The organism is Streptomyces sp. NPDC055013 (assembly GCF_053608645.1).
In genome coordinates, this window is record NZ_JBSGVW010000051.1 from 1 (window position 1) to 54266 (window position 54266).

A 54266-nucleotide genomic window follows, 5' to 3' on the forward strand; every position below is an offset into this window, starting at 1 on the left:
GTTCCTGACATAGGAACCGGGGCCGTCGCCGTGCGTCAGCCCTTCCAGGCCCGCGCCACCTGGCCGTCCTTCACCTCGAAGTTCAGGCGACCGCTCATGTATTCCATGGTGATGATCGCCCCCGGCGGCAGCGAACGCACCCTCGACCACCCTCGGTCACGGGCCAGTCGCTCGGCCCGGTCGGCGTCGAGGCCGACATATGTGTCCGGGCTGTCCTGTGGTTCGGCAGGGGGTTTCGGAATGGGTGCCATGCCGCCACGCTAGGGCCTTCGCGCGGGATCAGGCCAGAGCGGACCGATGGCCTTTGTAGCTGCCATCCAGGTCACACGTACCTCTCGGGTCACGCTTTTGTCACAGAACCACGACACGCGTTTCGGACACTCCGCGTCACACGGATGAGCGGTTCCGTAGTCCTTCCGCAGGCATTCGATCGTAATTCCTGCGTGTCGCGAAGCCATGGCCAATAGGCCGGAGGAAAAGTTCCCGGGGAACTGCCGCGGACTCCATTTCCCGCCGCGGCGGGATTAGCTGCTGCCGCGGCGGATGCGGTGGCCGCGAGAGCCGGTGCCGCACAGGAAGTACATGGTTCCGCCACAGAACCCCCTTACGCCCTCTGTCGGAGCGCAGCCGACGCGAGCATCATGGCGTGAGCTCGCGTCGGCGCGTCCGGCGCGGGCTTCGGCGGGCCCGGGGCGCGACGAGCGAAGGGGCGAGCGAGCGATGGGGACGCACACCGCAGAGGCGACGGCACGGCCCATGCGGAGCAAGCAGCCGGGCGGCCGGGTGGTCGTCGACTGGCTGACCACCACGGACCACAAGAAGATCGGGCACCTCTACCTGATCACGTCGTTCGGGTTCTTCCTGGCCGGTGGTGTCATGGCCCTGCTGATGCGGGCCGAACTGGCCCGGCCGGGGATGCAGATCCTGAGCAACGAGCAGTTCAACCAGCTGTTCACGATGCACGGCACGATCATGCTGCTGCTCTTCGCGACCCCGACCTTCGCGGGCTTCGCCAACGAGCTGATGCCGCTGCAGATCGGCGCCCCGGACGTGGCGTTCCCACGGCTGAACATGTTCTCGTACTGGCTGTTCCTGTTCGGCGGTCTGATCGTGATGGGCTCGCTGATCGTGCCGGACGGGCCCGCCTCCTTCGGCTGGTTCGCCTACGCGCCGCTCAACAGCCTGGAGCGCTCCCCCGGCATCGGGCCCGACCTGTGGATCATGGGCCTCGCGCTGGCGGGCTTCGGCACGATCCTCGGTGCGGTCAACTTCATCACCACGATCATCGGGATGCGCGCCCCTGGCATGACGATGTTCCGGATGCCGATCTTCGTGTGGAACACGCTGTTCACGTCGATCCTGATCCTGATGGCGTTCCCGGTGCTCGCGGCCGCGCTGCTGGTGCTGGAGGCGGACCGGCGGTTCGGCTCGGTGGTGTTCGAGGCGGCCAACGGCGGGGCGCTGCTGTGGCAGCACCTGTTCTGGTTCTTCGGGCATCCCGAGGTCTACATCATCGCGCTGCCGTTCTTCGGCATCATCAGCGAGATCATCCCGGTCTTCTCGCGCAAGCCGCTGTTCGGCTATCTGACGCTGGTCGGGGCGACGATGGCGATCACCGGTCTGTCGATCGTGGTGTGGGCGCACCACATGTTCGTCACCGGCGCGGTGCTGCTGCCGTTCTTCTCGTTCATGAGCTTCCTGATCGCGGTGCCGACGGGGGTGAAGTTCTTCAACTGGAGCGGGACCATGATCAAGGGCTCGCTGTCCTTCGAGACGCCGATGCTGTGGTCGGTGGGCTTCCTGGTGACGTTCCTGTTCGGCGGGCTGACCGGGGTGATCCTGGCGTCGCCGCCGATGGACTTCCACGTCTCCGACTCGTACTTCGTCGTGGCCCACTTCCACTACGTCGTCTTCGGCACCGTCGTCTTCGCGATCTTCGCCGGGTTCCACTTCTGGTGGCCCAAGTTCACCGGCAAGATGCTCGACGAACGGCTGGGCAAGATCCACTTCTGGACGCTGTTCGTCGGCTTCCACACCACGTTCCTGGTGCAGCACTGGCTGGGCGCCGAGGGCATGCCGCGCCGCTACGCCGACTATCTCGCCGCCGACGGCTTCACCGTGCTGAACACGGTCTCGACCATCGGCGCGTTCCTGCTCGGCATGTCGACGCTGCCGTTCCTCTACAACGTCTGGAAGACCACGAAGTACGGCAAGAAGGTCGAGGTCGACGACCCCTGGGGCTACGGCCGCTCCCTGGAGTGGGCCACCTCCTGCCCGCCCCCGCGCCACAACTTCAACGCGCTGCCGAAGATCCGCTCCGAGTCCCCGGCGTTCGACCTGCACCACCCGGCGCACGCGTTGGAGGCTCCGCAGCCCGAGCCAAAGAGCGAGCAAGCCGACCGTGAGCGGTCCTGATCGCCTCGACCAGCCCGTCCGGCTCCAGCACCTCGAACTCGAAGCCCAGCAGCATCACGTGGATCACCATCACGTCGAGGCTCCCGGCGCCGGTGCGCAGCAGGCAGCTGTCGGGACCGTCCGCCTCCAGCTGCCCCGTGGTGGGCGAGATGCTCGCGGCGGCCTCCTCCAGGGGCACCAGCAGCCGGACGACGGCGTGCGAGGCGTACGCACGCGTGGAGACGCCCTGGGAGACGTACGCGGCGAGGTCCTCGGCGGGCGGGGTGCGCGGGGTGAAGTGCGGGCCGTGCGGCGGCCTGGGGGTGACGCGGTCGACGCGGAACGTACGCCAGTCCTCGCGGTCGAGGTCCCAGGCGACCAGGTACCAGCGCCGTTCGCTGCACACCAGGCGGTGCGGCTCGACGGTACGGCGGGTGGGGGCGCCGTCGTGATCGCGGTACTCGAAGCGCAGGCGTTCGGCGTCCCGGCAGAGGTTGGCCAGCTCGGTCAGCACGGCCGGGTCGACGGCGGAGGGCTGAGGGCCCCGCAGCATGGGCACGGTGAAGGCGTTCAGGGCACCCACGCGGCGGCGCAGCCGGTTCGGCAGGACCTGCTCCAGCTTGGCGAGGGCCCGCACCGAGGTCTCGCCGATGCCCTCGATGCCCTGGCCCGCGGCCGTGCGCAGCCCTACGGCCACGGCGACCGCCTCGTCGTCGTCCAGCAGCAGGGGCGGCAGCTCGGCACCGGCGCCGAGCTGGTAGCCGCCGCCGGTGCCGGGGCTGGCGTTGACCGGGTAGCCCAGCTCACGCAGCCGGTCGACGTCCCGGCGGATCGTGCGCGCGGTCACGCCGAGACGGTCGGCCAGGTCGGCGCCGGACCACTCGCGATGGGCCTGGAGCAGCGAGAGCAGCCGCAGGAGTCTTGCCGAGGTCTCCAACATGATCCGATCTTGCCTCGTTCAGGGGCTCGGGAGTGCCCCTAACAGCGTTGCCGGCACCCGGGATTCGACGCTCAGGTTGCCTTGCCGGGTTTCGTACGGGACCCGGGAGGCGGAGGGGTGCACGTCCATGTCACCCGGCGCCAGTCGGTGGTCCGACTCCTCCTCCGTCACGCTGGCGTAGGCGTCCCAGTGGCCCTCCGGAAGGGCCACGCTGCTGGGGAGCGCCGCGCGCAGCCGGCCCGTCGTGGCCGGGGTCAGGGGCAGGGTGACCTCCTCGTCGCCCTCGCGGTGGCGCAGCACGAGGTGGGCCGCCTCGGTGGCCACGACCGCGGTGACGTCAAAGGTCAGCCCGCCCGCCGAATCCGCGATGCAGTCGGCGCGCAGGGGTACTGCCTGCGACACGGGCGTCATGCGCTGCGGTTCCTCCCTCGGCTCTCGGCTCTGTCGGTTGGACCGGCGACACCGCCTTTTGGTTGCCCGTCACGGCTGGTACGACAGCTGCGGGACGTCGAAGCACGTGTTGTTCATGTCTCCTTGGGAGACCCAGCCCCGGCCGTCCTCCCAGCGGGCCACGGACAGACACGTCCGGCGGGTCTTCGGCGGCTCGGGGGGCCGCTCGAAACGAACCGGGATAAGCAGGCCGTCGGCGGTGTATCCCTGGCTGCGGTTCATGAAGTCGTCGACGCACGCACGCGTGACACCCGGGCGGGCGCACGACTTCGCCGCGTCCGTGAACCACATGGCCGCCGCCCAGCCCTCCAGCTGCCACTGGGAGTGCGTCTTGAGCCCCTTGGTGGCGTCCCTGAACTCCCTTACGGCTTCCCGGCCGGTGTCCTCGTGGTTGCGGGACGATCCGGTGGCCCACAGGGCGTTGCGGCACCGCGGAGCGTCCTTGTAGTCATCGGCCACGGTGGACGTCCAGTTCTGGACGTTCGTGACCTTGGCGGTGACCTCGGCACCGACGTCGTCCATCGCCTTGCACAGCTGGGCGTTGCCGTGGCTGTCGATGGCGTCGAAGACGAGGTCGGCGCCCTGTTCCTTCAGATCGGCGGCCACCGCGCGGAAGTTGGGCAGCGCGAAGTCGACCTGCTCGGTGACGACCTTGTAGCCCTCGGCCTTCAGTCCCCGCTCGATGAGCCGGGCGTAGGCGGCGGACGCGGACTGGTTGTACGAGACGACGGCGGCCGTACGGGCGCCGTGCTCACGCTTGAAGTAGCGGTAGACCTCGGTACCGCCATACTGCTTGCCGTCCCAGCCGGTGGTGCCGTCGCGGGGCGCGAGGCTGCCGTAGATGCCGTACAGGTGCGGATAGGTGTCGTAGGCGGTTCCGATGGGCTGGCCGCCGATGTCGGGCACGCGTGCGCGTGACACGCGGGAGGCGCCCGCGTAGTCCAGGGCGGTGGTGGCGACCAGGGCGACGACCTTCTCCTCGTCGATGAGCTTGTGCATGCACTCGTTGTTGCCGACGCCGCTGCCGCCGTCGTCGCACTCGCGCACCTCGACGCGACGGCCGTCGACGCCGCCGCGCGCGTTGAGACGGTCGAAGTACGCCTTGGCGCCGTCGCGCGGGCCGGTGAAGGCGCTGCCGCCGACCGGGCTGGTGGCGCTCGTGACGATGCCGACCCGGATCGGCGCGCGGTCGCCCGCGGGTGTGGTGGGGCCGCCCCGGTCGCGGTGCTCGAAGTCGCTCTCCGGCAGCCGGCTGCCGCACGCCGTACTCAGAGCCAGCACCACCACGGCGATCGCCGCCTCAGCACCCCGGGATCGGCGACCCATTGCCGCTCAACTGGACCAGCGCGCACAGTGTCTTCGCGGACACCTTCCAGGTGCCGTCCTGTTCGACGGCGGTGCCGGAGGCGTTGGGCAGGGCGGTCGCGCCCTTCAGCGTCAGGTCGTACGTCACGTTCGCGCCGGTCGGCGAGGTGAACTCGACCTTGGAGACCTTCGCCTCGACCTGCCCGCCGCGCTCGTCACCGCTGAACGCCTGCAGGACCGGCCCCATCCGGTCGCCGTTTTCCAGGACCGCCTGCTTTTCCTCCATGGACGTCGCCGGGTCGAAGAACTTCTGCCAGTTCTGCTTGATCTCCGTCTCGGCCGCCCCCGCGTCGGCGGGCGCGGTCGCGGCCGGCGACTGCTGTTCGCCCGGCTCGGTCTGCTCGACGGTGGGTGTCGGCGGGGTCTCGTTGCCGCCGCCTCCCTCGTCGTCGCTGCAGGCGGCCAGGGCCGGGGCGAGGAAGAGGAGCAGGGCCGCGGCCGTCGCCGTCCCCCGCCCCGTCGCCCGTGGGCCGTGCCGCCTGTGCGCGTTGCTCCGCCTGAGGTCGCTCCCGAGAACCATCTGGCTCACCGCCGGGTGTCGATCCGGGCTGTGCGCGCCCGGTGCTTTCAGGGTCAGCTTGCAGGAGGCATAGTGCAAGCCATTGGCTGACATGGACAGGCACATGCGCCGAAACCCGATGTGCGTGTCCCCGAACCCGACGCGTGGGAGCCAGCGATGCGGACAGCCCGACTGCGGACCGTGCACCCCGTCCTGTGGGCCGGCTGGGCCGCGCTCGCGGCCGGCGCGGTGCTGTGCGTCATCGGCTGGTACGGCGTCTCCGGCGAGCGCTTCGCCGAGCGGCAGCTGCCGTATCTCGCGTCGTGCACGGTCCCCGGCGCCGCTCTGATCATCGCCGGGTCGCTGCTGCTGACCCACGGCCGGGGCGCGCTCGCCGCCGCGCGCGTGGAGGAGCTGTACGGCCTTCTGGTGACCGTGGAGCCGGCCGACGCCGATGAGTCCGGGCAGGCGGCCGCGGCGCCGGCAGCGGTCAGCGGGGACCTGCTGATGGTGCCGGGCGGCACCCTCTGGCACCGCGCGGACTGCCCTCTGGTCGCCGGGAAGGCGGAGGCCGTACCGGTCGACGCGAAGCTGGTGCGCAGCGGCGAGCTGGGGCCGTGCCCGATCTGTGAGCCCGCCGAAGCGGACGACTGAGGTCCGCCCCGGTGTCCTCCCTGACGTACGACCTCACGCTGGCCGGTCTGGCGGTCGGCAGCGCCGCCGCGCTCAGCGGGATCGGCCTGGTCGTGACGTACCGGGCGACCGGCGTGCTGAACTTCGCGCACGGGGCGATCGCGATGGTGTGCGCGTATGCGCTGCGGCAGTGCGTGGTGGAGTGGGGCTGGCCGCTGTGGGCGGGCGCGGCGGTGACCCTGCTGGTGCTCGCGCCCGGTATCGGGATGGCGCTGGAACGGTTCGTCTTCCGGCCGCTGGCGGTCCTGGGCAGCGACCCGGCGCAGACCCTGGTCGCGTCCATCGGCGTCTTCGTGCTGCTGGTGGGCGGCGCGGTGCTGCTGTGGGGCCAGGGGGCGCGGGACGACGCTCCGGAGCTGATGTCGGCGGAACCGTGGGGCCAGTTGGCGGTGGTGCTGCTGCTGGCGGCCGGGGTCGGTGCGGTGATCCGCTGGACGCGCTTCGGCCGGGAGCTGCGTGCCGTGGTCGACGACCGCCGGCTGGCGGTCCTCGGCGGTGTCGACGCGGACCGGGTGGCGTCGGCGGGCTGGGCGTTCGGCTCGTTCACGGCGGGTCTGACGGGCGTGCTGCTGGCCCCGTACGTGCGCCTGGACCCGTACGGCCTGCCGCTGCTGGTCATGGAGGTGGTCGCGGTCGCGGTGGCCGCGCGGATGCGCAGCCTGCCGGTCGCCGTGCTGACGGCGCTGGCCATCGGGGTGGCGCAGAGCCAGCTGACACGGCTGCACCCGACGGGCTGGGGCGCGCCGCTCCTGCAGGCCGTCAGCACGAACCTCTTCGTCGTCGCCCTGCTGATCGCGGCCCTGGCCCTCCCCCGCGTCGGCACCCGCGACGCTCTCCCCCGCTCGGCCACCGCGCGCGTGCCGACCCCTCCGGGCGCCTGGATCGTGGCGATGGTCCTCTTCCTGCTCCCCCTGGGCTTCGCGGGCTCGGACCTGCATACGTCGGTGCAGGTGCCGGCGCTCGGCGTGGTGCTGCTCTCCCTGGTCGTCGTCACGGGGCGCGGCGGCCAGATCTCCCTCGGCCAGGCGGCGTACGCGGGCCTCGGCGCCCTGTTCACGGCCCTGCTGGCGGCGGGCCGTTTCCCGGGCCTCCCCCGGCTGCCGGAGCTCGCGGCCCTCGCGCTGGCGGTCGTCCTGGTGGCCCCCCTCGGCCTCCTCACCGGCTGGCCGGCGATCAGCCGCCGGGGCCTGGCCCTCGCGCTGGCGACGTTCGCGGTCGGCGTCGGCGTGAGCCGCTTCGTCTTCGCCCAGCCGTACGCGATCTCGGGTCTGTCCCTCGGCCGCCCGGCGGGCTTCGAGGGCGACCGCGCCTACTACGTCCTGGAACTGACCCTCCTCGCGGCCGCGCTGCTGACGACCTGGCTGCTGCGCCGGGGCCGCACGGGCCGGGCCCTGGCGGCGATGCGGGACCACGAGTCCGGGGCGTCGGCGGCCGGCGTCCAGGTGCCCTCCCTCAAGCTCTTGGCCTTCGTCTCCGGCGCCGCCCTGGCAGCCCTGGGCGGCGGGATGCTCGGCATGGGTCTGCGCGCCTTCGACCCGGCCGCCTACGACCCCGTCCGCGGCCTCCTCTGGTTCGCCGCGGTGGTGGTCCTGGGCGCCGACAGCACCCTCGGCGCCCTGGCCGCCGCGGCCCTCCTGGTCGGCCTCGACGCGGGTGCCCGGGGCGGTGTGGCGGCGGCCCTGATCGGCGTCCTCGCGGTTCTGGTGGGCCGTTTCCCCGGCGGACCGTACGAAGCGCTGCGGACGGCGGCGGGGAGACTGCGCCTGCGGCGCGGGGCGAGGCTGACGGCGGTGGGGGTGGAGGTACGGCGACGACTGCGGCCGGCGGTGCCAGGAGCTGCGCCCCGGCCGACCCTGACGGGCTTGACCGCATCGGGCGTCGCAGGCCAGGAGGCCGCCGGCGCGCAGCCTCCGCAAGGGCCATCCGCACCCGACGGCGAAAGCCGCTCGGGCGGTTCGGGTGGGCAACCGAACGCGGCCGAAGGACGGGTGCCCACCCACGCACCGGCACTCGTCACGCACCACCTCCAGGCCCGCTACGACAACTTCACCGCCCTCGACGACATCACCCTCACCGTCCACCCGGGCCGGGTCACCGCCGTCGTCGGCCCCAACGGAGCGGGAAAAAGCACCCTGTTCCACTGCCTGGCCGGCACCCACCGCCCGACCCACGGCCAAGTACTGCTCGGCACCCGCGACATCACCCGCCTTTCCGCCCACGCCCGCACCCGCCTCGGCATCGCCCGCACCTTCCAGCAACTGGCGGTCTTCCCCTCCCTTACCGTGGCCGAGAACGTCCGCGTGGGCGCAGAGCAGGGACGGCTACGAGACCCCTCGGCCGTGGAGCGGGCCCTCCGGCTCCTGGGACTCGACGGCCCCGTAAGGGCCCTGCCGGCCGCGGACCTCCCCACCGGCACCCTGAGACGCGTGGAACTGGCCAGGGCCCTCGCGGGCGGCCCGCGCGTACTGCTCCTCGACGAACCCGCCGCCGGCCTCGACACCGCCGAGGTCACCGCACTGGCCCGCGTCCTGAAGGCACTCGCCGCCGACGGCACCGCCCTGCTCGTCGTCGAGCACGACCTCGACCTGGTCGCCGACCTCGCCGACACCGTGCACGTCATGGCGGCGGGCCGCATCGTCGCCTCCGGCCCTCCCGACCGCGTGCTCGACGCGGCGGGCTCCCAGGAGGCACCCGCATGACGACGATCTCCCTGCGCCACGCGCGGGTGCGCTACGGCCCTCTGGAGGCCCTCCACGGCATCACCCTCGCCGCCCCCGGCCCCGGTCTCACCGTCCTGCTGGGCCGGAACGGATCCGGCCGTACGACTGCGCTGCGCGCCCTGGCCGGAACCGTGCCGCTGTCCGGCGGCGCGGTCGTGTGGGACGGCGCCGACGTGACCCGGATGCCCGCGTACGAGCGGGCCCGCCGCGGACTGTGCCTGGTCCCCGAGCGGCGGGCGGTGTTCGGCTCCCTCACCGTGCGCGAGAACCTCGAACTCGCGGCCCGGGCGTACGACATCGCCCTCGACGCCTACCCCCGGCTCGAATCGCTCCTCGCCCGCCGCGCAGGCACCCTCTCGGGCGGCGAGCAGCGCATGCTGGCCCTGTCCCGCGCCCTGCTGGCACGCGCGCGTGTCGTGCTCGTTGACGAACCCGTGCAGGGCATGTCGCCCACGGTCGCCGCCCGTACGTACGAGCTCCTGAGCGAACTCGACGCCTGTGTGGTCGTCGCGGAGCAACGGGTGCCGCCCGGACTGCACGGCCGGGCGGCACTCGTCTACGAACTGCGTCGCGGTGCGGTCGTGTTCAGCGGCGAGTCGGGCGAATGGGAGCGCCGTGCAGCGCTCCGAACCGGGTCGACCCCTTCCGGATGAGCTGCGATGTCTTCGAGGTCAGCCGGTCCGTGACGCTGGGCCGCCGCAACTCCATACGGCCCTTGAGCCCGTACCGTCTCGAGCAGTGCGGCCAGGCTCCCCACCCCTGGGTCGCCACCACCTTCCGGGCGATGGCGATCTGCTCCTTGCGGCTGGCGAGATCCGCGCGCGGGGCGTACTTCGACCCGCCGAAGCCCTCCCAGGTGCTCTGCGAGAACTGAAGCCCCCCGTAGTGGCCGTTGCCGGTGTTGATGTGCCAATTCCCGCCGCTCTCGCACTTGGCGACACAGCCCCAGGGCCACTGGTCCTTGGCGCAGGCGAGCGCCGCGGGTTTGGGGGGCGGTCCGGGGGCCGGCCGGGGCGGCGCCGTATGGATGTGCCGCGTTGCGTGTGTTGCCTGTGCTGCGTGCGTCGGTCCCGGGGCGACGGCTGTGAACAGCGTGGCGGCCAGGACGATCGCGAGCGGTGTGCATTTCATATGAGCACGCTAGGCAGCCGATTGCGGCCATCCCGCGCGGCGCGTCCGACGAACGCCGGTGCCCCACCCGGTCGGCGGACCGGGCGGGGCACCGAAGCGTGGGCAGGGAGCGCCGCTCAGAGTTCGAGGCGCTGCCCGGGCACGATGAGGTTGGGATCGGCGCCGATCACGGACTTGTTGGCCTCGTGGAGCTGCCGCCACGTGGTCCCGTGCCGGGCGGCGATGCCGCTGAGCGTGTCGCCCTGACGGACGGTGTAGTCACCGCGGGACGAGTTGCGGTTCGTGTGTCCCGACGAACGCTCCGACGTCTGCGCCGGAGTCGACGGGGCCGCCTTGGCGGCGGGGGCGCCCGAGCCGGCGGCGGAAGCCGCGGGTGCGCTACCGGTCGCACCGGCGCGGGCCGAACAGGTGGGCCACGCGCCCCACCCCTGTGCGCGCTGGACCTTGGTGGCCACCGCGATCTGCTGGTCCTTGCTCGCCCGGTCCGCCGTGGCCGCGTAGGCCGTACCGCCGTACGCGCGCCAGGTGGAGGCGGCGAACTGCAGTCCGCCGTAGTAGCCGTTGCCGGTGTTGATGTGCCAGTTGCCGCCGCTCTCGCACTGGGCGATGCGGTCCCACACTCCACTGTCCGCCGCTGCGGCGTTGCCGGTCGCGGCCAGCAGTCCGAGCGGGGCGAGCAGTGCCGCCCCGGCGAGGACCGCCGTCGTACGAGTCCGGCTCCCGTGCGGAGCCTTCGGCGCCTTACGAGCGTTGTCGTGAGTGGTATCGGCACATTCGGACATGTAGTTCCCTCTCCAAGGACCCGGGGTCCCTCGAGGCGGTAGGCCACTCCCACGCCACCGGGCGTGTGAGTCGCGCTCGCCCCGTCCGCCCGAGGATGGTGCTGCAAGCAGGTTGGTGCGGTCGGCGGACGTACCCGAGCGGTGCTCGTTGCACACGGCCGAGGAATCTATGGACAGCGGGCAGTCGGCATCAACCAACTCCTCGTCGCTCCAGGCCAGTTCGCAGTTACCCCCGGTATCGGCGAATTTCAGCCACCCACTTCATTCGCTGATTTCCGGATTTGTCGACCAACCTCCCCGATGATCTGTGACGCACCCCACGCAACCAACTTCCTTGCGTTTCCCTCCAGTTGACCGTGAGTGCGCGATTCCGCACCCGGGGTGACGGTGCGCGATGGATGGTTCGATTCCGTTCGCCCCGGTGCGTGACTCCCGCCACAGATCGTCCGTTGTCTTCTTCATGAGCCCGGGACCCGCCCGGTTCACGGGCCGGGAGCCACCCGGCCGCACCACATCCCGAGGGAGCCACCCGTGCCGCGCATGCTCGACGTCAGCGACGAGGTACGTGCCGAGATCGGCGACGAAGAGGCCGACCGGCTGCTCGCCGGAGAGAACGCCCCGGGCAGTTACGACTGCACCTCCTGCCGCACCCCGGGCGACTCCGAACAGGAGCGCACCAGCACCGTCCTGTTCATCGGGGACGAGACCGCCGTCCTCGCCTTCGCCCACGCCACCTGCCTGCCCTCCCAGATCGTCCAGGTCACCGAGGAGCAGTTGCAGGGTGCCGTGAAGTCCATCACCGGCGACCGGGTCGACCTGGAGCCGGAGTCGATCGTGCCGGAGCAGGCCGTGCTCGGGGTCACCAGCGGACTGGTGCTGATCGCCGGGGAGTTGCACCCCGCCCTGGTGGTCGAGCCGACCGGCCCCATCGTGCGGCCCGGGTCGTTCGGTGCCGGGGACGACTTCCTGCCGCTGCTCATCGAGCAGGGGTTCATGCCGCTGACGGAGCTGGCCGACGTGCCGCCGGTGCTGCACGGGTGGTCCGTACTGCTGGCCATGGGGCAGCTGCACGCGGTTCTGCAGCCGGGGCCGACCGGAGGTCAGCCGGTCGCGTGGTGGCAGGCGCATCAGCCTCTTCAGGTGACCGACGGGTGGCGGGCCGCCGCGAACAAGCATCAGCAGGTGCTGATGTTCGCGGCGCCGGTGGGTTCCATCGGCCGCCAGCCTCGGGAGGACCTGCTCCGGGGGGCGCTGGACAAGGCGGCGGCCAACGGAAAGCTGGTCGGGGCCGCGCTGCCGCTGGCGGGGACCTGAGGGAGCCCGCCGCCAGGGGGCTGTGCGTGTAGTGCGTCGCCCGCGCCTCCGGTGAGCAGGCGACCCTTCACCACGGCCGCATCTCTTCGAGCGCGGGGTCGTTTGGACATACGTGCATGCATACGACGTTCCCCGCCTCCAGGGCGGCTCATCGCCCACGCCGATCTACGACGCGCTCTATGCCGAGTACGTCAAGTCCTTCCGCTCGCTGCCGGGTGATCGCAGCGGGGAGGAGGACATGGGGTTCGTCGCGTTCGGGAACATGCAGCGCGGCACGGGCTCGTACGGGGGCCACCGCCCGGGGTCGTTCAGCAGTTCGTACAGTGCCTACAGCGCGGGGGCCCACAGCGCCCGGCACGGCAGCAACGGCCAGCAGCCGCAGTGGCAGCGCGTCGGGCACATCGGCCCGCAGGGCGCGGGGATGCACCACGTGCCGGCCGCGCTGCCGCCGGCACGCAGGGGCTGAGCACACGTCGAAGGGGCGGTCCGATGAGGGCCGCCCCTTCGACGTGTGCGCAAATACCTCTTGCCGCTACTTCTTCTTGCCGCGCTTCTCGCGCACCCGCACCGAGATGTGGATCGGCGTGCCGTCGAAGCCGAACTCCTCACGCAGCCGGCGTTCGATGAAGCGGCGGTAGCCCGCCTCGATGAAGCCCGAGGCGAAGAGCACGAACCGCGGGGGCTTGACGCCGGCCTGGGTGCCGAACAGGATGCGGGGCTGCTTGCCGCCGCGGATCGGGTGGGGGTGGGCGGCGACCAGCTCGCCGAGGAAGGCGTTGAGCCGCCCGGTCGGGACCCGGGTCTCCCAGCCCGCGAGGGCCGTCTCGATCGCCGGGACCAGCTTCTCCATGTGGCGGCCGGTGGACGCCGAGACGTTCACCCGGGGCGCCCAGGCGACCTGGCCGAACTCGGTCTCGATCTCCCGCTCCAGGTAGTAGCGGCGCTCCTCGTCGAGGGTGTCCCACTTGTTGTAGGCGATGACCATCGCGCGGCCCGCCTCGACGGCCATCGTCACGATGCGCTGGTCCTGGACCGAGATGGACTCGGAGGCGTCGATCAGGATGACCGCCACCTCGGCTTTCTCGACGGCGGCCGCGGTGCGCAGCGAGGCGTAGTAGTCGGCGCCCTGCTGGAGGTGGACCCGCTTGCGGATGCCCGCCGTGTCGACGAACTTCCAGGTCACGCCGCCCAGTTCGATGAGCTCGTCGACCGGGTCACGGGTGGTGCCGGCCAGCTCGTTGACGACGACGCGCTCCTCGCCCGCCACCTTGTTCAGCAGGGAGGACTTGCCGACGTTCGGGCGGCCGATGAGCGCGATCCGGCGGGGGCCGCCGATCCCGGCGCCGCCGAAGGTCTGCTCGGGCGCGTCCGGCAGGGCCTCCAGAACGGAGTCCAGCATGTCGCCGGTTCCACGGCCGTGCAGCGCGGAGACCGGGTGCGGCTCGCCGAGGCCCAGGGACCACAGGTAGGTCGCGTCGGCCTCGCCGCTGGGGCCGTCCACCTTGTTGGCGCACAGCACCACGGGCTTGCCGGCCTTGCGCAGCAGTCGTACGACGGCCTCGTCGGTGTCGGTGGCGCCCACCTTGGCGTCGACGACGAAGACGACGGCGTCGGCGGCCTCGATCGCGTACTCGGCCTGGGCGGCCACGGAGGCGTCGATGCCGAGGACGTCCTGCTCCCAGCCGCCGGTGTCGACGACCTTGAAGCGGCGGCCGGCCCACTCGGCCTCGTAGGTCACCCGGTCGCGGGTGACGCCGGGCTTGTCCTCGACGACGGCCTCGCGGCGACCGATGATGCGGTTCACGAGAGTCGACTTGCCGACATTCGGCCGGCCGACGACGGCGAGGACGGGCAGCGGTCCGTGACCGGCCGCCTCGATGGCACCCTCGACGTCCTCGAGGTCGAAGCCCTCTTCCGCGGCGAGCTCCATGAACTCCGCGTACTCGGCGTCGCCAAGCTCTCCGTGGTCGTGCCCGTCGGGCGAGCCCTCGGAGTGGATGTGGTCGTTCATGAAGTCCGTACCTCGTCGTTCATCGTGGTGATCGGTGGACCGCGCGGCTGTCGCCCTGCTGATCCACTACTCAGTGTCGCCTAGCGACCGGTCAGTCGCCTTGCGTTTTCCAGGTGCGCGGTGAGCTGCTTCTGGATGCGTTCGGTCGCCTCGTCGAGCGCCTTGCGGGTACGCCGTCCGCTGCCGTCGCCCGCCTCGAAGGGGTCGCCGTACACGACGTCGACGCGGTGGCGCAGCGGCGGCAGCCCCTTCATCAACCGTCCCCGCTTCTCGGAACTTCCCAGCACCGCGACCGGGACGACGGGCGCCCCGGCGCGCACGGCGAAGTAGGCGAGCCCGGCACGCAGCGAGGCGAAGTCGCCCTCACCGCGGGTGCCCTCGGGGAAGATGCCGAGGACGCCGCCGTTGGACAGCACGTCGAGGGCCTGCGTTATCGCCGTGCGGTCGGCGGAGTGGCGGTCCACCTTCAGCTGGCCGATGCCGGTCAGGAAGGGGTCGAGCGGGCCGATGAAGGCTTCCTTCTTGATCAGGAAGTGCACGGGCCGGGGCGACACGCCCATCACCATCGGCCCGTCGATGTTGTGGCTGTGGTTGACCGCGAAGATCACCGGCCCGGTCGGGGGCACCTTCCAGGCACCCAGGACCCGGGGCCGCCACAGTCCGTACATCAGGCCGACGCCGATGCGCCGCCCGACGTCGGCACCTCTCTCGGAAGGTGGGATCACTTTCCGGCTCGCTTCTCCTCGACGAGCGTCACGACGCACTCGATGACCTGCTGCAGCGTGAGCTCGGTGGTGTCCACCTCGACCGCGTCGTCCGCCTTGGCGAGCGGCGAGGCCTTGCGGCTGGAGTCGGCCGCGTCCCGCTTCAGCAGCGCCTCACGGGTCGTGTGCACGTCGGCGCCCTTCAGCTCACCGCTGCGGCGGGCCGCGCGGGCCTCCGGGGAGGCGGTGAGGAAGATCTTCAGGTCGGCGTCGGGCAGCACGGTCGTACCGATGTCACGGCCCTCGACGACGATGCCGACCTCCGCGGAGGTCGCCAGGGAGCGCTGCAGCTCGGTGATCCGGGCCCGCACGTCGGGCACCGCGCTGACCGCGCTGACCTGGGAGGTGACCTCCTGGGTGCGGATCGGGCCGGACACGTCGGTGCCGTCGACGGTGATCGTCGGGTTGCCCGGCTCGGTGCCGGAGACGATCTCCGGCTTGCCGGCCACGGCGGCGATCGCAGTCGGGTCCTCGATGTCGATCCCGTTGGCCACCATCCACCAGGTGATCGCCCGGTACTGGGCGCCGGTGTCGAGGTAGCTCAGCCCGAGCTGCGCGGCAACGGCCTTCGACGTGCTCGACTTGCCCGTGCCGGAGGGGCCGTCGATGGCGACAATCACGGGCTTGGCGGCACCGTTTTCCACGGGAGGACACCTTCCAGATGCGGTGTGACGGGAGTGTGGGGACGCGAGGGCGCCCCGCACAAGGTTACTGGGTGCGCGTCACTCGTCCGGCCGCCCGTGAGCCGACGGGGCTGCCACGGGGCCAGGGCGGTGGGGGTCGGGCCCCTACTGACGGATCGCCCAGCCCCGCTCCCGCAGCGCCGCCGACAACACCGGCGCCGCCTTCGGCTCCACCATCAGCTGGACCAGACCCGCCTGCTGCCCGGTCGCGTGCTCGATCCGTACGTCCTCGATGTTGACCCCGGCCAGCCCCGCGTCGGCGAAGATCCGCGCCAGCTGTCCCGGCTGGTCGTCGATCAGCACGGCGACGACCTCGTAGATCCGAGGAGCCGCCCCGTGCTTGCCGGGGACGCGTACCTGCCCCGCGTTCCCCCGCCGCAGCACGCCCTGGATGCCGGACGTGCCCTCCAGCCGCTTGTCCTCGTCGGAGGACTGCAGCGCCCGCAGCGCCCGCACCGTCTCCTCCAGGTCGGTCGCGACATCGGTGAGCAGGTCGGCGACGGGCCCGGGGTTCGCGGAGAGGATGTCGATCCACATCCCGGGATCGGAGGCCGCGATCCGCGTCACATCACGGATGCCCTGACCGCACAGCCGGACGGCCGTCTCCTCGGCGTTCTCCAGACGTGCGGCGACCATGCTGGACATCAGGTGCGGCATGTGGGACACGAGGGCCACCGCACGGTCGTGGGCGTCGGCGTCCATCACCACGGGCACGGCCCGGCAGTGCGAGACCAGCTCCAGGGCGAGGTTCAGCACCTCGGTGTCGGTGTCGCGGGTCGGCGTCAGCACCCAGGGGCGGCCCTCGAAGAGGTCGGCGCTTGCCGCCAGGGGGCCGGACTTCTCACGCCCCGACATGGGATGCGTACCGATGTACGACGACAGGTCGAGCCCGAGCGCCTCCAGCTCACGGCGTGGCCCGCCCTTGACGCTGGCCACGTCGAGGTAGCCGCGGGCCACGTCCCGGCGCATGGCGTCGGCGAGCACGCCGGCCACGTGCGCGGGCGGGGCGGCGATGATCGCGAGGTCGACGGGGCCGTCGGGCACCTCGTCCGTGCCGGCGCCGAGCGCGGCCGCCGTGCGGGCCTGCTCGGGGTCGTGGTCGGCGAGGTGGACGACGACGCCCCGACCCGCCAGCGCGAGGGCGGCGGACGTGCCGATGAGGCCGGTGCCGATGACGAGTGCGGTTCTCACTGGGCGATGTCCTTGCGCAGGGCGGCCGCGGCACCGAGGTAGACGTGCGCGATGTCGGCGCGGGGCATGTCGGACTCGATGTGCGCGAGGACCCGTACGACCCGGGGCATGGCGCCCTCGATGTCCAGTTCCTGGGCGCAGATCAGCGGTACGTCGGCGAAGCCGTTGCCGAGCTTGCGGGCGGCGGCTGCCGGGAAGTCGCTGTGCAGGTCGGGCGTGGCCGTGAACCAGATGCTGATCAGATCGTCCGCGGTGAGGTCGTTCCGCTCCAGGATCGCGGTGAGCAGGGCCCCGACCTGCTCGTCCATGTGGCCGGCCTCGTCCCGCTCCAGTTGGACGGCCCCCCGGACCGCTCGTACCGCCACGACGCTGCTCCTTGCTGACGTACGGATCGACTCTTCGGCTGTCCAGCCTAGTCAGCCCGGGTGCGGCCCAGGCATGTCGCCCGCCCGCTGAGACACCGGCATCCGAGATGCACGTTTTACAGCACTCAGTACCGGCTTGCTTCTTCTTTGCTGCTTTAAGTGCAAAGATGCTGTTGATCCGCTTGGAGCGCTTCCGCCCCCTGGTTCTTCCGCACTTTCGGAGTGACGACATGACCTACCGTCCGACGCGGCGCACGATCCTCATCGCGACCGGCGTGACGGGTGCGACGGCGCTCGTCGCCGGCTGCGGTGATTCCGACGGCGACGGCGACACGTCGCCGACCTCGACCACCGTCTCCCCCGGCCAGGACGGCCAGGACGGCGAAGAGCTGGCCGACACGTCCGACATCCCGGTGGGCGGCGGCACGATCTTCAAGGAGGAGAAGGTCGTGGTAACCCAGCCCGAGCAGGGCGAGTTCAAGGCCTTCTCCGCCATCTGCACCCACCAGCAGTGCCTGGTCGGCAGCGTTTCGGACGGGACGATCAACTGCCCGTGCCACGGCAGCAAGTTCAACATCACGGACGGCGCGGTGGCCAACCCGCCGGCCACGAAGCCGCTGCCCGCGAAGAACATCGTCGTGGAGGGAAATTCGATCCGGCTGGTATGATCCGCCGCGTACGCTCCGGGCCATGCACCCCGAGACCCTGGTCCGCGACCACACGATCTACGCCTGTGTGATGGGCTCGCGCGCCTTCGGTCTGGCGACGGACGGCAGCGACACCGACCGCCGGGGTGTGTTCCTCGCCCCCACGCCGCTCTTCTGGCGCTTCGACAAGCCGCCGACGCACATCGACGGCCCGCGGGAGGAGCAGTTCAGCTGGGAACTCGAGCGCTTCTGCGAGCTCGCCCTGCGCGCCAACCCGAACATCCTGGAGTGCCTGCACTCCCCGCTCGTGGAGCATGTCGACGACACGGGCCGCGAGCTGCTCACCCTGCGCGAGGCGTTCCTGTCCCGCCAGGCCTTCGAGACGTTCACGCGCTACGCACTGGGCCAGCGCAAGAAGCTGGAGGCGGACGTCCGCTCCCACGGCGCCCCGCGCTGGAAGCACGCGATGCACCTCCTGCGCCTCCTGACGAGCGCCCGCGACCTGCTGCGCAGCGGCCACCTGACGATCGACGTGGGTGACGGGCGCGAGGCACTGCTGGAGGTCAAGCGCGGCGAGGTCCCCTGGCCGGAGGTCGAGTCCCGGATGACCCGCCTGGCGAGGGAGGCGGAGGAGGCCGTCCCCCACAGCCCGCTCCCGGCCGAGCCGGACCACCGCCGGGTCGAGGACTTCCTGATCCGCGTCCGCCGCGCCTCAGCTCTCCAGCCGGGTCCGTACGACGAGGGCGTGCAGGGCGTCGAAGGCGCTCGGGGCGTCGGGCAGCGCTGAGGCCGCCTGCGCCTCGTCCAGCACACCGTGCAGCCGCTCGACGTCGGCCGCCACACGCGCGTGCTCGACGTCGGCGGGCCCGTACTCCCGCTCCGCCTTGGCCGCGATCAGCTCCGGCAGATAGCCGGGCGCGTCGGCCTCCCCGTCCGAGGCAACCTCCCCGACCAGCGTGGGCAGATGCGGCTGCACTTCACCGCTGCGCATGAGATGGATGCCGGTGAGCAGCACCCGGAAGGTGTAGAGCAGCGGCTTGAGTTCGCCGGTCTTCTCGAAGAGCCGCCACTGCGTCCCGGCGAAACCCCGGTAGTGATGGGCGTGGTGGCTGGTGAGGACGCCGGGCGCCAGCTCGGCCAGCTCCCGGTGCGCGTCCGTGGTGTGCACGACGAGCGGCGAGAGCAACTGCTCCAGCACATAGCCGTTGCGGCGCAGCATCAGCCGTACGAACTTGCGCAGGTCGTGCGTGACCAGGTCCATCTCGACGCCGTCGCGGACCCACATCCGTGACCGCGTCTCGTCCGGCTCCCGCAGCCCGACGAGGTCGGCGGCCGGCAGCAGGTGCACGCCCCGCAGGTCCACGTCCGAGTCGCGCGACGGAAAGCCGTACAGATGCGCGCCGGAGACGGTCGCGAACAGCACCGGGTCGGGCTGCTCGGCGACGACGGGCGTGAGGTCGATGTCCAGGGCGTCGATCATCCGTCAAGCGTCCCAGAGCGCCCCGAGGGTCAGCAGATCACCCCGGTACTCGATCCGGTCCGCCCACGGGGTCGGCCAGGCGTCGGCGCCCAGATACGCGCCCGCGTAGGCCCCCGCCAGACACGCGATCGAGTCCGAGTCGCCCGACGTGCAGGCGGCCCGGCGCAGCGCCGTCAGCGGCTCGTCGACGAACCACAGGAAGCACAACAGGCCGGTGGCCATGGCCTCTTCGGCGATCCAGCCCTCGCCGGTGGCCAGGCACGGATCGGTCTCGGGCGAGACGGTCCGTACGGCGTCCTGGACCCGGTCCAGGACGCCCAGGCACTCGTCCCAGCCTCGCGTGATGAAGTGCTCGGCGGTGGGGTCCTGGCTGCGGGTCCACAGGTCGCCGAGCCAGCGCTCGTGGTAGCGGGTGCGGTTCTCGTAGGCGTACGACCGCAGCAGCCCGACCAGTCCGGTCGGCTCGGCGCCCTGGGCGAGCAGTCGTACGGCGTGCGCGGTCAGGTCGGAGGCGGCGAGGGCCGTCGGGTGCCCGTGGGTGAGGGCGGACTGCAACTGGGCGGCGCCCGCGCGCTGTTCGTCGCTGAGGCCGGGGACGAGCCCGAGCGGCGCGACGCGCATGTTGGCGCCGCAGCCCTTGGAGCCGATCTGGCTGGCGTCCTGCCACGGCATGTCGGTGCGCTCCAGCAGGTCACAGGCCCTGAGGCAGGTGTTGCCGGGAGCGCGGTTGTTCTCCGGTGAGCGATTCCACGCGACGAACTCCGCGCGAACCGGCTCCACCATGGCCGCGGGCCCGAGTACGCCCAGATCCATCGCCGTCCGCAGCCCCTTCCCCAGCGCCAGGGTCATCTGGGTGTCGTCGGTGACGACGGCCGGCGTCGGCAGGTCCATCTCGCGCCACGGCCCGCACTTGGCGAGGATCGACGGCACGTCGTTGAACTCGGTCGGGAAGCCGAGCGCGTCCCCGAGGGCGAGGCCGAGCAGGGCGCCGGTGGCGGCGCGCTTGCGGACGGTGGTCGTGGTCATGCGGGGCGTCCTTCCGGGGTGGGCCGCAGCAGGGGCGGGTGGAGGGTGGCGGCGCTGCCCGCGCGGTACAGCGCGGCCGGCTTGCCGCGACCGCCGGTGAGCCGGGCCGCGCCGGGCACGGGTTCGACGAAGCCCGGCGTGGCGAGCACCTTGCGGCGGAAGTTGGGCCGGTCGAGGGCGGTGCCCCACACCGTCTCGTAGACCTGTTGCAGCTCGCCGAGCGTGAACTCGGGTGGGCAGAAGGCGGTGGCGAGGCCGGCGTACTCGAGCTTGGCGCCGACGCGTTCATGGGCGTCGGCCAGGATCCGGTCGTGGTCGAAGGCGAGCGGACCCGCCGAGTCGTACGGCACCCAGCGCGCCTGCGCGGCGTCGCTGCCGCCGTGCGGTTCGGGCGGGTGGGGCAACAGGGCGGTGAAGGCCACCGTCACGACCCGCATCCGGGGGTCGCGGTCGGGTTCGCTGTAGGTCCGCAGTTGCTCCAGATGCAGTCCGGAGACGTCCGACAGGCCGGTCTCCTCGGCGAGTTCACGCCGGGCGGCGGTCTCTGCCGGCTCGTCCGGCTGCACGAACCCGCCGGGGAGCGCCCAGTGGCCCTGGTACGGCTCCTGCCCGCGCTCGACCAGCAGGACGTGCAGGGCGCCGTCGCGGATGGTGAGGACGGCCAGGTCGGCGGTGACGGCGAAAGGTTCGTGGGCGTACTTGTCGTAGTCCATGCGACCCCACCCCCTTAATGGTCAGTACGACTATAAAGGGGGTGGGGTGAGTGCCGCAATGCCTGACCCGGCAATGGCGGAGGACGATCAGCGGGACGACGCGGCAGCCGTACCCGACGGCAGACCGGGATCAGTCCGGAACGGAATCGCGGCGGCCCAGGAAGGCCAGCAGCCGGACGTCGGCACGCGCGCGGGGCGGCACCTCGACCGGCACGCCGAACCGCACACCCCGGTCCTCCTCCGCGACCACACACCGGGCGATGCCGAGCAGCTCGGCCGCGAGCGGGAGCGGGATGGGCCGGGGCCGGCCGCAGGCCTGGGCGACGTCCCACCCGTGCACGGCGATCTCGACGGCGCCCACCGCGGCCATCACCCGCACGTCCAGCGGCCGTTCACCGACGAGGACACGCTCCTCGGTGGGCCCGGCCGACCAGGCGCCGAGCACCGCGCACGCGCGCGTGCGGAAGCCGCAGGCCCGGTCGGCACGCGGGAGCAGCCCGATCCGGCCGCCGGTCAGGCCCTCGTACAGCGCGTCCAGCGAGTCGTCGAGATGCCCGAGCAGCTCCCCGAGGTCCCACTCGGCGCACGGCGTCCCCTGCGTCAGGCTCGCGGACTCGGCCCCGGCGACGCTGCCCAGTGCATAGGCGAGCGAGCGCTCCAGCAGTTCCCCGGAATTCATGACGGCTCCTCGGGCAGCCCGGAGCGGTCGAGCGCGTCGGGCAGCGACCGGCTCCGCGGAAAGTCCGTCACAGGGGCCCTCAGTGGCTCCTCAGACACCTCGGCGGGCCCGCCGAGCCCCGCAAGCAGCGGACGGCACGCACGGCCCTCCAGCGCCGTCACACACGTGTTGCCGGCGATCAGCTCCCGCCGGTACCGGTCGGTCAGCCGGACCAAGTCGTCACGGTCCGCAGTGGTCGTCCTCATCCCCGCTCCCTCCGTCACCCATACAGACCGGCGGAGCGGTGAAAACGAATCGGCCGGCCCCGGAGCACATCCGGAACCGGCCGATTCGCGCGCGTGGGACCGAGGTCCGGCCTACAGATCGACTTCCTTCATCAGCATGCCGACCTCGGTGTTCGACAGCCGCCGCAGCCAGCCCGACTTCTGGTCGCCGAGCGTGATCGGGCCGAAGGCGACGCGCACGAGCTTGTCGACCGGGAAGCCCGCCTCGGCGAGCATCCGGCGCACGATGTGCTTGCGGCCCTCGTGCAGGGTGACCTCGACCAGGTAGTTCTTGCCGGTCTGCTCGACGACCCGGAAGTGGTCCGCGCGTGCGTACCCGTCCTCCAGCTGGATGCCGTCCTTGAGCTGCTTGCCCAGGTCACGCGGGATCGGGCCCACGATGTGCGCGAGATAGACCTTCTTCACGCCGTACCTGGGGTGGGTCAGCCGGTGGGCCAGCTCGCCGTGGTTGGTGAGCAGGATGACGCCCTCGGTCTCGGTGTCGAGCCGCCCGACGTGGAAGAGCCGCGTCTCCCGGTTGGTGACGTAGTCACCGAGGCACTGCCGCCCCTCGTTGTCCTCCATCGTCGAGACGACACCGGCGGGCTTGTTCAGCGAGAAGAACTGGTACGACTGCGTCGCGACCGTCAGGCCGTCGACCTTGACCTCGTCCTTCTCCGTGTCGACGCGCTTGCCCTGCTCGAGGACGATCTCGCCGTTGACCTCGACCCGGGCCTGCTCGATCAGCTCCTCGCAGGCCCGCCGCGAGCCGTAGCCCGCGCGCGCGAGGACCTTCTGCAGCCGCTCGCCCTCCTGCTCGGCGCCCGGGAAGGTCTTGGGCAGCTTGACGTCCTTCTTGCCGGCGTAGCGCTCGCGGTTGCGCTCCTCGGCCCGCGCGTCGTACTCGCGGGAACTCGCAGGAGCCGTACGCCCGCGCCCGGTGCCCTGGCCCTGCCTGGGGCCGCCCTTGGCGCCGCCGCGCGCCGAGGCGCCCCGCCCTGACTTCGGGCCGTCCGGGGAGGCGCCGGGGCCCACGTCGTAGCGCCGCTCCTCCGGGCGCGGCTTCTTCGGCCGGCCGCCCTGCTTGTCGTCGCGGTTGTTACCGGCGCCGCGGTGGTTACCGCGGCCGCCGCTGCTTCCGCCGCGGCCGCCGCTGTTGCCACCACGGCTCCCGCCGTTGTTTCCGCTGCTGTTCCTGCCGCTGCTGCTTCGCATCAAAGTTCCGTCTGGTCGTCTACGTCGTCGGTGCCCCGGGGTGCCGGGACGCCCGGACCGTCATCGGGAGCGTCCGGGTCGAACGACGGAACGCCTTCCTGGGTCTCGGCCTCGATCGCCTCCGCCTCCGGGAGGAAGGGCGCGAGCTCCGGGAGCTCGTCCAGACCGCGCAGGCCCATCCGCTCCAGGAAGTAGTTCGTCGTCCTGTACAGGATCGCACCTGTTTCGGGTTCCGTGCCCGCCTCCTCGACCAGCCCGCGCTGCAGGAGGGTGCGCATCACACCGTCACAGTTCACTCCGCGCACGGCCGAGACCCGGCTACGGCTGACCGGCTGGCGGTACGCGACGACCGCGAGCGTCTCCAGGGCGGCCTGCGTGAGCCGGGCCGTCTGGCCGTCGAGCACGAGCCGTTCGACGGCGGCCGCGTACTCGGCGCGGGTGTAGAAACGCCAGCCGCCGGCCACGAACCGCAGCTCGAAGCCTCGCTTCTGGACGGCGTACTCGTCGGCCAGCTCCCGCAGGGCGTCGGCGATCTGCCGGCGGGGCCGCTCCAGGAGCTTCGCGAGGCGCTCCTCGGTCGCGGGCTCGTCCACGACCATGAGCATCGCCTCCAGGGCGGGCTTCAGGTCGAGGTCCGCGACGCCGCGCAGTCCGGCCGGAAGCTCGGTGGTCTCCTCACTCACGCCTTCTTCTCCTCCTTGGGCAGCTCGGGCGGGCGGTCGAACTCGTCGGTCACCAGGGGCGCCTCGTCCCCCTCCCCACCGGTCCACCGCACGATGAGCTCACCGAGAGCGATCTCCTGGTCGAGGGCGACGGCCTTCTCGCGATAGAGCTCCAGCAGAGCCAGGAATCGCGCTACGACGGTGAGGGTGTCGTCGGTGTCCTCGACCAGGGAACGGAAGCTGGCCTCGCCGCACTCCTTCAGCCGCGCGACGACGATCCCGGCCTGCTCCTGCACGCTGACGAGCGGCGCGTGGATGTGATCGACGTACACCTGCGGCTTGGGCTTGGGCTGCATCGCCTTGACCGCGAGTCTGGCGAATCCTTCCGCCCCGATGCTGATGACGACCTCGGGCAACAGCTCGGCGTGATGCGGCTCCAGCCCGACGGTCCGCGGATAGCGCCGGGCCTCGTCGTCCAGCCGCCGGCTGAAGATGTCGGCGATCTGCTTGTACGCCCGGTACTGCAGCAGCCGCGCGAACAGCAGGTCCCTGGCTTCCAGCAGCGCGAGATCTGCCTCGTCCTCCACCTCGGCGGCGGGCAGCAGCCGCGCCGCCTTGAGGTCGAGCAAAGTCGCCGCGACGACAAGGAACTCGGTCGTCTCGTCGAGATCCCAGTCGGGCCCCATCGCCTTGATGTGCCCCATGAACTCGTCGGTCACCTTGGACAACGCCACTTCGGTGACATCGAGCTTGTGCTTGGAGATCAGCTGGAGGAGGAGGTCGAAGGGGCCCTCGAAGTTGGAGAGGCGGACCTTGAAGACACCGTCGTCGGGTTCTCGGGGGTCGGAGGCCGCTTCCGCGGGCGCGGGTTCGGCAGTGGCCGGCACGTGGTCATCGCCGCCGCCGTCGTGCCCACCGGTGGGATCCGCAGTCTCAACCTCGGGCGGGGACTCGCTCTCCGCCCGAGGCGGAACAGGCACCGTCTCCCCGGGAGGCAGCGGTACCGGCTCAACGGGCGGAGCCACAGGTGCCGCGCCCGGTCCCCGCCCCAGCGCACGCCGCCGCCCGCCGGAGGCACCGGCGCCGGGGGCGGGAACGTCGTTCGAGGTCATAGCCCCCGCAGGCTACCGCTACCGCCCGCGAAGCCGTCGTACCAGGATGCTGGCGTCTCCCCGGCTCTCCAGATCCGCGAGCACCACGGCCACCGCCTCGCGGACGATCCGCCCGCGGTCGACGGCCAGCCCGTGCTCACCGCGGAGCACCAGACGCGCGTGCTCCAGATCCATGAGCTCCTCGGCGGAGACGTACACGGTGATCTTCTCGTCGTGCCGCTCACGGCCACTGGGCCGGCGCGATGCCTGCCGTCCCCGCTTGCGCGGCGCGGCGGAGGCGGAGGCGGCGGCAGAAGCAGCCGCACCGGACGAGGCAGAGCCGCCGACGGAGTTCGCGGACGCCCCGGCAGAACCTTCCTGCGCCCCCTGATGCCGAGCGGAGCGCTCCGCGGCGGCGGCCCGGCTGCGCGATTCACCGGCGTCCACGGACTCGGCGTCGGCCGCCACATGCTCCGCGCCGTCACCGTCGCCGCCCTGCGCGGGCACCGACTGCGGCGCGTCCTCAGCGGCGGCGTTGTCGCTCTCCCCCGCGGGAGCCGGCACCCGGGCCTCGCCGTTGGCCGGGCGCCGGGGAGTGGACGGCTGGAGCGCCATACCCCCTGTCGTACGGAACAGTTCGTCGGCCCCCGGCAGACTCACTCGGCGTGACACCGGGCGAGCACCTCCCTGGCGAGCTGACGATAGGCGGCGGCGCCGACGGAGTTGGAGGCGTACGTGGTGATCGGCTCACCGGCGACCGTGGTCTCCGGGAAGCGGACCGTGCGCCCGATGACCGTGTGGTACACGTGGTCGTCGAACGCCTCGACCACCCGGGCCAGGACCTCGCGGCTGTGGACCGTGCGCGAGTCGTACATCGTGGCCAGGATCCCGTCGAGCTCCAGCTCCGGGTTGAGCCGCTCCTGGACCTTCTCGATGGTCTCCGTCAGCAGTGCGACGCCGCGCAGGGCGAAGAACTCGCACTCCAGGGGCACGATCACCTTGTGGGCCGCTGTCAGCGCGTTCACCGTGAGCAGGCCCAGCGAGGGCTGGCAGTCGATCACGATGAAGTCGTAGTCCGGCAGCAGCGGCTTGAGGGCGCGCTGGAGTGTGGACTCGCGCGCGACCTCGCTCACCAGCTGGACCTCGGCGGCCGACAGGTCGATGTTGCTCGGGAGCAGGTCCATGTTCGGGACCGCTGTCTTCAGGAGCACCTCGTCGGCCGACATGCCCCGCTCCATGAGCAGGTTGTAGACCGTGAGGTCGAGCTCCATCGGATTGACGCCGAGGCCGACCGAGAGCGCGCCCTGAGGGTCGAAGTCGACGAGCAGGACCCGGCGTCCGTATTCCGCGAGCGCGGCACCCAGGTTGATGGTCGACGTCGTCTTGCCGACGCCGCCCTTCTGGTTGCACATCGCGATGATCTTCGCGGGGCCGTGGTCGGTCAGCGGACCCGGGATCGGGAAGTACGGCAGCGGACGCCCGGTCGGGCCGACGCGCTCGCGGCGCTGCCGGGCAGCGTCGGGCGCGAGCGTGGCCGCGTACTCGGGGTCTGGCTCGTACTCCGCGTCGGGGTCGTAGAAGTGCCCGTCGGGCAGTTCGTCGTAGGCGGCGAGTTGGTTGTGGGGCGCGCCACTTCCGTCGCCGGCCATGGCGTTCACGTGATGGCCATCCATGCTCTGGTGTGCTGTCTGAGTCACCCCTGTGCTCCGGTGACCCTGATGGGCTGCGAAGGTGCGCACCGCAACGGAGCCGACAGCCTCGAATCCCGCGGGACCCTGGTCCCGTACCGGCATTCCTGGTTGACCACCCCCGGGAGAAAATGTCGACTCATTCACAAGTCGTCTTACCTCCTTGGTGACCAGGAAACTTCTAGACAGGTCAGCGTTGCACCATGCTGACGGTTGGCGACTCTATGGCGTGTCGGTGGTCCGCAGCAACACAATCCGCCGGACCGAGCAGATGTGTCGACAATGAAACATCCCTCTGTCAAGGGCGTACGGCCGTCGCACAGCAGGTTTCACGGGTGTGCGAATCGGTCGAAGGGTTGCGTTCGAGGCGAGTTGACCGAGAGTCGCAAAGTGACCATACACACATCCGGCCGGACCTTTTCGGGCAAGGTCCGGCCGGGTGCGTGCGGTTGACGACCTGTGTTGACGTATCGCCTTTACCAGAAAGTGACTTAGCCGATCGGCTCAGCCGAGCAGCGAGGCGAGCTCCACGTGCTCCAGGCCGTGCGCCTCCGCGACCTGCCGGTAAACCACCTTGCCGTCATGCGTGTTGAGGCCCCTGGCCAGCGCGGGGTCACGGCGCAGCGCCTCGACCCAGCCGTGGTTGGCCAGTTCGATGATGTACGGCAGCGTGGCGTTGGTCAGCGCGTAGGTGGAGGTGTTGGGCACCGCACCGGGCATGTTGGCGACGCAGTAGAAGACCGAGTTGTGGACCGGGAAGGTCGGCTCGGCGTGCGTGGTGGGACGCGAGTCCTCGAAGCAGCCGCCCTGGTCGATCGCGATGTCGACAAGAACACTTCCGGGCTTCATCCGGGACACCAGCTCGTTGGTGACGAGCTTCGGGGCCTTGGCGCCCGGGATGAGGACGGCACCGATGACGAGGTCGGCCTCGAGGCAGGCCTTCTCCAGCTCGAAGGCGTTGGAGACGACGGTCTGGATCTTCGTGCCGAAGACCTTGTCCGCCTCCTTGAGCTTGTTGATGTCCTTGTCGAGCAGGGTCACGTGGAAGCCCATGCCGATGGCGATCTGCGCGGCGTTCCAGCCGGAGACACCGCCGCCGATGACGACGGCCCGGCCAGCCAGCACGCCGGGGACACCGCCGGGCAGGACACCGCGGCCGCCGTTCGCGGCCATCAGGTGGTAGGCGCCGACCTGCGGGGCGAGGCGGCCCGCGACCTCGGACATGGGGGCGAGCAGCGGCAGGGCCCGGGTGGGCAGCTCGACCGTCTCGTAGGCGATCGCGGTGGTGCCGGACTCGATGAGCGCGTCCGTGCACTCCTTGGAGGCGGCCAGGTGCAGGTAGGTGAAGAGCGTCTGGTCCTTGCGGAGGCGGTGGTACTCCTCGGCGATGGGCTCCTTGACCTTCAGCAGCAGGTCGGCGGCGGCCCACACCTCGTCGGCGGTCGGGAGGATCTGGGCGCCGGCGGAGACGTACTCGCTGTCCGGGATCGACGAGCCGACACCGGCGCCCTGCTCGATGACGACCTGGTGGCCGTGGCGCACCAGCTCGTGCACGCCTGCGGGGGTGATGGCCACCCGGAACTCGTTGTTCTTGACCTCGCGGGGGATGCCGACCTTCACGTCGATCACGGTCCTTGGCTCAGAGGGTGTGGGGCATTACAAGACATACCCAGGCATGCGGGGGCACACCGGGAGACACCGCGAAGAAGGTGCGGCAGAGCCAGTCTAATGAAGGTGTTCTCGCTGTCTAGCCTTTCATTGCATCAATCTTCTGCGGATGTACTACGGATTTCGCAGGCGTTAGGTCCCTGTTCCGGCTCGAAACCCTCTTGTACGGGCTCAGACGCGGCCGCATCGGAGTCCTCAGGCTCCTCTCCCAGCATCCGCTCGGCGGCGCCTCGGTGCAGCTGCGCCGCCGCGGGATCGCCGAGGTGCTCCAGCGTGTCGGCGAGCCGCAGATGCAGTGCGCCCTGCAGCCGTACGTCCTCGGCACGCCGCGCCCACTCCACCGCCTCCTGGCAGGTACGCAGCGATTCCTCGGGACGGCCGGCGTACTCCTGGACCCGCGCCAGCTCGCTCAACGCCCTGGCATGACCGGCGACATCGCCGTTCTTGCGGTGCCCGGTGACCGCCGACCGCCAGTTGCGCAGCGCGTCGCCGTACCGTCCCGCGTAGGTGTGCGCCTCGGCGATACGGCCGTACAGCCGGGCGGCGTCCGCCCGCTCGCCGCGGGCCAGCCGCTCGGCCAGCGCGCGGCCGAACCAGTCCGCGGCCCGGTCGTAGTCCCCGAGCTCCAGATGGGCGCCGCCTACGGATTCCATCGCGCGGCCGGTCGCATACGGGTCATTTGCTTCCCACCCGGCGTCCAGCGCGGCCCGGAACCGCACCAGCGCCTCCCGGGTACGTCCCGTCCGGGCGTCGAGATCGCCGAGGTTCAGCAGGGCCGCGGCCTTCTCGCGGGGCAGCTGCCGGCGCTCGGCCACGTCGAGGACCAGGCCGTGGATGTCGTACAGGTCACCGGCGGCCGCCTGGGCGCCGAAGTGGGCGGCCATCGCCCTGACCAGCTGGGACATCAGGCGCCTTGCGAGCGTGTCCAGCTCCCCGTCGGCGACCGCGGCCCGGGCCGCGGCCAGCAGGGCGGGTCTGCGGATACCGAGCCACTCGGCGGCTGCCCGGGGGTTGGGGAAGCGCAGGGCGCGCGGCATGCCGAGGAGCTTCTGCCGGGTCTCGGGGTTGTCGGTCTCGGTGATCGCGCGGCAGGACTGCAGCAGCCGTACGGTCCGCTCCAGCATCCGGGCGCGGGCGAGCTGCAGCTCGGCGGGGCGGTCCTGGGTCTCGGTGAGGGCCCGCAGAAGCCGGTGCAGACAGGCCGGGACCTCGTACTGCGGCAGCGGCGAGTCGACGGTCTGCAGCAGGCCGAGGGCGACGAGGTCGTCCAGGGTGGCGCGGGCCCCGTCCACCGAGGAGCCGGCGAGCGCGGAGGCGGTGTGCGGGTCGACGAGGCCGCCGGGGGCCAGCGAGAGCAGCCGCAGTATCCGGGCGGCCGGGGTCGGCAGCCCCGCGTAGGCGAGCCGGAAGACCCTGCCGAGCGGTGTGCCGTCCTCGCCCTCGGCGTGCAGCTGCTTGGCGAGGTCGGCGACGGCCGCCTTGGGCCGGGCCGCGAGCCAGCCGCCGGCCAGCATCAGGGCGGCCGGCTGGCCCTGGCACACCTCCACCAGGTCCTCGGCGGCCCGCGGGTCGACCGTGATGCGCACCGAGCCGGCGTGCCGGGACAGCAGTTCCACGGCCGACTTGGTGTCGAGGCCGCCGAGCGTGCAGGGCCGTACGTCCGAGATCCCGGTCAGCGGGCCGCCGGAAACCGCGACGGCCAGACACTCCGGGGTGTCCGGCAGCAGGGCGTCGACCTGCTCGGCACGGGCCGCGTCGTCGAGCAGCAGCAGGACCCGGCGGTCGGCCAGGGACTCGCGGAGCACCGCCGTGAGGTCGTCCTCGGCGGCGCCGGCCGGTGCCGGCCGGTCCAGGGCGGTGAGCAGCTCGCGGGCGGTGCGCTCGACGGGGACGGGAGTGCCGTCGGGCTCGCTCAGGCGGGCCCGCAGCACGCCGTCGCCGTAACGGTCCGCCACCTGCCGTACGAGCTCCTCGGCGAGCGCCGTACGTCCCGAGCCGGGGCGGCCCGCGATGAGCAGGACGCGCGCGCGTGGTGCCTTGCGGCCGGAGAGGGTGTCGAGGCCCGCCCGCTCGATGTCGGCGAGGAGTTCCTTCAACTCGCGTGTACGGCCCAGGAATTGGCGCCCGGCGGAAGCCTGCGGCAACGCCTGCACGCCGCCTGTGTCCACGACCTGATCCGTCACGGGCCACACTCCCGTCCCACGCACGCGCAAGCCCGCCGGGACTCCGGTTCGGGCGTAATCAGAGCCTAGTTCACGCTCTGCTACGTTCCGGGCGGAGCGTGGCGGGCACGGCGAGGACGTCCCTCGATCGGATCAGCAGATCTTCACACCGATGGCGGGGCGGTTTTCGTTCGGGACGCGCAGTCCTGTTGGTTCAGGACTCGAAGGGGCGCGCCGGCCAGGGCGCCTCCGCCGGGCGCAGCGCGTCGAGCCCGTCGCCGTTACGCGCGGCGACCAGCGACAGCACGCCCACGACGAGGCAGTTGTTGTGCACCTCGCCCGCGAGCACGCCCCGGACCAGCTCGTCGACCGGCACGCGCGCGTGCTCCATGTCGGCCTCCTCGTCCTCCACCTCGAAGCGCTCGCCCTCGGCCTCGGACAGATCACGGGCGAGGAAGATCCGTACGGCCTCGTCGCAGCCGCCGGGGGTGGTGTAGACGTCGGTCAGCACCCGCCAGTCCCCGGCCTTGACGTGGGCCTCCTCGTACAGCTCGCGCTGGGCGGCGTGCAGCGGGTTCTCGCCGGGGATGTCGAGCAGGCCGGCCGGGATCTCCCAGAGCTTCTGCCGCACCGGGTGGCGGTACTGCTTGATGAGCAGGACACGGTCCTCGGTGTCCAGGGCGAGGACGGCCACGGAGCCCGGGTGGACCTGGTAGTCGCGGCGGACGACCGAGCCGTCGGGCATGACCACGTCGTCCGTGCGGACGGAGGTCTTGTTGCCCACGAAGGGGGTGTCCGTCGCCCGGATCTCCCACTCCTGCGGGGTGTCCTTGATCGTCATGCCCTTGCCTTTCCACACGCTTTCAAAAAGAACCCGCCAAAGAAAACCGGGGTGCGCACCTTTGAAGGTTTGCACCCCGGCCACCGTACAACTGGTGTGTTACTTCGAATTCTTACGCTCGACAGCGGCCTTGACGAGCCCGGCGAACAGCGGGTGCGGGCGCGTCGGTCGCGAGCGCAGCTCCGGGTGGGCCTGCGTGGCCACCAGGTAAGGGTGGACCTCGCGCGGGTACTCCACGTACTCGACGAGCTTGCCGTCGGGCGACGTGCCGGAGAACAGGATGCCCGCCTTCTTCTCCAGCTCCGCCCGGTAGGCGTTGTTCACCTCGTACCGGTGACGGTGCCGCTCCTCGACGTACTCCTTGCCGTCGTACACCTCGCGCACGATCGAGCCCTCGGCCAGCTTGGCCGGGTACATGCCGAGGCGCATGGTGCCGCCCATGTCGCCCTCACCGGCGACGATGTCGAGCTGCTCGGCCATCGTCGAGATGACGGGGTGGGAGGTGGCCGGGTCGAACTCGGTGGAGTTGGCGTCGCCGATGTCGGCGAGGTTGCGGGCCGCCTCGACCACGATGCACTGCAGGCCCAGGCACAGGCCGAGCAGCGGGATCTTGTTCTCGCGGGCGTACTTGATGGCGCCGACCTTGCCGAGCACGCCGCGGTCGCCGAAGCCGCCGGGGATGCAGATGGCGTCCACGTCGGCGAGCTGCTGCTTGGCGCCGGCCGGGGTCTTGCAGTCGTCGGACGTGACCCACTTGATCTTCACGCGGGCCTTGTTGGCGAAGCCGCCGGCACGCAGCGCCTCGGTCACCGACAGGTAGGCGTCGGGCAGGTCGATGTACTTGCCGACCAGCGCGAGGGTGATCTCGTGGTCGGGGTTGTGGACGCGGTCGAGCAGGTCGTCCCAGGTCGTCCAGTCCACGTCACGGAACGGCAGGTCCAGCTTTCGGACTACATAGGCGTCCAGGCCCTCGCCGTGCACGGTCTTCGGAATGTCGTAGATGGAGCGGGCGTCGGGGCAGGCCACCACGGCCGCCTCGTCGACGTCGCACATCAGCGAGATCTTGCGCTTGATCGCGGTCGGTACCTCACGGTCGCAGCGCAGCACGATCGCGTCTGGCTGGATACCGATGTTCCGCAGAGCCGCAACCGAGTGCTGGGTCGGCTTCGTCTTCAGCTCCCCCGAGGGGCCGATGTACGGCAGGAGCGAGATGTGGACGACGAAGACGTTGTCACGACCGACCTCGTGACGGACCTGGCGGACGGTCTCCAGGAACGGCAGCGACTCGATGTCGCCGACCGTGCCGCCGACCTCCGTGATCACGACGTCGACCTCGTCCGTCGCCATGCGGCGGATGCGGTGCTTGATCTCGTTGGTGATGTGCGGGATGACCTGCACGGTGTCGCCGAGGTACTCGCCGCGCCGCTCCTTGGCGATCACGGTGGAGTACACCTGGCCGGTGGTGACGTTCGCGGATCCGTCCAGGTCACGGTCGAGGAACCGCTCGTAGTGGCCGATGTCCAGGTCGGTCTCGGCGCCGTCGTTGGTGACGAACACCTCGCCGTGCTGGAAGGGGTTCATCGTGCCAGGGTCGACATTGAGGTACGGGTCCAGCTTCTGCATGACCACCCGCAGGCCCCGTGCCTTCAGCAGCATGCCGAGGCTGGAGGCCGTCAGGCCCTTGCCGAGCGAGGAGGCGACACCCCCGGTGACGAAGATGTGCTTGGTCGTCGTGGCTGCGTTGTGTCGAAAAGCAGCGGGCGGCATGGCCAAGAGGGGGCTCCCGTGGTCGCGATCTTGAAGTGCGGTTCGGGGGTCTCTGACGCCCACCGGTCCACGGGCTACCAGGGTATCAGCGACCGAGACCGATGGCTTCCGGCCACGCTCCGCACACGAGTCACCACGAACCTGCACAGGTATCGCGGTTTCTCACCCGTTGCTCACCCGTTCGGCCGACCCGGGTTGTCCGGAGCGGCACGCAGATCATCTACGTGCGTCGTATCCTGCTCGGACATTCGCTGCCGAGCCCGGCCGGCAACACGGCACCACCCCTCGCCCGTAACCACCGGAACAACGAGAGCTCGTCAGTTCGTTGAGCAGAGATTGTCGAGAAGCGACTGTCGTTTTGCCTCACGGCGCAGACGGCTGCTTTGCTTCACCGCTCGACGACGCATTACAACCACCCCTTGACCGCACTAAGCGAGAGCCCCCTTGGCAGAGAAGGGGGTGACGTGGCCGTTCGACTGGAGTTGCACGTGGCCGGGCGCATCGAAGACTACGCACTCATCGGAGACATGCAGACCGCAGCACTGGTCTGCCGGGACGGCACAGTCGACTGGCTGTGCCTGCCCCGCTTCGACTCGCATGCCATCTTCGCCGGCCTGCTGGGCACCGAAGAACACGGTTTCTGGCGGCTCGGTCCGGCTCACGCGTCCGACGCCGAACCGCCCACCGCGGCCCGGCGCAGCTACCGCGGCGACTCGCTGATCCTGGAGTCCGAGTGGGACACGCCGCGCGGCACGGTCCGGGTGATCGATTTCATGCCCCCGCGTGACGGGGCGCCCCAGCTGATCCGGATCGTGGAGGGCGTCTCGGGCCGGGTGCCGATGCGCTCGGCGCTGCGGATGCGTTTCTCGTACGGCCGGGTCGTGCCGTGGGTGCACAAGCACGAGGGCCGTACGGTGGCCGTCGCCGGCCCGGACTCCGTGTGGTTCGACACGGAGGCCGAGACGTACGGCAAGTCGCTGACGACGTACTCGGACTTCACGGTCGCCCCGGGTGAGCGGATCGCGTTCACCATCTCCTGGGAGCCCTCGCACAAGCAGCCGCCGGCGCTGCCGGAGCCGGAGCAGTCGCTGGAGGCGACCGAGGACTTCTGGCGGGAGTGGGTCGAGCACTGTACGTACCACGGCCCGTACCGCGAGGCGGTGGTCCGCTCGCTGATCACGCTGAAGGCGCTGACGTACGCCCCCACGGGCGGCATCGTCGCCGCTCCGACGACCTCCCTGCCCGAGGACATCGGCGGCGTCCGCAACTGGGACTACCGCTACACCTGGCTGCGCGACGCGGCCATCACGCTGTCCTCGCTGCTGCGCACCGGCTACCGCGAGGAGGCCCGCGCGTGGCGGGAGTGGCTGCTGCGGGCGGTCGCGGGCGACCCGGAGAACCTGCAGATCATGTACGGCATCGCGGGCGAGCGCGAGCTGGGCGAGGCCGAGCTGGACTGGCTGCCCGGCTACGAGAACTCCGCGCCGGTCCGGGTCGGCAACGGCGCCGCGCACCAGCTCCAGCTGGACGTGTACGGCGAGGTCACCGAGGCCCTGCACCTGGCCCACATGACGGGCCTGGCCCGCAACGACTACGCCTCGCTGCTCCAGCTGAAGCTGATCCGCTACCTGGAGGACCACTGGGACGAGCCGGACGAGGGCATCTGGGAGGTGCGCGGCCCGCGCCGCCACTTCGTGCACTCGAAGGTGATGGCCTGGGTCGCCGTCGACCGCACCATCAAGCTCATCGAGTCCGGCGACGCGGACGGCCCGCTGGAGCGCTGGCGCGAGCTGCGCGACGACATCCACCGGGACGTGTGCGAGAAGGGCTACGACAAGGAGCGCAACACGTTCACGCAGTCGTACGGCTCGAAGGAGCTGGACGCCTCCCTGCTGCTGATCCCGCAGATGGGCTTCCTGCCGCCGGACGACAAGCGCGTCATCGGGACCATCGAGGCGATCCAGCGCGAGCTGTCGACCTCGGACGGCTTCATCCTGCGCTACCCGACGCAGGGCGAGGACGAGGGCGTCGACGGCCTCCCCGGTGACGAGGGCGCCTTCCTCGCCTGCTCGTTCTGGATGGCGGACGACCTGGCGATGATCGGCCGCGTCGACGAGGCCCGCAAGCTGTTCGAGAAGCTGCTGTCGCTGCGCAACGACCTCGGTCTGCTGGCCGAGGAGTGGGACCCGCACCTGCAGCGCCAGGTCGGCAACTTCCCGCAGGCCTTCAGCCACGTCCCGCTGATCGACACCGCGCTGCGGCTGACGGCGTCCGGGGCGTACGGCGGCTGAACAGGACTGCCGTTACGCGCCCGCCTAGGCTGGGAATTAGCGACTGCCCCGGCAACGGAAGGGGGCGGCCATGGCTTCCCTCTCGAAGGCGGGCGCGGCCCTCACCGCGTTGCGCGAGGATCTCGCCGGTGATGTGTTCGCGCCGGGGGACTTCGGCTACGACGACGCCCGGGCCGTCTTCAACGCCATGATCGACCGGCGGCCCGCGGTGATCGCGCAGTGCGTGGACGAGGACGACGTCGCGCGGGCCGTGCGGTTCGCACGGGACCTGGACCTCAACATCGCGGTGCGCGGCGGCGGGCACAGCGTCGCCGGCATGGCGCTGAACGACAACGGCCTGGTGATCGACCTGCGCCATATGCGCGCGGTCACCGTCGACCCCGCGGCCGAGGCGGTACGGGTCGCGGGCGGGGCGACGATGAGCGACCTGGACCGCGCCACGCAGGTGTTCGGCCTCGCGACGACCGGCGGCCGGGCGTCCACGACCGGGGTCGGCGGCTTCGTCCTGGGCGGGGGCACAGGCTGGCTGGACCGCTGGTGCGGACTGGCCGTCGACAACCTGCTCGGCGTCGAACTCGTCACCGCGGAGGGCGAGCGAATCCACGCGAGCGCCGACGACAACCCCGAATTGTTCTGGGCTCTGCACGGCGGTGGCGGCAACTTCGGCGTCGCGACCGCGCTCACCCTGAAACTCCACGAGCTGCCCGCGTTCTCCCTCGCGCTGGTGCTGTACCTCCCGGAGGCCGGTCCCGAGGTCGTCCGCACCTACCGCGAGCTGATCACCGTGGCTCCGGACGAGGCGAGCGGCGCCATGCTGTATCTCACCGGCCCGCCCGAGGAGTTCGTGCCGCCGCACCTGGTCGGCAAGCTCCTGTGCGGTGCGCTGCTGACGTACGCCGGGCCCGAGGAGGAGATGCGCAAGCTGGCCGAGCCCCTGCTGGCGCTGCCGCACGAGTCGGAGATCGTCGGGGCGATGCCGTACGCCGACGTCCAGTGCATGCTCGACGATCCGCCGGGGATGCGTAACTACTGGTCGGCGGAGTATCTGACGGGCGCGCCCGACGCCTACCTGGAGGCGTTCTGCGCCGGGGGCGAGTCCGTCCCCTCGCCCACTGGGACCCTCCACGCGATGTTCCCGCAGGGCGGGGCGATCGCCGCGGGCCCCCACGAGTACCCCGTGCCCTACCGGGACGCGGCCTGGGCTGTGCACCCCTTCGCGATCTGGGAGGACCCGGCGGACGACGAGCGGTGCGTCCAGTGGGTCCGGGACGTGCGGGCCGACGCGCAGCCGTGGAGCACCGGCGCGGTCTATCTGAACTTCATCGGCGACGAGGGCGCGGAACGCGTGGTGGCCGGTCTGGGCGCCGAGAACACGCGGCGGCTGGCGGAGCTGAAGCGGCGCCACGACCCGGACAACGTCTTCCGGTTCAACCACAACATCAGGCCGGCCTGAGCGCGGCCGGCCCGGGCGCCGTCAGCCGACCTGCTGGAACGCCGTCAGCGTCCGCTCCCCGCCCGGGTCGCCCGCCGTCGCCGGCACCAGCGCGATCTCGTCCAGTCCGGCTTCGGCGTACGCCGCGACACGCGCGCGTACGGCGTCCAGGTCGCCCACCAGGCCGACCATGTCCGCCGCCGCGGCGGGCAGCGCCCGGACCAGCGTGCCGGGATCGGCCCCGGTACGGGCCAGCTCGACCGCCTCCCCGAAGCCGGCCGCCTCGAACATGTCGCTGTAGCCCGGCACCGTCAGATACCCGGCGATGCTCCGCAGGACCTGCGCCAGGGAGTCCGGGTCCGGCTCGACGGCGGCGGGCAGCCAGGCGGCCAGCGTGGGCGGCGTCGTACGGCCCGCGCGCGTGGCGGCCGCTTCGAGCCTCCCCCGCAGCGACCGCACCTGTTCCGGCGAGACAATGTCGAGCAGCATCCGGTCGGCGTGGACCGCCGCCGTGGCGATCGCGCGGTCCCCGAACGCCGCCACGGTGAGCGGGCCACCGGGCGGCCGGAGGCGTCGCGGGAAGGCGCTGCCCGGGACGACCGGTTCGCCGGGCCTGCCGTGCAGGAAGACACGCAGGGCCGCCGCCGAGGCCTCCATCGCCGCGGCGGGCCGTGCCCGCGGCACCCCGTGCACGCCCTCGACCACCCGCTTGCTGGACGTCCCCAGCGCCACCCCGACCGGCCGCCCGGTGACGGCGGCGACCGAGGCGGCGCCCCGCGCGATCCCGAACGGCTCGCGCACCGACACCGCCACGGGACCGGCCGTCAGCGCGACCCGCTCGGTGGCCCGCCCGATGGCCGTGGCGAGGACGAAGGAGTCCCAGGTCGGCCCCTCCCCCGCCCACACCTCGCGATACCCGAGCCGATCGGCGGCCACGGCCACCCGCAACGGCTCCTCGACCGGACTCTCGTCCTCCCGTGCCACGGCAACCACGCTGAAGTCCATGCCGACGCGGCTACCCCGCTCCGGCGCCGCAACGCAAGATCGGCTCCGGAGATGTCAGGGAAGCCCGCGCACGGGTAGCGTCCGGCACATGGACAGCGGTACGGGCGGTACGGACAGCGGCTACGGGACCCACAGCGCCGGGATCACCGTGCGGCGGGCACTGGAGCTGCCCGGGCTGCGCAGTGGGCTGCCGGAGGTCCTCGCGGGCGGCGACCGGCTGGGGCGGACCGTGCGCTGGGTGCACGCCGGCGAGGTGCCCAACATCGCCTCGCTGCTGAAGGGCGGCGAACTGCTGCTGACCACGGGCTACGGCCTCGGCACGCGCCCTGCCGACCAGCGTGCGTTCGTGCGCACCCTGGCGGAGCGGGGCATCGCGGCCCTGGTCGTCGAGCTGGGCACGCGCTTCACGCGGCTGCCCGCCGCGCTGGTCGACACGGCACGGACGGCCGGTCTGCCGCTCGTCCAGCTCCATCGCGAGGTGGCCTTCGTGACGGTCACCGAGGAGATCCACACCGAGATCGTCAACGGCCACTACGCGCTGCTGCAACGGGCCGAGGAGGTGCACCGCCGGTGCACGGAGGCGCTGCTCGGCGGCGGCGGGGTGCCCCAAGTGCTGGGCATCCTGGCCGACTTCAGCGGCAACCCGGTGTTCCTGGAGACGACGGACGGCCAACTGCTGTACGCCGCCGGGGCGGGCCCCGAGGGCGCGGATCCGTTGCAGGTGTGGGAGGGACTGCGGAGCCAGCACAAGGACGCGCCGCCGCCGGGCGGGTCGGTGCTGGTGGATGTGCCGGGCGGCGGCCCGGGCACGGGGTCGGTCCGGGCCCGTCTCGTGCTGCTCCCCGTGCGGGGCCCGCTAGCGCCCGTGCACCGGATCGCCGCCGAGCGGGCCGCGGGCAGCCTGGCCGTGGTGCTGATGCAGGCGCGCCAGGAGGAGGAGCTGGCGGCGCGCGGGCGCGGCGACTTCCTGACCGACCTCGCGGAGGGCCGTATCGCCGCCGAGGACGCCCCGGCACAGGCGCGCGTGCTGGGCTTCAAGCCGGGTGACAGTCCGCTGCTGCCGGTCGTGATGCGGCTGGGGGACGCGCTGTCGCCGGGCGGGGGCTGGGCGGTGCTGGCGCGCGCGGTCGGGGAGGAGCTGGCCTCGGTGGGGGCGCCGGTGCTGTTGGGCGTGCGGCCGGTGGAGGGGCGGGTGCCGCTGCTGCTGGGCCTGCGTTCGGAGTCGGAACGGTCGGCGGTCGCGGACCGGGTGGCGGTGGCGCTGCGGGCGGGTGTGGAGCGGGCCGGGGTCCAGCGCCCCGGGGCGCCGCCACCGGTCGTGGTCGTCGGGGTGGCCGGCAGCTGGGCGGCGGCCTCGGCGGGCCTCAGACACGCGGCGGAGACGGCGACCGCGGCGCAGGGCCTGTCCGACCGCCCCTGGTACGACGCCCGGCGCCTGGACATCGACCTGCTGCTGTGGCGGCTGCGCAACCATCCGGACCTCGCGGCTTTCGTGGACCGCGCGATCGGCCCGCTCCGCGACCACGACAACCGCTCCAAGCCGCCCCTGCTGCCCACCCTGGAGACGTACTTGGCGCACGCGGGCCGCAAGGCGGAGACGGCCCGCGAGCTGCACCTCAACCGGCAGACGCTCTACAACCGCCTCGCCCGCATCGGCGAGTTGCTCGGCACGGACCTCGACGACCCGCAGACGGTGCTGGCGTTGAGCCTGGCGCTTCGGGCACGCAGGCATGCGGGGTAGGGCGGCACGTGGGCCACGGACGCTTCCGGCGTCTAGATCATGGGCCGCGGCTGCGTCAACTCGTCGTACACGCTGAGCACTTGGGCGACGGTCTCGTCCTCGGTCGGCCAGGTGGCCGCCTGCCGCGCGCCCCGGTTCCTGAGGAACTCCTGCCGCTCGGGATCGCCGAGCAGCCGTACGACGGCGTCGGCGAGGGCCTCCGGGTCGCCGTACGGGACGAGTTCGGCCGCGTCGCCGACGAGTTCCGGCACGCCGCCGACGTCGGTGGCGACGAGCGGCACGCGCGCGTGAAGGGCCGCCTGGGCGAGGACCGACCGTGACTCCCAACTGCTCGGCAGAAGCGCCACGTCGGCCGCCGCGAGCAGCTCGGAGACGTCGTCACGCCGCCCGATGAGCCGCACGGGCAGCCCCTCGTCCTCGATCCGGCGCTGCAGATCGGCCCGCAGCGCCCCCTCCCCCGCGATCACGACCAACGGCACGGCGTCGAGCCGCAGCCACGCGCGCGAGGCGTCCAGCAGCACGTCGTACCCGCGATGCCGCTCCAGCGAGCCGACGGCGATCAGCAACGGGCGTCCGGTGGCGCCGAGTTCGGCCCGGACCTTGGGACGCAGCGGGTCGGGGTCGTCGTGCTCGACGGTACGGCTCGGCGCGGGCAGCGCGACGGCGGCGAGGCGCGCGTCGCGGGCACCGGTCCGCCGGGCCCGGTCCACCAGCGCCGAGGTGGTCCCGAGCACGACGGAGGCGGCCTTGACGACCCGCCGCTCCAACAGCCGCAGGAGATGGGCGCGGGCGCCCTCGGCGTGAGCGCGGTCGTGCCAGGTGACGACGAGTGGGGTACGCCGCCCGCTCAGCGCGAGCACGGCACGGAAGGACGCGTGCAGCCCGTGGGCGTGCACCAGGTCGGCGTCCACGCAGGCGGCCCGCAGTGTGGCCACGGAAGCCGGATCGCTGCTGCGCGGCACATGCACATGGTCGGCGCCGGCGCCCGTGAAGTCGTAGAGGTGATCGGCCTCGACAGGGGCGCACACGGTGACCCGCACGCCCCGTGCGACCAGCCCCGAGGCCAGCGATCGCACATGCGCGCTACTGCCGGCGTTGCCGCCGCCCAGCACCTGCACGGTGCGCAGCGACGACTGGCCGTGCGGTGAGTGGCTGCTCGCGGGGGTCACGTGGCCGGGGCTCCTGCTTCGGGTCGGGCGGTCACGAAGAACGTACAGAAGGATCGCGCGGAGGGGGTGTACCGCGAGAATCCCTACGCGTACGACGTGTTTACGCCAAGGATGCCAGGACGTACGGCCGTTCCGGGAACGGCGACAGGGCGTGGACGGCTCAGCTGCGGGGCAACGCGCCGGGCCGAGTCACCTGCACGAGTGAGGCGGGGTGGGGGGTGTGGCCGAACATGCGCGCGCGGGGCACGCTCCCCGACCTGCGGCGCGTCACCCGACCGCCCTGCTGGCGACCGCGCTCACCTTGTCGCCGTACACCGCCGCGGCGACGACCGCAGCGGCGTGCGCGACCAGCCCGGCGCGCCCGTTCCCGGCCACGACCGCCGTCCCGAGGGCCGCGCCCAGCGCATGCGCCCCGGTGTCGCCGATCATCGCCCGCTCCCCGAGGTCGTCGGGCAGTACGGCCGCCGCGGCTCCCATGGCACCGGCGGCCGACTCGGCTCCGGGCCCCGGGCGCAACAGCCCCGGCGCACCGAGCGCGAGCACCGCGGCGGCGGCCCGCCCCGGCCGCACGTCCACGAGGTTGACGAAGTGCGCGGCACCCGCGATCACCACGCCCGCGAGCAGCTTGTCCAGCGGCCGCTCCTTGAGAACCGCCCCCGCGACGAGCCCGGCGGCGGAGACCCCGAACAACTTGACGGCCCCGCTGGTCACTTCGCCGTCCCGGAGCGCGGCGAGATGCGCCCGGAACCCACGCCGGGGGTCACCGTCCCCCACCACGTCGTCGTACGCCCCGCAGGCTCCGGCCACGGCCACGGCGACCCCGGCGGCCGGCGCGACCCGCCCGACGGCCACCGCAGCCGCCAGGGCGCAGGCGGGCCCGGCGTACAACTCCACGGTCCGGCCCGCGTAGTTCTTCCGCTCCCAGCGGTCACGGCCGCCGGGGGCCTTGGCGCGCAGGGCGGCTACCGCGGCGCGGGTGAGGGCGGCGGACAGACCGAAGGAGACGGCTTGCTTGATCATCCGGTCACCCTACGGGCCGCCGCCCGGGCTACCTGTCCGCCCGAGCCGTCTCGAGCAACTCCTCCGCGTGCGCGCGGGCCGTCTCCGAGTCCTCCTGACCGGCGAGCATCCGGGACAGCTCCCGGATCCGCTCCTCGCCCTCCAGGACCTTCACGCCGGAGCGGGTGACCGACCCGTCGTTGGTCTTCTCGACGAGCAGTTGCCGGTCGGCGAAGGCGGCGACCTGCGGCAGGTGGGTCACCACGACGACCTGCGCGGTCTTGGCCAGCCGGGCCAGCCTGCGGCCGATCTCCACGGCCGCCTTGCCGCCGACACCGGCGTCGACCTCGTCGAAGAGGTACGTCGGCACGGGATCGGTCCCGGCGAACACGACCTCGACGGCGAGCATCACACGCGACAGCTCACCGCCGGACGCGCCCTTGGCGATCGGCCGGGGCGGCGCTCCCGGGTGCGGGGCGAGCAGCAGCTCGACCTCGTCCACACCCGAGGGCCCGTAGGCGACCGGGCGCCCACCGACCTCCACGCCCTGCGGGTCCTCGGTCTGCCTGATGTCGAAGGACACGCGCGCGTGCGGCATCGCGAGCGAGGCCAGCTCCGCCGTCACGGCGGCGGCGAACCGCTCGGCGGCCTCCGCCCGCGCATCGGTCAACGCCTGCGCCAGCCCGCCCAGCTCGGCCCGCAGCCCGTCCCGCTCGGCGGTCAGCTCGTCGATGCGCTCGTCGTCGCTGTCCAGCTCGGTCAGCCGCCGGCTGCTCTCCTCGGCCCAGGTGAGCACGGCGGCGACGTCCTCGCCGTACTTCCGCGTGAGCGCGGTCAGCGCGGCCCGCCGTTCCTCGACGGCCGCGAGCCTCAGGGGATCGGCGTCCAGGTCGTCGGCGTACCCCGCCAACTCCCCGGCGACATCGCCCAGCAGGATCCCGATCTCCCCGATCCGGTCGGCCAGCGCGGCCAGCGCCGGATCGTGCGACCGCACGGCGTCCAGGGCCCGCTGCGCGCCCGCCACGAGCGTCGCCGCGTCGATGCCCTCGGGGTCCTCCGGGTTGCCGGCCAGCGCGGCGTGCCCGGCCGTGGCGGCCGACGACAGCGCCTCCGCGTGCCCGAGCCGCTCGGCCTCCTCCGCGAGCTCCACGTCCTCCCCGGCGCGCGGCTCGACACCGGCGATCTCGTCGAGCCCGAACCGCAGCAGGTCGGCTTCCTGGGCCCGCTCACGCGCGCGCGTGGTGATCTCGTCGAGCTCGACGGAGACCGCCCGCAACCGCCGGTACGCCTCGCCGTACTTGGCGAGCGGCACGGCGACGGCATCACCGGCGTACCGGTCGAGCGCCTGCCGCTGCCGGGTCAGCTTCAGCAGCCCCTGCTGGTCCGTCTGCCCGTGCACCGCCACCAGGTCGTCGGCGAGGTCGGCGAGCAGCCCCACGGGCACGCTGCGCCCGCCCACATGCGCCCGTGACCGCCCCTCGGCGGAAACGGTACGGCTGATCAGCAGAGCCCCGTCATCGAGCTCGGCCCCGGCCTCCTCGGCCCGTACGAAGGCCGACGCGCCCGCGGCGACGGTGATCCGCCCCTCCACGACCGCCTTGTCGGCCCCGATCCGCACGAGCGCCGGGTCCGCCCGCCCACCGAGCAACAGCCCGAGGCTGGTGACCACCATGGTCTTGCCCGCTCCCGTTTCACCGGTGACGGCTGTGAACCCCGGCGACAGTTCGACGACAGCGTCGTCGATGACTCCGAGCGACCGTATCCGCATCTCCTCCAACACGGACACGACCTTACGAGGTCAGGTACCGGGGATGCGACGCCCCCCGGTCCCAGTCATGTGAAGGTCCAGGTGACGAATGCGTACCGACCGCACATTGTCACTCGGGCGAGTGTCACTCCCTCAGGGGCGCGGGGGAACTGCGCGACCAGCCACAACGGGCCCGCAGCCGCCGACGCCCCCCAACGCACACCACGGCGAATGGGCTAATGCGGCGCCCCCCGCCACCCGGAAACCGGCAACGCGAACTTCGCCACCAACCGATCCGTGAACGAGGCGTGATGCAGCCGAGCGAGCCGCACCGGCACAGCCCCCCGCCGCACCTCGACCCGCGCTCCCGGCGGCAACTCGACAGTCCGTCGCCCGTCACACCACAGCACCCCCGGCGGGATGTGCGGCAGAACCTCCACCGCCAGCACCGAATCCGGCGACGTCACCAACGGCTTGGCGAACAGCGCGTGCGCCGAGATCGGCACCATCAGCAACGCTTCGACCTCGGGCCACACCACAGGCCCGCCCGCCGAGAAGGCATACGCCGTGGACCCGGTCGGCGTGGAGAGCACGATCCCGTCGCATCCGAACCCCGTCACCGGCCGCCCGTCGATCTCCAGCACGACCTCGAGCAGCTTCTCGGCGCCGGCCTTCTGCACGGCCGCCTCGTTCAGCGCCCAGTCCGTGTGCACGATGTCGCCGTTCTGATGCACGACGACGTCGACGGTCATCCGCTCCTCGACCTCGTACGCCTTGGTCACGACCCGGTCGACGACCTTGTCGAGATCATCGCGCTCGGCCTCCGCGAGGAACCCGACCCGCCCGAGGTTCACACCCAGCATCGGCACCCCGGACGCACGGGCGAACTCGGCGCCCCGCAGCAGCGTTCCGTCGCCGCCCAGCACTATCAGCAGCTCGCACCCGTCGAGGCACTGCGCGGTCGCCTCCTTGACGAGCTCCACCTCGTCCGGCAGCGGCAGGTCGGCGGCCTCGTACTCCAGGACGCGCACCCCGATGCCCTCCCGCAGCAGCCCCTTGACCACCAGCTCGGCGCTGCGAATGGCCGCGGGCCGCCCGGTGTGGGCGAGCAGAAAAACAGTACGAGCTCGGTTCTGTGTCAACGCGGCCCCTCCGCAACTGCACGGTCAACGTCGGCCGGGTCCAGAGCGGGCGCCCCGGTACGCAGCCACAGAAAGTACTCGACATTCCCGGAGGGTCCGGGCAACGGACTCGCCGTGACCCCCTTCACCCCGAGCCCGAGTTCCCACGCCTTCTCTGCCACGCCGCGCACGGCCTCGGCCCGCAGCTCGGGACTGCGGACGACCCCGCCGCTGCCCAGCCGCTCCTTCCCCACCTCGAACTGTGGCTTGACCATCATCACCAGATCGGCGTCCGGCTTCACGCACCGCACCAGGGCGGGCAGCACCAGTCCGAGCGGGATGAAGGACAGATCCCCCACGACAAGATCCACTGGTTCCCCATCGATCGCTTCGAGCGTCAACTCGCGTACGTTCGTACGGTCTTTGACGGTCACGCGTTCATCACTTCGGAGAGTCCAGGCGAGTTGTCCGTAGCCGACGTCGACGGCGACCACCCGGGCGGCCCCGGCCCTCAGCAGCACATCGGTGAACCCGCCGGTGGACGCCCCGGCATCGAGCGCCCGCCGCCCCTCGACCGCCAGCCCCTGGGGTACGAAGACCTCCAGAGCGCCCGCGAGCTTGTGCCCTCCCCGGGACACGTACTCGGGCTCGCTGCCGTCGGCGACGACGACGATCGCCGCCGCGGTCTCCACCTGTGTGGCCGGCTTGGTCGCGACGGTCTTGCCGACGGTGACCCGCCCGGCGGCGATCAGCTGGCTGGCGTGCTCGCGCGAGCGCGCAAGCTTCCGGCGGACCAGCTCCGCGTCAAGACGGCGGCGTGCGACTCCTGCCACGTTCGGTTCAGCTCCTGTTTCCATACGGCGACGGGGGCGCCGGAGGTCCCGGGCGGGCGTCGAGCGCGGTGAGCGCGTCGCGCAGCCCCCGGTGTACATCCTCGTACACCTCCAGGTGCCCGTCCGTGGCGAGGTGGTCGGCATCACCGAGCCGCTCCAACTGCGCGTCGACGTCGGCGTGGCCGGTGGCGGTGCGCGGGACGTTCAGCGGTGCTGGGGCGGCGGGGTCGTACTCGGATTCGACCGCGAGCCCGGGGTCGGTCACCTGCCCGGCCTCGGCCTCGGTCTCCTCCGGGACCTCCGGCTGCGGAACTGTGTCGCTCATGCCCAGACGCTACCCCGAACCGCTGGGGTACCGTCGATCGCGATGGCCACGACTGAGGAGTGCCGCGCCGCACTCGAAAAGCTCTCGGACAACATGCAGCGCGCCGAAGGGGACGTCCGCTCGGCCGCCGCCCTGGACCGCTCGGTGAGCTGCCACATCACCGACCTGGACGTCACCTTCGCCGGCCGCATGGCGGGCGGCCGCATCCAGGTCCACGACACGCTCCAGGGCCCGCCCCGCGAGAAGGCCCAGATCAGACTGAGCATGACCGGCGACGACCTGGTCTCCCTGGTCGACGGCGACCTGAACTTCGCCAAGGCGTGGGGCTCGGGCCGGGTGAAGCTGCACGCGGGTCTGCGCGATCTGCTGGTCCTCAGGAAGCTTCTCTAAGCCACCTCAGGACGCTTCTCCGGGTCACCTCAGAAACCTCTCTCCAGGTCACCTCAGGAGGCTTCGGCGGCGGCCACCTTCGTGACGTCCGCCTTGTCCCCGACCCGCGCCTTGCGCGCCGCCGGAATCACGAGCGGCGTCCCCGTCTCGGGGTCGTCGATGACCTGGCACCGCAGCCCGAAGACGTCCTCGACCAGCTCGGCCGTCACGATGTCGTTCGGCGCGCCCTCGGCGATGATCTCCCCGCCGCGCAGGGCGATGAGGTGTGTGGCGTACCGGGCCGCGTGGTTCAGGTCGTGCAGCACGGCGACCAGCGTCCGCCCCTGCTCCTCGTGCAGCTGGGCGCACAGGTCGAGGACGTCGATCTGGTGCTGGATGTCGAGGTAGGTCGTCGGCTCGTCGAGCAGCAGCAGCGGCGTCTGCTGGGCGAGCGCCATCGCGATCCACACGCGCTGGCGCTGACCGCCGGACAGTTCGTCGACATAGCGATCCGCGAGCTCGGCGATCCCGGTCTGCTCCATCGACTCCTGTACGACCCGCTCGTCCTCGGTCGACCACTGGCGCAGGATCCCCTGGTGCGGGTACCGGCCGCGGCCCACCAGGTCGGCGACGGTGATCCCGTCCGGCGCGATCGACGACTGCGGCAGCAGCCCCAGCGTGCGCGCGACCTTCTTCGCCGGCATCGACTGGATGACCGACCCGTCCAGCAGGACCCGGCCCTGGCTGGGCTTGAGCATCCGCGACAGCGCCCGCAGCAGCGTGGACTTGCCGCACGCGTTCGGGCCGACGATCACGGTGAAGGAGCTGTCGGGTATCTCCACCGACAGTTGCTCGGCGATGACCCGCTGGTCGTAGGCGAGGGTGACGTTGTCGGCGGACAGGCGGTTCACAGTGCTCCTTCGGTCGTTCAGCCCGTTGCTCGCCCCGCTGCTGAGGCTGTCGTTGCTCAGGCTCTTGTGGCTGAGGCTCTCGTTGCCGTTGCTGCCGGGCCTCATATCCGGCCCGCCTTGCGCTCGGTAACCAGCAGCCAGAGCAGGTATACGCCGCCGAGCACGCCCGTGACCACGCCCACGGGCATCTGGTCGGCGCCGAAGACCCGCTGGGAGATCCAGTCGGCGGTGACGAGGAGGGCGGCGCCCATGCACAGCGAGGGCAGCAGGTTCGGCCCGGGCGAGCGGGTCAGGCGCCGGGCGAGCTGCGGCGCGGTCAGCGCCACGAAACTCACGGGGCCCGCGGCGGCGGTGGCGGCCGCGGTGAGCAGCACGGCCGCCAGCATCAGCAGCAGCCGTACGCGTTCGACACGCACCCCCAGGGCGTACGAGACGTCGTCGCCCATCTCCATCATTCGCAGCCCGCGCGCGTTGGCGAGGACGAGCGGTACGAGGACGACGCACAGCGCGAGCAGCGGCCAGACCTGGGCCCAGTCACGGCCGCTGAGGGAGCCGGTCATCCACACGACCGCGCGGGCCGCGTCGACGAGGTCGGCCTTGGTCAGCAGATAGCCGTTGACCGCCGTCATGATCGCGGACATGCCGATACCGACCAGGACCAGTCGGTAACCGTGCACGCCCCGCTTCCAGGCGAGCAGATAGATGGCGAGCCCGGTCGCGAGTCCGCCCACCAGCGCGCCGACGGTGACCTGGCCGGCGTTCCCGGAGAACAGCACGATCATCACGAGCGCCCCGGCCGTGGCCCCCTGCCCGAGACCGAGGATGTCCGGGCTGCCCAGCGGGTTGCGGGACAGCGCCTGGAACAGCGCCCCGCCGAGACCCAGTGCGGCACCCACCAGGAGCCCGACCAGGACCCTCGGCAGCCGCAGCTCGTTGACGATGAACTCCTGCCCCGCGTTGCCGTCGCCGACCAGCGTCCTGAGCACGTCGCCCGCCGAGATCGGGAAGTCGCCGGTGCCGATCAGCAGGACACTCGCGGCGAGCGCGGCAAGCAGCAGCAGGACGACGGCGGTCAGCGCCCGGACGTCCAGCCGGACGGAGATCCCGCCCGGCGTCCGCACGGCACGGTTGGCGCGGGAGGCGCGGGTACTCGCCGCCGGCGCCGCGGTCTTGGCTTCGCTCTTCACTGCGGTCCTCACAGCTGGGCCGTCCTCCGCCGTCGTACGAGAAAGATGAAGACCGGTCCGCCGAGGATCGCGGTGACGATGCCGACCTGGAGCTCGGCGGGCCGGGTGACGGTCCGGCCGAGCACATCGGCGCCGAGCAGCAGCACGGGCGACAGGACGGCCGCATACGGCAGGATCCAGCGCAGGTCGGGGCCGGTGAAGGACCGCACGACATGCGGCACCATCAGGCCGACGAACACGATCGGCCCGCAGGCCGCGGTCGCGGCGCCGCACAGCACGGTCGCGGCGAGCATCGACAGCACCCGGGTCCGGTTCAGGTTGGCGCCGAGAGCCTTGGCGGTGTCATCGCCCATCTCCATGGCGTTGAGCGGCCGGGCGAGCGCCAGCGCGAGGACCACGCCGACGACGAGGAACGGCAGCACCTGCTTGATGGTCGAGTCCGTCGCCGAGGTCAGCGAACCGACCGTCCAGAAGCGCATCTTGTTCAGCGCCGCGTTGTCCATGATCATCACGGCCTGGAGATAGCCGTAGAGTGCGGCGCTGATCGCCGTACCGGCGAGCGCGAGCCGCACCGGTGTGGCACCCCGGCTGCCGCCGAGGAACCACACCATCGCCCCGACCGCTGCCGCGCCGAGGAAGGCGAACCAGACGTAGCCACTGAGGCTGGTGACACCGAAGAACGTGATGGCGGTGACGACCGCGGCGGACGCGCCCGCGTTGATGCCGAGCAGCCCGGGATCGGCGAGCGGATTGCGGGTGAGCGCCTGCAGCACCGCCCCGGCGAGACCGAGCGCGGCGCCGGCCAGCACTCCGAGGACGGTGCGCGAGATCCGGTCGTCGACCACGACGTCGCCGTAGGTCCCGGAACTCTCGAACAGGCCGTGCCAGACCTCCCCCAGGGACAGCTGTTTCGCTCCGATCGCGATGCTCGCCAGAACGACGACCACCAGAATCAGGAGAGAGACGAGCAGCCCAACGGCACGTATCGCCCGTCGGTTTGGTGGCGCGGACGGGGACTCCGCGCGCTGTTCAGGAGGACTCTCGACCAACACCCAGTTAGGTTAGCCTACCCTCCTATTCGGCCACGATCCCGCCGTACAAGGTCACGATGCCGCCGTACGGCGTCACAACCCCGGCCACAATCCCTCCCCGCGGCGTCACACCTCCGGCCACGCCGCTTCCCTACGAGGTCACAGCCCCAGCCGCGCCAGCTCCTTGCCCGCGTCCAGCGCGCACGAACCGTCCCCGGCCGCGGTCCAGGCCGCCGCGCACAGCGCCCGCAGTCCGTCCAAGGCCTCACCGTCACCGACGAGTTCCAGCCGGTCGGCCCGGGCGGTCGCCGTCCAGCCACCGCACCGGAAACCGTCTCCGTCCTCGGCGACCTCCGGCTGCCCGGTGAGCACACCACGCAGATCGGCGTCGACGTAAGTCGGCCGGTGCTGCGGCGGCGCGGCAAGCAGCTGCGCGCCGTCGGTCACCCCGGTCAGCACGAGCAGCGAGTCGACGTCCCCGTTGAACGCGCCCTCGATGTCCGTGTCCAGGCGGTCCCCGACGACCAGCGGCCGCTCGGCGCCGGTGCGCAGGATGGTCTCCCGGTGCATGGGGGGCAACGGCTTGCCCGCCACCTGAGGCTCGGCGCCGGTGGCTATGCGCACGACCTCCACGGCCGCGCCATTACCCGGCGCGATCCCGCGCGCGCTCGGAATCGTCAGGTCGGTGTTGGACGCGAACCACGGCACCCCGCGCGCGATGGCGTAGCACGCCTCCGCGAACCGCCCCCACGCCAGCTCCGGCCCGCCGTACCCCTGCACGACGGCCGCCGGATCGTCGTCGGCCGACTCCACCGGCTCCAGCCCGCGCTCGCGCAGCGCCACCCGCAGCCCCTCCCCGCCGATCACCAGCACCCGGGCGCCCGCCGGCACCTGCTCACTGATCAGCCGCGCGACCGCCTGCGCCGAGGTGATCACGTCGTCCGCCCCCGTGGGTATCCCCAGCGCGGTCAGATGCGCGGCCACGACGTCCGGAGTCCGCAGGGCGTTGTTCGTGACATACGCAAGATGCATTCCGCCCGCACGGGCCGTGGCCAGCGACTCCACGGCATGCACGATCGCGTTGCCCCCGGCGTACACCACACCGTCGAGGTCGAGCAGCGCCGTGTCGTACGCCTCGCTCAGAGCCTGGCCACTGCCCTCCGGCCTCCTCCTGACGCTCTGGCTCATTCCACATCGCTCCTCGTTCGACGGCTTTCCTCAGATCATCCCCCATGCCACCGACACCCGTACGATGCCGGGATGAACACAGCAGGTCACCAGGAAGCAACGGCGCGCCGAGGCCTCGAACTCACCCCGTTTCGAGGGCTTCGCTACGACCCCGACCGGGTCGGCAGCCTGGCCGCCGTGACATCGCCTCCGTACGACGTCGTCGTCCGCCCCGACGGCCTGCACCAGCTCCAGGACGCGGACCCGTACAACATCGTGCGGCTGATCCTCCCTCAGGCCGAGACCGCGGACGCCCGCAACAACCAGGCCGCGACGACCCTGCGCCGCTGGCTGTCCGAAGGCGTGCTGACCGCCGACCCCGAGCCCGGCCTGTACGTCTACGAACAACATGACGGCGAGGGCATGCTGCAGCGCGGCGTCATCGGCGCCCTGCGCGTGACGGAGCCCTCGGAGGGCCTCGTCCTGCCGCACGAGGACGTCATGCCGCACGTGGTCGCCGACAGAGCCGCTCTGATGCGTGCCACCTCCGCGAACCTCGAGCCGCTGCTGCTGACCTACCGCGGCAACGGCACGGCGAACGACACGACCGCCGTCATCGAGCGCACGGTCGAGCGCCCGCCGCTCTTCGCGACCACCACCGAGGACGGCTTCAGCCACCGCCTGTGGTCGATCACCGACCCGGCCGACCTGGCTCTCGTCCAGTCCGACCTGACGCTCCGCCAGGCCCTGATCGCCGACGGCCATCACCGCTGGGCGACCTATCGACGTCTACGCGCGGAGCACGGCTCCCCCAGCCCGTGGGACTACGGCCTGGTCCTCCTCGTCGACACGGCCCGCTACCCCCTCCGCGTCCGCGCCATCCACCGTCTCCTGCACGACCTGGCGGTACCGGACGCCCTGGCCGCCCTCGACGGCCACTTCCGCGTCCGCCGCCTCGAAGTCCCGCTGTCCGAGGCCCTGGCGGCGCTGGCCGACGCGGCCTGCGCGGGCAACGCCTACCTCCTCGCCGGAGACGGCGCCTTCCACCTCGTCGACGACCCCGACCCGGCCCTCCTCGACCGCACGGTCCCCACCGACCGCCCCGCGGCCTGGCGCACCCTGGACGCCACCGTCCTGCACGCCGCACTCCTCGCCCACGTCTGGCACATCCCCGAGGACGACCCCACCCGCATCGCCTACATCCACGACACCGCCGCCACCGTCAAGAAGGCGGAACGCGACGGCGGTACGGCCGTCCTGATGCACCCGGTCCGCGAGGACGTCGTACGCGACCTCGCCCGCCAGGGCGTCACGATGCCCCGAAAGTCGACGTCGTTCGGCCCGAAGCCGGCGTCGGGTCTGGTGCTGCGCACCCTGGACGGGTGAACGCAAAAGGGCGGGACCCCGGCCCGGGGTCCCGCCCTTCACATCACACGCAGATCACTCCTTGCCGCCCTCTTCGGGATCGGCCTGAGCCTGCTCCTCACGACGGTCGTCACTCTCGCCATCGCTCTCGTCGAAGGCGTCGACGAACTCGACACCGTCCATCTCGGCGAGCCGGTCGGAGGCATCCGTGCTTCCGTCCTTGTCCGCCTCCACGGCCTTGGCGAACCACTCACGCGCCTCACCCTGCCGCCCGGCGGCCAGCAGCGCGTCCGCGTAGGCGTACCGCAGCCGCGCGGTCCACGGCTGCACGGCGTTGGAGGCCAGCTCGGGGCTCTGCAGCGTCACGATCGCCGCGTCCAGCTGCCCCATGTCACGCCGAGCGCCGGCCGCGACGAGCCGCATCTCGACCTGCCCGGCCTTGTCCAGCTTGTGCGACTCGGCCGCCCCGGCCATGTCCAGCGCCTTCTCCGGCCGCCCGAGCCCACGCTCACAGTCGGCCATCAGCGGCCACAGCTCCACGCCACCGGTCATCCGCCGCGCCGCCCGGAACTCGGCAAGCGCCTCGGCGTACTTCTGGTTCGCGTACGCCGCGAACCCGGCCGCCTCCCGCACGGCCGCGACGCGCGACGCCAGCCGAAGGGCCACCTTGGAGTAGCCGTACGCGCCCTCGGGGTCCTCGTCGATGAGCCGCGCGACCATCACCAGGTTCTTGGCGACGTCCTCCGCGAGCGTCTTCGGCAGGCTCTGCAGCTCCTGCCGTACGTCCTTGTCGATCTCGTCGCCCGTGACGTCCTCCGGGATCGGCAGCCGCTTGATCGGCTCACGGTCCCGATCCCGCTCATCACGGAACCGGCCACCGCCACGCCGGTCGTCACGCCGGTCATCCCGCCGATCGTCACGCCCACGGAACCCTCCGGGACGCCCACCGCGGTCGTCCCGACGGGGCCCACGACCACCACGGTCGTCCCGCCCACGGAACCCACCACGGTCGCCCCGGCTGTCATCGCGACGGAACCCACCACGGTCATCGCCACGACGGTCGTCACGGCGGTCGCCCCGGCTGTCATCGCGACGGAAGCCGCCACGGTCATCGCCACGGCGATCGCCCCGGCTGTCATCGCGACGGAACCCACCACGGTCATCGCCACGACGATCGTCACGGCGGTCATCCCTGCGGTCATCGCGACGGAACCCACCACGGTCATCGCCACGACGATCGTCACGGCGGTCGTCGCGCCGGAAATCGCGTCGGTCGCCACCGCGGTCGTCACCCCGACGGTCATCACGGCGATCGTCACGCCGGAAGCCACGGTCCCGGTCGTCGCGCCGGAAGCCGCCGCGCTCACCATCGCGACGTTCGTCGCTACGCCGGTCGCCGCCACGGTCATCACGCCGGCCGTAGCCGCCACCACGGTTGTCGTCCCGCCGGAAGCCACCGCGGTCATCGCCACGACGGTCATCGCGCCGGCCGCCGAACCCGCCCCGGTCGTCGTCGCGACGCTCCCCCCGGTCGTCACGACGGAAGGACGAACGGTCGCCCTCGCGGCGGAAGCCACGGTCACGGTCGTCACGGCGCGGCCCACCGGAACGGTCGTCCCTGCGGAACGCCGGACGGGCACCCCGATCGCCTTCACGCCGGTCGCCGCCACGGTCATCACGCCGAGCGTGGCCACCGCCACGGTTGTCGTCCCGCCGGAAGCCGCCACGGTCATCGCCACGACGGTCGTCACGGCGGTCGTCGCGACGATCGTCACGGCGGAAGCCACCCCGGTCGCCGCCCCGGTCGTCACTACGGCGATCGTCACGACGCCCGTAGCCACCACGGTCGTTGTCGCGACGAACACCACCACGGTCGCCGCCTCGGTAACCGCCTCGATCACCCCGGTCGCCGCGGTCACCACTGTCCCGTCGCCGCGGTTCGCGCTCCGGTCGGTCGTCGGGAGAGTTGGTGGACATCGGTGACTCCTGTCTTAGGTACTGCAAGCATTGTAAAAACGAAAGGACCCCTGGTCCCAGCTGAACGCTGGTGACCAGGGGTCCTTCCCAAAGATTGTTCGGCGGCGTCCTACTCTCCCACAGGGTCCCCCCTGCAGTACCATCGGCGCTGTAAGGCTTAGCTTCCGGGTTCGAAATGTAACCGGGCGTTTCCCTCACGCTATAACCACCGAAACCCTAATGGTTTCGAGCGAACAAGCACACTTTTCTTTTGTCTGTTCTGCTCAAGAAACCGGCAACGGTCGTTGCCTCAGAACTAACACAGTGGACGCGAGCATCTATGGACAAGCCCTCGGCCTATTAGTACCGGTCACCTCCACACGTTACCGTGCTTCCAGATCCGGCCTATCAAC

50 protein-coding genes, 1 rRNA gene and 2 pseudogenes are annotated in these 54266 nt (G+C 71.6%); 14 read left to right on the forward strand and 39 right to left on the reverse strand.

Annotation, left to right across the window (positions count from 1 at the left end; all coding sequences use genetic code 11):
• Window positions 1-35: 35 nt before the first annotated feature.
• The gene (locus tag ACWGDB_RS38425) at window positions 36-251 is read right to left on the reverse strand and encodes an I78 family peptidase inhibitor (protein ID WP_453826706.1); all 216 of its coding nucleotides are present in this window, start codon (window positions 249-251) and stop codon (window positions 36-38) included.
• A 505-nt stretch (window positions 252-756) separates the two neighbouring features.
• Here ACWGDB_RS38425 and ctaD point away from each other — a divergent pair.
• Window positions 757-2295: pseudogene (gene ctaD / locus ACWGDB_RS38430) on the forward strand (aa3-type cytochrome oxidase subunit I); the annotation flags it as partial.
• Here ctaD and ACWGDB_RS38435 read toward each other — a convergent pair.
• From ACWGDB_RS38435 to ACWGDB_RS38450, 4 genes are all read right to left on the reverse strand, one after another.
• A complete protein-coding gene (locus ACWGDB_RS38435) occupies window positions 2294-3334 on the reverse strand; it encodes a helix-turn-helix transcriptional regulator (RefSeq protein ID WP_453826707.1) in 1041 nt (346 codons plus the stop codon). The pseudogene ctaD and the gene ACWGDB_RS38435 overlap by 2 nt on opposite strands.
• Window positions 3335-3352: 18 nt before the next feature.
• A complete protein-coding gene (locus ACWGDB_RS38440; protein ID WP_369270105.1) occupies window positions 3353-3745 on the reverse strand; it encodes a hypothetical protein in 393 nt (130 codons plus the stop codon).
• A 69-nt stretch (window positions 3746-3814) separates the two neighbouring features.
• The gene (locus tag ACWGDB_RS38445) at window positions 3815-5110 is read right to left on the reverse strand and encodes an ABC transporter substrate-binding protein (protein ID WP_453826708.1); all 1296 of its coding nucleotides are present in this window, start codon (window positions 5108-5110) and stop codon (window positions 3815-3817) included.
• Window positions 5085-5669, reverse strand: coding sequence for a hypothetical protein (locus tag ACWGDB_RS38450; RefSeq protein ID WP_453826709.1), 585 nt, complete (start codon window positions 5667-5669; stop codon window positions 5085-5087). The genes ACWGDB_RS38445 and ACWGDB_RS38450 overlap by 26 nt, the downstream gene beginning before the upstream one ends.
• Window positions 5670-5825: 156 nt before the next feature.
• Between ACWGDB_RS38450 and ACWGDB_RS38455 the strand changes: the two genes are divergently transcribed.
• Genes ACWGDB_RS38455 through ACWGDB_RS38465 form a run of 3 tightly spaced genes read left to right on the forward strand, consistent with a single transcriptional unit; the run spans window position 5826 to window position 9714 of the window.
• On the forward strand, window positions 5826-6302 hold the full coding sequence (locus tag ACWGDB_RS38455; RefSeq protein WP_453826710.1) for a hypothetical protein: 477 nt from the start codon (window positions 5826-5828) through the stop codon (window positions 6300-6302).
• An 11-nt stretch (window positions 6303-6313) separates the two neighbouring features.
• Complete coding sequence (locus tag ACWGDB_RS38460) at window positions 6314-9040, forward strand: ABC transporter permease subunit (protein ID WP_453826711.1); 2727 nt, start codon at window positions 6314-6316, stop codon at window positions 9038-9040.
• Window positions 9037-9714, forward strand: coding sequence for an ABC transporter ATP-binding protein (locus ACWGDB_RS38465; RefSeq protein WP_453826712.1), 678 nt, complete (start codon window positions 9037-9039; stop codon window positions 9712-9714). The genes ACWGDB_RS38460 and ACWGDB_RS38465 overlap by 4 nt, the downstream gene beginning before the upstream one ends.
• Here ACWGDB_RS38465 and ACWGDB_RS38470 read toward each other — a convergent pair.
• Both ACWGDB_RS38470 and ACWGDB_RS38475 read right to left on the reverse strand, forming a co-directional pair.
• On the reverse strand, window positions 9647-10192 hold the full coding sequence (locus tag ACWGDB_RS38470; protein WP_453826713.1) for a transglycosylase family protein: 546 nt from the start codon (window positions 10190-10192) through the stop codon (window positions 9647-9649). The genes ACWGDB_RS38465 and ACWGDB_RS38470 overlap by 68 nt on opposite strands.
• A gap of 116 nt (window positions 10193-10308) precedes the next feature.
• Window positions 10309-10974 (reverse strand): LysM peptidoglycan-binding domain-containing protein, encoded by a 666-nt coding sequence (locus ACWGDB_RS38475; RefSeq protein ID WP_453826714.1) that lies wholly within the window; start codon window positions 10972-10974, stop codon window positions 10309-10311.
• Between the two features lie 531 nt (window positions 10975-11505).
• On the opposite strand from ACWGDB_RS38475, the gene ACWGDB_RS38480 reads away from it, so the two are divergent.
• Entirely contained in the window at window positions 11506-12288 is a 783-nt protein-coding gene (locus ACWGDB_RS38480) for a hypothetical protein (RefSeq protein ID WP_453826715.1), read from the forward strand.
• A 112-nt stretch (window positions 12289-12400) separates the two neighbouring features.
• Window positions 12401-12754 carry a hypothetical protein gene (locus ACWGDB_RS38485; protein WP_328882608.1) on the forward strand — a complete coding sequence of 118 codons (354 nt, stop codon included), beginning with the start codon at window positions 12401-12403 and terminating at the stop codon, window positions 12752-12754.
• A 66-nt stretch (window positions 12755-12820) separates the two neighbouring features.
• On the opposite strand, the gene der is transcribed toward ACWGDB_RS38485, so the two are convergent.
• The 5 genes from der to aroH form a co-directional block, all read right to left on the reverse strand.
• The gene (gene der, locus ACWGDB_RS38490) at window positions 12821-14299 is read right to left on the reverse strand and encodes a ribosome biogenesis GTPase Der (RefSeq protein WP_453826716.1); all 1479 of its coding nucleotides are present in this window, start codon (window positions 14297-14299) and stop codon (window positions 12821-12823) included.
• Window positions 14300-14379: 80 nt separating this feature from the next.
• Window positions 14380-15063, reverse strand: coding sequence for a lysophospholipid acyltransferase family protein (locus ACWGDB_RS38495; protein WP_453826717.1), 684 nt, complete (start codon window positions 15061-15063; stop codon window positions 14380-14382).
• Entirely contained in the window at window positions 15021-15707 is a 687-nt protein-coding gene (gene cmk, locus ACWGDB_RS38500; protein ID WP_453826718.1) for a (d)CMP kinase, read from the reverse strand. The genes ACWGDB_RS38495 and cmk overlap by 43 nt, the downstream gene beginning before the upstream one ends.
• 144 nt (window positions 15708-15851) lie before the next feature.
• Window positions 15852-16937: a prephenate dehydrogenase gene (locus ACWGDB_RS38505; RefSeq protein ID WP_453826719.1), complete on the reverse strand. Its 1086-nt coding sequence runs from the start codon at window positions 16935-16937 to the stop codon at window positions 15852-15854.
• The gene (gene aroH, locus ACWGDB_RS38510; RefSeq protein ID WP_453826720.1) at window positions 16934-17302 is read right to left on the reverse strand and encodes a chorismate mutase; all 369 of its coding nucleotides are present in this window, start codon (window positions 17300-17302) and stop codon (window positions 16934-16936) included. Before aroH ends, ACWGDB_RS38505 begins: the two co-directional genes overlap by 4 nt.
• Window positions 17303-17409: 107 nt before the next feature.
• On the opposite strand from aroH, the pseudogene ACWGDB_RS38515 reads away from it, so the two are divergent.
• From ACWGDB_RS38515 to ACWGDB_RS38525, 3 genes and pseudogenes are all read left to right on the forward strand, one after another.
• A pseudogene (locus ACWGDB_RS38515) lies at window positions 17410-17457 on the forward strand (hypothetical protein); the annotation flags it as partial.
• 75 nt (window positions 17458-17532) lie between these two features.
• Window positions 17533-17970 carry a Rieske (2Fe-2S) protein gene (locus tag ACWGDB_RS38520; protein ID WP_453826743.1) on the forward strand — a complete coding sequence of 146 codons (438 nt, stop codon included), beginning with the start codon at window positions 17533-17535 and terminating at the stop codon, window positions 17968-17970.
• 22 nt (window positions 17971-17992) lie between these two features.
• A complete protein-coding gene (locus tag ACWGDB_RS38525; protein WP_453826721.1) occupies window positions 17993-18736 on the forward strand; it encodes a nucleotidyltransferase domain-containing protein in 744 nt (247 codons plus the stop codon).
• Here the strand turns inward: ACWGDB_RS38525 and ACWGDB_RS38530 are convergent.
• From ACWGDB_RS38530 to ACWGDB_RS38595, 14 genes are all read right to left on the reverse strand, one after another.
• Window positions 18662-19429: a nucleotidyltransferase domain-containing protein gene (locus ACWGDB_RS38530; RefSeq protein WP_453826722.1), complete on the reverse strand. Its 768-nt coding sequence runs from the start codon at window positions 19427-19429 to the stop codon at window positions 18662-18664. The two genes, ACWGDB_RS38525 and ACWGDB_RS38530, sit on opposite strands and share 75 nt — an antisense overlap.
• A gap of 3 nt (window positions 19430-19432) precedes the next feature.
• Window positions 19433-20455, reverse strand: coding sequence for an ADP-ribosylglycohydrolase family protein (locus ACWGDB_RS38535; protein WP_453826723.1), 1023 nt, complete (start codon window positions 20453-20455; stop codon window positions 19433-19435).
• The gene (locus ACWGDB_RS38540) at window positions 20452-21168 is read right to left on the reverse strand and encodes an NUDIX hydrolase (RefSeq protein ID WP_453826724.1); all 717 of its coding nucleotides are present in this window, start codon (window positions 21166-21168) and stop codon (window positions 20452-20454) included. Before ACWGDB_RS38540 ends, ACWGDB_RS38535 begins: the two co-directional genes overlap by 4 nt.
• Window positions 21169-21298: 130 nt before the next feature.
• Window positions 21299-21847 (reverse strand): TIGR03086 family metal-binding protein, encoded by a 549-nt coding sequence (locus ACWGDB_RS38545; protein ID WP_453826725.1) that lies wholly within the window; start codon window positions 21845-21847, stop codon window positions 21299-21301.
• On the reverse strand, window positions 21844-22092 hold the full coding sequence (locus ACWGDB_RS38550; RefSeq protein WP_453826726.1) for a hypothetical protein: 249 nt from the start codon (window positions 22090-22092) through the stop codon (window positions 21844-21846). The genes ACWGDB_RS38545 and ACWGDB_RS38550 overlap by 4 nt, the downstream gene beginning before the upstream one ends.
• Before the next feature lie 111 nt (window positions 22093-22203).
• Window positions 22204-23325, reverse strand: a complete 1122-nt coding sequence (locus ACWGDB_RS38555; protein ID WP_453826727.1) for a pseudouridine synthase — start codon at window positions 23323-23325, stop codon at window positions 22204-22206.
• Window positions 23325-24008 carry an SMC-Scp complex subunit ScpB gene (scpB, locus tag ACWGDB_RS38560; protein ID WP_383615351.1) on the reverse strand — a complete coding sequence of 228 codons (684 nt, stop codon included), beginning with the start codon at window positions 24006-24008 and terminating at the stop codon, window positions 23325-23327. The genes ACWGDB_RS38555 and scpB overlap by 1 nt, the downstream gene beginning before the upstream one ends.
• On the reverse strand, window positions 24005-25099 hold the full coding sequence (locus ACWGDB_RS38565) for a segregation and condensation protein A (RefSeq protein ID WP_453826728.1): 1095 nt from the start codon (window positions 25097-25099) through the stop codon (window positions 24005-24007). Before ACWGDB_RS38565 ends, scpB begins: the two co-directional genes overlap by 4 nt.
• A gap of 18 nt (window positions 25100-25117) precedes the next feature.
• Complete coding sequence (locus tag ACWGDB_RS38570; RefSeq protein ID WP_453826729.1) at window positions 25118-25750, reverse strand: hypothetical protein; 633 nt, start codon at window positions 25748-25750, stop codon at window positions 25118-25120.
• The gene (locus ACWGDB_RS38575; RefSeq protein WP_328428706.1) at window positions 25735-26871 is read right to left on the reverse strand and encodes a ParA family protein; all 1137 of its coding nucleotides are present in this window, start codon (window positions 26869-26871) and stop codon (window positions 25735-25737) included. Before ACWGDB_RS38575 ends, ACWGDB_RS38570 begins: the two co-directional genes overlap by 16 nt.
• Window positions 26872-27270: 399 nt before the next feature.
• Window positions 27271-28395 carry an alanine dehydrogenase gene (gene ald, locus ACWGDB_RS38580; RefSeq protein WP_383615342.1) on the reverse strand — a complete coding sequence of 375 codons (1125 nt, stop codon included), beginning with the start codon at window positions 28393-28395 and terminating at the stop codon, window positions 27271-27273.
• A gap of 134 nt (window positions 28396-28529) precedes the next feature.
• Entirely contained in the window at window positions 28530-30617 is a 2088-nt protein-coding gene (locus tag ACWGDB_RS38585; protein ID WP_453826730.1) for a tetratricopeptide repeat protein, read from the reverse strand.
• A gap of 193 nt (window positions 30618-30810) precedes the next feature.
• Window positions 30811-31437 carry an NUDIX domain-containing protein gene (locus ACWGDB_RS38590; protein WP_383615336.1) on the reverse strand — a complete coding sequence of 209 codons (627 nt, stop codon included), beginning with the start codon at window positions 31435-31437 and terminating at the stop codon, window positions 30811-30813.
• Between the two features lie 99 nt (window positions 31438-31536).
• A complete protein-coding gene (locus ACWGDB_RS38595; protein WP_453826731.1) occupies window positions 31537-33204 on the reverse strand; it encodes a CTP synthase in 1668 nt (555 codons plus the stop codon).
• A gap of 488 nt (window positions 33205-33692) precedes the next feature.
• On the opposite strand from ACWGDB_RS38595, the gene ACWGDB_RS38600 reads away from it, so the two are divergent.
• Both ACWGDB_RS38600 and ACWGDB_RS38605 read left to right on the forward strand, forming a co-directional pair.
• Window positions 33693-35495: a glycoside hydrolase family 15 protein gene (locus ACWGDB_RS38600; protein ID WP_362381366.1), complete on the forward strand. Its 1803-nt coding sequence runs from the start codon at window positions 33693-33695 to the stop codon at window positions 35493-35495.
• A 70-nt stretch (window positions 35496-35565) separates the two neighbouring features.
• Complete coding sequence (locus ACWGDB_RS38605; RefSeq protein ID WP_453826732.1) at window positions 35566-36948, forward strand: FAD-binding oxidoreductase; 1383 nt, start codon at window positions 35566-35568, stop codon at window positions 36946-36948.
• A 21-nt stretch (window positions 36949-36969) separates the two neighbouring features.
• Here ACWGDB_RS38605 and ACWGDB_RS38610 read toward each other — a convergent pair whose 3' ends face one another.
• Window positions 36970-37932, reverse strand: coding sequence for an LLM class F420-dependent oxidoreductase (locus ACWGDB_RS38610; protein ID WP_453826733.1), 963 nt, complete (start codon window positions 37930-37932; stop codon window positions 36970-36972).
• A gap of 88 nt (window positions 37933-38020) precedes the next feature.
• Here ACWGDB_RS38610 and ACWGDB_RS38615 point away from each other — a divergent pair, with 88 nt between their 5' ends.
• Window positions 38021-39673, forward strand: a complete 1653-nt coding sequence (locus tag ACWGDB_RS38615) for a PucR family transcriptional regulator (RefSeq protein WP_453826734.1) — start codon at window positions 38021-38023, stop codon at window positions 39671-39673.
• Between the two features lie 32 nt (window positions 39674-39705).
• On the opposite strand, the gene ACWGDB_RS38620 is transcribed toward ACWGDB_RS38615, so the two are convergent.
• From ACWGDB_RS38620 to ACWGDB_RS38645, 6 genes are all read right to left on the reverse strand, one after another.
• Window positions 39706-40842 (reverse strand): glycosyltransferase family 4 protein, encoded by a 1137-nt coding sequence (locus ACWGDB_RS38620; protein WP_453826735.1) that lies wholly within the window; start codon window positions 40840-40842, stop codon window positions 39706-39708.
• Between the two features lie 267 nt (window positions 40843-41109).
• Window positions 41110-41862, reverse strand: coding sequence for a hypothetical protein (locus tag ACWGDB_RS38625; protein WP_453826736.1), 753 nt, complete (start codon window positions 41860-41862; stop codon window positions 41110-41112).
• Window positions 41863-41890: 28 nt separating this feature from the next.
• Complete coding sequence (gene recN, locus ACWGDB_RS38630) at window positions 41891-43609, reverse strand: DNA repair protein RecN (protein WP_453826744.1); 1719 nt, start codon at window positions 43607-43609, stop codon at window positions 41891-41893.
• 215 nt (window positions 43610-43824) lie between these two features.
• A complete protein-coding gene (locus tag ACWGDB_RS38635; RefSeq protein ID WP_328428696.1) occupies window positions 43825-44730 on the reverse strand; it encodes an NAD kinase in 906 nt (301 codons plus the stop codon).
• Complete coding sequence (locus ACWGDB_RS38640) at window positions 44727-45542, reverse strand: TlyA family RNA methyltransferase (RefSeq protein ID WP_453826737.1); 816 nt, start codon at window positions 45540-45542, stop codon at window positions 44727-44729. Before ACWGDB_RS38640 ends, ACWGDB_RS38635 begins: the two co-directional genes overlap by 4 nt.
• Window positions 45543-45549: 7 nt before the next feature.
• The gene (locus ACWGDB_RS38645; RefSeq protein ID WP_453826738.1) at window positions 45550-45867 is read right to left on the reverse strand and encodes a hypothetical protein; all 318 of its coding nucleotides are present in this window, start codon (window positions 45865-45867) and stop codon (window positions 45550-45552) included.
• A gap of 42 nt (window positions 45868-45909) precedes the next feature.
• Between ACWGDB_RS38645 and ACWGDB_RS38650 the strand changes: the two genes are divergently transcribed.
• Window positions 45910-46257 (forward strand): SCP2 sterol-binding domain-containing protein, encoded by a 348-nt coding sequence (locus ACWGDB_RS38650; protein WP_453826739.1) that lies wholly within the window; start codon window positions 45910-45912, stop codon window positions 46255-46257.
• A gap of 53 nt (window positions 46258-46310) precedes the next feature.
• Here ACWGDB_RS38650 and ACWGDB_RS38655 read toward each other — a convergent pair whose 3' ends face one another.
• The 4 genes from ACWGDB_RS38655 to ACWGDB_RS38670 form a co-directional block, all read right to left on the reverse strand.
• Window positions 46311-47252 (reverse strand): ABC transporter ATP-binding protein, encoded by a 942-nt coding sequence (locus ACWGDB_RS38655; protein WP_453826740.1) that lies wholly within the window; start codon window positions 47250-47252, stop codon window positions 46311-46313.
• A complete protein-coding gene (locus tag ACWGDB_RS38660) occupies window positions 47249-48334 on the reverse strand; it encodes a FecCD family ABC transporter permease (RefSeq protein WP_453826745.1) in 1086 nt (361 codons plus the stop codon). The genes ACWGDB_RS38655 and ACWGDB_RS38660 overlap by 4 nt, the downstream gene beginning before the upstream one ends.
• 8 nt (window positions 48335-48342) lie before the next feature.
• A complete protein-coding gene (locus ACWGDB_RS38665; protein WP_453826741.1) occupies window positions 48343-49386 on the reverse strand; it encodes a FecCD family ABC transporter permease in 1044 nt (347 codons plus the stop codon).
• A 138-nt stretch (window positions 49387-49524) separates the two neighbouring features.
• Window positions 49525-50553, reverse strand: coding sequence for an HAD hydrolase-like protein (locus ACWGDB_RS38670; protein ID WP_427841737.1), 1029 nt, complete (start codon window positions 50551-50553; stop codon window positions 49525-49527).
• A gap of 72 nt (window positions 50554-50625) precedes the next feature.
• Between ACWGDB_RS38670 and ACWGDB_RS38675 the strand changes: the two genes are divergently transcribed.
• Window positions 50626-51918, forward strand: a complete 1293-nt coding sequence (locus ACWGDB_RS38675) for a DUF1015 domain-containing protein (RefSeq protein WP_453826742.1) — start codon at window positions 50626-50628, stop codon at window positions 51916-51918.
• A 54-nt stretch (window positions 51919-51972) separates the two neighbouring features.
• Here ACWGDB_RS38675 and ACWGDB_RS38680 read toward each other — a convergent pair whose 3' ends face one another.
• Together ACWGDB_RS38680 and rrf are read right to left on the reverse strand one after the other, a co-directional pair.
• Window positions 51973-52725 carry a hypothetical protein gene (locus ACWGDB_RS38680; RefSeq protein ID WP_453826746.1) on the reverse strand — a complete coding sequence of 251 codons (753 nt, stop codon included), beginning with the start codon at window positions 52723-52725 and terminating at the stop codon, window positions 51973-51975.
• 1245 nt (window positions 52726-53970) lie between these two features.
• Window positions 53971-54087, reverse strand: a 5S ribosomal RNA gene (gene rrf / locus ACWGDB_RS38685).
• Between the last annotated feature and the right edge of the window lie 179 nt (window positions 54088-54266).

Coding starts and splice junctions, on each gene's coding strand:
- ACWGDB_RS38625 (WP_453826736.1), bottom strand. CDS start 41,862: ATGATCAAGCAAGCCGTCTCCTTCGGTCTGTCCGCCGCCCTCACCCGC.
- ACWGDB_RS38575 (WP_328428706.1), bottom strand. CDS start 26,871: ATGCCGGTACGGGACCAGGGTCCCGCGGGATTCGAGGCTGTCGGCTCC.
- ACWGDB_RS38545 (WP_453826725.1), bottom strand. CDS start 21,847: ATGAATTCCGGGGAACTGCTGGAGCGCTCGCTCGCCTATGCACTGGGC.
- ACWGDB_RS38645 (WP_453826738.1), bottom strand. CDS start 45,867: ATGAGCGACACAGTTCCGCAGCCGGAGGTCCCGGAGGAGACCGAGGCC.
- ACWGDB_RS38540 (WP_453826724.1), bottom strand. CDS start 21,168: ATGGACTACGACAAGTACGCCCACGAACCTTTCGCCGTCACCGCCGAC.
- ACWGDB_RS38470 (WP_453826713.1), bottom strand. CDS start 10,192: ATGAAATGCACACCGCTCGCGATCGTCCTGGCCGCCACGCTGTTCACA.
- ACWGDB_RS38435 (WP_453826707.1), bottom strand. CDS start 3,334: ATGTTGGAGACCTCGGCAAGACTCCTGCGGCTGCTCTCGCTGCTCCAG.
- ACWGDB_RS38455 (WP_453826710.1), top strand. CDS start 5,826: ATGCGGACAGCCCGACTGCGGACCGTGCACCCCGTCCTGTGGGCCGGC.
- ACWGDB_RS38530 (WP_453826722.1), bottom strand. CDS start 19,429: ATGATCGACGCCCTGGACATCGACCTCACGCCCGTCGTCGCCGAGCAG.
- ACWGDB_RS38610 (WP_453826733.1), bottom strand. CDS start 37,932: ATGGACTTCAGCGTGGTTGCCGTGGCACGGGAGGACGAGAGTCCGGTC.
- ACWGDB_RS38520 (WP_453826743.1), top strand. CDS start 17,533: ATGACCTACCGTCCGACGCGGCGCACGATCCTCATCGCGACCGGCGTG.
- ACWGDB_RS38445 (WP_453826708.1), bottom strand. CDS start 5,110: ATGGGTCGCCGATCCCGGGGTGCTGAGGCGGCGATCGCCGTGGTGGTG.
- ACWGDB_RS38425 (WP_453826706.1), bottom strand. CDS start 251: ATGGCACCCATTCCGAAACCCCCTGCCGAACCACAGGACAGCCCGGAC.
- recN (WP_453826744.1), bottom strand. CDS start 43,609: ATGCGGATACGGTCGCTCGGAGTCATCGACGACGCTGTCGTCGAACTG.
- ACWGDB_RS38450 (WP_453826709.1), bottom strand. CDS start 5,669: ATGGTTCTCGGGAGCGACCTCAGGCGGAGCAACGCGCACAGGCGGCAC.
- ACWGDB_RS38465 (WP_453826712.1), top strand. CDS start 9,037: ATGACGACGATCTCCCTGCGCCACGCGCGGGTGCGCTACGGCCCTCTG.
- ACWGDB_RS38590 (WP_383615336.1), bottom strand. CDS start 31,437: ATGACGATCAAGGACACCCCGCAGGAGTGGGAGATCCGGGCGACGGAC.
- ACWGDB_RS38605 (WP_453826732.1), top strand. CDS start 35,566: ATGGCTTCCCTCTCGAAGGCGGGCGCGGCCCTCACCGCGTTGCGCGAG.
- ACWGDB_RS38475 (WP_453826714.1), bottom strand. CDS start 10,974: ATGTCCGAATGTGCCGATACCACTCACGACAACGCTCGTAAGGCGCCG.
- ACWGDB_RS38535 (WP_453826723.1), bottom strand. CDS start 20,455: ATGACCACGACCACCGTCCGCAAGCGCGCCGCCACCGGCGCCCTGCTC.
- ACWGDB_RS38675 (WP_453826742.1), top strand. CDS start 50,626: ATGAACACAGCAGGTCACCAGGAAGCAACGGCGCGCCGAGGCCTCGAA.
- ACWGDB_RS38655 (WP_453826740.1), bottom strand. CDS start 47,252: ATGAGGCCCGGCAGCAACGGCAACGAGAGCCTCAGCCACAAGAGCCTG.
- ACWGDB_RS38525 (WP_453826721.1), top strand. CDS start 17,993: ATGCACCCCGAGACCCTGGTCCGCGACCACACGATCTACGCCTGTGTG.
- ACWGDB_RS38670 (WP_427841737.1), bottom strand. CDS start 50,553: ATGAGCCAGAGCGTCAGGAGGAGGCCGGAGGGCAGTGGCCAGGCTCTG.
- ACWGDB_RS38615 (WP_453826734.1), top strand. CDS start 38,021: ATGGACAGCGGTACGGGCGGTACGGACAGCGGCTACGGGACCCACAGC.
- ACWGDB_RS38550 (WP_453826726.1), bottom strand. CDS start 22,092: ATGAGGACGACCACTGCGGACCGTGACGACTTGGTCCGGCTGACCGAC.
- ACWGDB_RS38650 (WP_453826739.1), top strand. CDS start 45,910: ATGGCCACGACTGAGGAGTGCCGCGCCGCACTCGAAAAGCTCTCGGAC.
- der (WP_453826716.1), bottom strand. CDS start 14,299: ATGAACGACCACATCCACTCCGAGGGCTCGCCCGACGGGCACGACCAC.
- ACWGDB_RS38565 (WP_453826728.1), bottom strand. CDS start 25,099: ATGACCTCGAACGACGTTCCCGCCCCCGGCGCCGGTGCCTCCGGCGGG.
- ACWGDB_RS38595 (WP_453826731.1), bottom strand. CDS start 33,204: ATGCCGCCCGCTGCTTTTCGACACAACGCAGCCACGACGACCAAGCAC.
- ACWGDB_RS38555 (WP_453826727.1), bottom strand. CDS start 23,325: ATGCGAAGCAGCAGCGGCAGGAACAGCAGCGGAAACAACGGCGGGAGC.
- ACWGDB_RS38440 (WP_369270105.1), bottom strand. CDS start 3,745: ATGACGCCCGTGTCGCAGGCAGTACCCCTGCGCGCCGACTGCATCGCG.